Raw genomic sequence first — 57671 nt, forward strand, 5'->3', positions numbered from 1 at the left:
CGATCGGCGCCACCAACTCTGCGAGCGCAAGTTCGAGCGAGTGCAGAGTCAGCGTGAAGGCCTGCGAGCCGACACTGGCGATCTTTACGTCGCTGACCGTCAGCTGGCCACCCGCGTGCAGCGGACCAGCGATCGTGTTGGCATCGTCAGTCGAGGCGGCTGGCAGCAGCGCAGCGGCGAGCACCTCCGTGATCGCCAGGTCGATCGAGTGGATTCCAACGGTCACGCGCTGCGGATCCGGAGTAGTCGCGCCGAGGTCGGCCAGGGAGAGCTTGCCCCGTACTCGCAGATCACGTGCCGCAAGCGGACTTCCGTTTGCCGCCGCTATACCGGCTTCGACGGTCACGTCCGCGGCGAGCCGAGCGGACTGCAACTGATCGGGGGGCAGCGCGCCTGTCGTCGCGATCAACTCGGGCAGCGAGAGATCGGTGATGCGGACCGTGCCCGCAAATCCCAGCGGCGCAATCCGCGCGGCTCCATCGACGTTCAGCGAGCCCGTGCCCACACTGAGCGCTAGCTGAACTTGCGCGGGGCGTTCGGCGTCGTCTGCGAGGTCGCTGGCCGAAACCCCGACACCAACATCGAGCGGCGCGGCCGCACCGAGCACGTGCACGTGCGAGTCGGACAGGTGCAGGGCTGTTACGGTCCAGTGCCACGGAGCTTCCGGAGCGTCGGCGGGTGGGGGTGGCGGCGGTGCGGCTGTGTTCGATGGAGCTGCGTGGGGCCCGCCCGCCAGCAATGGCAACGAGTCGCTGCCCTGCGCGCGAACAGGAAGCTCCAGGCCAACGAGATCGACCGCTCCGACAACGACGCGATGATTGCTCAGATCGACGGGGTCGACCTTCACCGTCAGGGTTTGCCAGGCGAGCGCCGGTTCGTCGAAGTTCGGGACGCGCACGCTGACGTCACGCAACGTCACCGCGCCGCGCAATTCGTTCTGTGTCCCAGTGTCGAATCGGTAGGCCAGCGTTGCGTCGAGCGCGCCTTGCAGCGCGTTCCAGCCGACGTTCGGGATGTACAACCGGGCGCGTTGGATCGGCAGGTTCTTGGCTTCCACCTCGGTGTCAAACTTGACCCCCGCTTCACTCAACGTCAGATGCGCGTCGATGGTGAGCGATCCCTGCTCGAGCGCGAGCGCTAGGTGCAGATGCGCCGGCTCGCCGTAGAAGCCGGGGCTAACGGCTATGCCGGTGACTTCAACAGCGTCGATGGAGCTATCGATCGGTTCGCTGTCCTTGATTTTCAAGTCGCGAAAGCGCACCCCACCATCGCGCAGGACAAAGCGGTCGAGTCCGAAGCCCCAGCCAGACGCCGCTGCGGCGGGTGCCGCGGTGGGCGTGGCACTCTCTGGGGTGTTCTCCGGTGTCGGGGCTGGAGTGCTACTCGCTGGTACAAGTGCGAGCAAATTGATCCCGCCGTCGGCCAGCCGATCGAGCGCAACGCGGGGCGACTCCAACACGACCTCGCGCAGTTGGATCGTCTTGCGGAACAGCGGCAGCCACCGTACTTCGATGGCGAATCGCTTCCAGGCGATGAGCGGCGGCGCGGTGTTGGGCACATCCTCCGGCGAGCCGTTAGGTAGCGCCGCCCGCACGGTCACATCCTTCAGGGCGATGCCACCACGCAGCAGCGCGAGATCGACATCCCCAATTTCCACCTGCGCGTGCAACGCCTGCGAGGCTTGCGACATCGCGACCCGGCGAACGATCGCGGGCAACGCGATGCGGATGATGAACACCACGGCGAGCACAGTCAGCCAGCGGCGCCAGCGGTACAGGTGGGGGAGCAGCAACGAGGGAGACATCGTCGTGGCGTTCAGGCAATGAGTGGCATCTCTACACCGTCTGGTGGCGGCAGAGTAGAGCCCACGTGGGGAAGGATCGAGTTAGGGCGTTCCGCTGCCGCTGTCCGCACACGGTGGAGTGCCGGCGTTGGCGACGAGACGGCTGAGGAGGATCTGGTCGTCGGGCACCAGTGCGGATTTGTGCGCCAGACAGAGACAGAGGTGCGGATAGGCCGGGACCATGTCGCCGAGGGCGATGTAGGCTTCGGCCAGGCGCAGATGATTTTCGAGCGTATCGGGAAACGTCACCACCAGACCTTCGAGCAGTTCGACGCCGACTTCGGAGTCGCCGTGCGTGAGCAGCGTGCTGGGCGCGATCACGTACATCGTGCCGAGCAGTCGCGTCGCGGCGCCGTCGCGAAAGCTCGGGTCGAGTTCGCGGCTGCGGCGGGCACAGCGCTCGATGTCCCCGATCAAGTTGGCGCCGAGCAGGCCCCGCTGTTGGACGAATCGCCCGGTCACCGCGGCGCGCGCGAACATCGCGGGCGCCGTGTCCTCTTCGTGCGTGTGCACGATCTTGTAAGCGTACTCGCGATCGGCGGGGGTATCGGTGCGGGCATTGATCAACGCTTCGAGCGCGTCGCTCAGCGCCAATACGTCGTTGCTTTGTGCGGCGGCCGTGACTTCGGGGTGAACGGGCTTGCGGCCGGCACACGCGGACAGCAGGCAGAAGACGATCGCGAGCCACCAAACGGGGCGCAGCGCCAGAATGGGGCGGCATGCAATGATGCGAACGGAACACATCATGTGAATTGAAAGCTGCGAGAACTCGGCTAGTGGCCGTACGCGGCAATCGCGGCGGCGTAGTCTTCACCGCCAGTGGCGCTGAGCGAAACAATACCGACTTCGCCGCAGGCACCATGGCCATCGTCAGCGCACACCTTGCTCAGGTTGTCCTCGAAACGTTTGCGCTCGGCAGCGGGCACCGCCGGAAATGCCACCACCGCCATCGGCGGCAACTGCGCGCCCTGCCACACGGTGTGGATGCCGGCCGCGCCCTCGAGGTGCGGCAATTCCGCCAACTGCGCATCGTCAATCAGGGCGCACACCGCCTCGCCGTTCAAAACCTTCTTGATCGTCTGCAGCGGTCGTTGGGTTTGCATCATCGTGAACTCGCTCAGCTTGAACTCGTTGCGGGCGACGACCCGCTCGATGAAGCGCACGTCATCGGTATGGTCGCTGGCGAGCGTCTTGCCCTTGCACCCGGCGAGATCCGAGGCGCTCTGGCTGATGATCGAGTACTGCCGCCCGCCCACCAGTGACACGGCAACCTGACCGATGATCTCAAGGTGGTACTTGTCTTTCAACCCCAAGAACGCCGCCAGGGACAGGATGCCGTAGTGGGGATGCTGCGCGCTGATGAACGCCTCCGCCGCGCTGCGACTGACGTAGTACTCGCCTTTGGCGCTCGGCCAATCGTTGAGTTCGGCTGCCAGTGCAACGAACTTGTCGAGGTACGGCTGCGCCAGCGCCGGGCTACCGACTCCGTGCTCCTTCAAGACGAGAATACTCACGCTCGGGCCATCACCTTCGGCGAAGGCCGTCGCCGAGCCGGTCACTGCGGCGAGCGCAATTGCGAACTGGAGCATGACAATGACAGAGACGCGCACCCGTGGACCTCCTCCTGTGCGAACGCCGATGGGGCGAAGCGCGAAACCGCTGTGCATTCACTACCGCTCGAAGACGCGCCGACATTCACGCCGGCCCTTTTGCCCCAAATTGCGGCGAAAGGATAGATCCCCGAAGCGGGTATTCCAACCGGGGGCGAAGCTCAACGCAGACTCGCCAGGAACTCGAGTAGCAGCGCGTTGACTTCGGCGGGACGCTCTTGGTGAATCCAGTGACCGGCACCGGGCAGCAGAACTTTCCGGTACAGCCGCGGCGCGGTTGTCTCCATCGCAGCGATGGCGGCGCCGAAGATCGCGACCACCGCGTCGCTCTCACCGCCGATGAACAGCGTCGGCTGTGGCAACGTGGCGCCAGCCAGGAATGACGTGCATTCCCACCCGCGATCGATGTTGCGATACCAGTTGAGTCCGCCGCGGAAGCCGGTGCGCTCGAACTCGTGCGCGAGGACGTCGAGATCCGCTTCGCTCACCCACGGCGGCAAGCTGTCGGGTAGCGAGAGGGTATCGAGAAAGCCCTCCGACCGAGTGAGGAACGGGCGCGCGCGTTGCTCCGGTGGCGGGTCACCGGAGAGCGAGTACAACATCATCAACAGCGTCTTGCGCGGGTCGGCGTTGAGTTCGGCGTCGGCGATGCCGGGGGTCTGAAAGTATTCCTGATAGAAGATCTGCTCGCCGGCGAGCAGTCGCATCAACTTGGTGGGTTGTATGTCTTGCCACGAGCGCTGGAGAAACGGCACGCTGAGCAGCGCGACGGCGTGGAACAGGTCCGGCCGCAACAAGGCGCAGCGATACGCGACCGGCGAGCCGAAGTCATGTCCGACGATGATCGCGCGCGTTTCCCCCAACGCCTGCACCAGGCCGACGATGTCGCCGCACAGTTGGAACATCTCGTACGCGGCGATCGGTTCGGGACAATCGGTTTGTCCGAAGCCTCGTTGATCCGCCGCCACCGCATGGAATCCGGCGGCGGCCAGTGCCGACAACTGATGCCGCCACGAATACCAGCACTCGGGGAATCCATGACAGAGAACGACCAATGGCCCCGCGCCCTGCTCGGCGATGTGCATGCGGATGCCGTTGGTCTCAACGAAACGATGGGTCAGTGCAGTCATGGCGATAGCGGCGAGAGGAGAGTGAGCCGAGTCTTCCGGTTCCTCACACCCACGGTTCGACAGAGTCGGTCCGCACCATGTGCACCAAGTTGTCGCAGCGCAGGCCGTTGACGCGTCCGCGTTGGTCGCGCGTCAGCAGCAAGTACGCGGGCTCGTCGCCGGGCTTGTCGATCAGCATGAAGGCCACATCGGTGGGATCGGCCGGACGGAGGCGGGCCCCGTCCTTCCATGTGCCCCGCCGCGAGTGCAGCACCAGACCCTGGCTGTCGGCGGAGATTTGGATGCGACCAATGCTCGAACTGACGCGGAAGCTCGTCAGCTTGCCCGGCGGCGCCTCATACACACCCGACGCACTCGCCCGCAGATCCGCATCGAGCGGCTGATTCGGTGGCGCTGCCTGCGGTTCGTTCAGCACCGCACGAACGATCGGTGTGAAGACCCGATCGGAGTCGTACAGAAAAACGTTCATGTGAATGATGATGGCCAGGCCGCGTTCGGCGACGACCAGCAGGTCGGTATTCCACCCGCCAAAGGTCTTGCCGCCGTGACCGAATGCCCGTGGTCGCGCGGAACGCGCAAACGCAAGCCCGGCGCTGTTCAGCCGCGCGTCGGGGCACCACTGCGGCGCCACCATCGCGGCGAACGCGGCAGGGCGTACGATACCGGCGCCATTGTTCAACAGCACCGCGGCATAGCGCGCCATGTCGGGAATCGTCGACTGCACGGCGCCGGCTGCCATCATCGGGCTCTCCGGCTCCCAGTGGTACTCGCCACGGATGTTGTGGCCATCGGCTGTCTCTTCGTGCGGCGGAGTGCGGCCGACGCGCTGGAACAAATCGGCCATCTCGGGCGGCAGCGGCCGATGATAGCCGGTCGCGAGTCGTGGATGAGATCGTTCGTGGCATTGAGTGTCGCGCATACCGAGCGGCGCGAAGATGCGCCGTCTCAGGATTTCGTGCAACGATGCCTTTTCCATGCGCATGAGAATCTCACCCAGCAGCGCGAAGCCGTGATTCGCGTAGGCCCATCTCGTTCCCGGCGCGGCCTCCACCACGATGCCATCCGCATAGGTCGCGGCAAAGTCGTGCGCGCGCGCCGAAGCCTGGCGGTGCGGATCCACGGAATCGGCCAACGCCGCGAGGCTCGGCGCTTCGCCGATGCCCGAGGTGTGAGTGAGCAAATGGCGAATCGCCATCGATTCCGCCGGGCCGTGGAAGACGACGTCCGTAAGCAACTCGGCAACACGGCTATCGAGCGACAAGCGCCCTTCATCGACCAGCGCCATCGTGCACAGGCCGACCATCGTCTTGGTCACCGAACCGATGCACTGACCGTGATCGGGCCGCATGGGTTGCTGGTGCTCGATGTCGGCAAAGCCGAAACCCTCACTGTACACGAGCGTCTCCCCCGCAACCACACCGACCGCGATGCCAGGCAGATGGAACTGGGCGACGGCGGCAGCCACTGCGGCGCGAGTCCGTTCGCAGTCGCTGGATGTGAACGAAATCACCGCTGACCTCGCGCCGACAGGAAGTTGTCGACGATCTCGTTGAAGCGTTGCGGGCGCTCGAAGTACACCGAGTGTCCCGCTTGCGGTACCGACTCGATGCGCGCGTTCGTGAAGTGTCCTGCCGCCAGTTCGAGCGCGCGCGGCGGGATGACGATGTCCTCTTCGCCGATGACGAACAGGACGGGGTGCGCGAGCGCTGCGACGGTGCCGGGTGTCACGGTGCCGGCGGCGCGGATGATCTCGCCCATTTCGGCCAGCGTGCGCGCCGGGTTGAGCTCGCTGATCTGCTGGTAGAGAAAGTGCAGTGCCGGTTGCTCGCGATACATGCGGGCGCCCGCGGCGGGATGCACGCCTTCGGGAAGCGTTACGGCGTTGGTTTCCTTGCTGCTCCAGGCCGCGCCGATCTCGGGGGTGAGAAGACCGCCCGGGGTGTCGCACAACACCAGGCGGTCAACTCGCTCCGGATGTCGAATCGTGAATCCCAGACACGTCCACCCGCCCATCGACTGCGCGACGAGATGGACGCGCGCCAGTCCGAGGTGATCGAGCAGGGCGCGCAAATCGTCGACGAACGCGGCGCCACTGCTGCCGCCGGGCTTCTCGATCGATTGTCCGAATCCGCGATGGTCGAAGGTGATGCATGTGAAGCGATCGCGGAAGTTCGGCACTTGCTGCCACCACGAGAGATGGTTGCCGCCCATCCCGTGCGCGAACACGATCGCCGGCGCCGCGCCCGGCGGCGGGCCGTGCACTTCGTAGTAGAGATCGATATCACCGGTCGCGGCGAACGGCATATGCGCGCGCCTGCGGGCTACGTCCGAGTGCCTGGCTCGACCAGCGCGTCGATGCGCGCGCAGTGTTCGTCGGGAATGCGCACGTTGAGTGCGGCGAGTCCGTCGTCGAGATGGCGCATGAGCCGCGGGCCGATGATCGCCGCGGTCACCGCTGGGTGGCGCAAGGTCCACGCTGTCGCGTACGCCGCCAGCGACGCGTCGACTTGCTTCGCCATGCCGACCAGTTCCTCGATTACTTCGAGCCGGCGCTGGCCGCGCGCGTTGGTGAGATCGAAGTTGTCGCGCACGAACATGCCGAACTCGGTCTCATTCGTCGCGCGCGAATCCGGCGGTGGCGGCTGTCCCTTGCGGTAGCGGCCTGCCAGCCATCCCCCTTCGAGCGGGCTCCACACGATCGCGCCGAAACCGAACTTTTCGCACACCGGGAAAATGTCGCGCTCCACTTCGCGCGAGAAGATCGAGTACGGCGGCTGCGTCGAGATGAAGCGCTCGAAGCTGTGCCGTTCGCTCAGCCACAGCGACTCGACCATACGCCAGGCGCTGAACTGGATGTCGGCGGGATCGGCGGCGTGCCCGGTCGAGACGCCGATGTAACGGAGCTTGCCCTGGCGGATCAGATCGGTGAGCGCGCTCAGCGTTTCTTCGATCGGCGTGTCGCGATCGTTGCGATGGAGTTGGTAGAGATCGATCCAGTCGGTGCCGAGCCGTCGCAAACTCTCCTCGACTTGCAGCATGATGTGCCGGCGCGAGGTGCCGCGATCGAGGATGCCGCCCATGCCGGGCATGAACACCTTGGTGGCGAGCACGACCGCATCGCGTCGTCCGCGCAGCGCTTTGCCGACAATCTCCTCCGACTCACCCCAGCAGTAGCGGTTCGCCGTGTCGATGAAATTGATGCCTTCATCGAGCGCGCGATGGACGATGCGCGCGCAGTCGTCGTGATCCGTATTACCCCAGCGCCCGAACATCATCGTGCCCAGGCAGAGCCGCGAGACCTTGAGTCCAGTGTGACCGAGTCGATGATAGTCCATGGCGACGGCTTGTACTCCAGATGGAGAGTGGAACTCAACGCGCTGGTCGCGTGCCCGCCGGCTGGGTCTTGCGCAAGACGGCCCTCGATACGATCGCTTCGCGATCTACTCGGGCAAACGGGCATTGGGCAAACACCGCTTCCCCGAGTAGGCGCACCGAGTAGAAGCCGAAGGCTTCGTATCGAGGTGCGGCGTATCGAGGGGCACCCGCAACGAGGCGCGACACTACATCCGCTTCGCCACCGTCTCCAGGTGCTCGATCTGGCCGTCGGCGCGCTGATGGAGAACGTCGTTGTAGCTGCTCTCGCCGCGGTGATGGCGGGCATCGGGTCGGGCGAAGGAGACTATGGCGCTGATGCGGTAGCCGTCGCGTTGGTCTGCCCTTGGCGGCGGCGCCGAGTGAACGGTATCGCTGAAGTGCAGCGAGACGTCGCCGGGCCGAGCGCGGAAGTGCGCGGCGTACGCTGTGATGTCGCGGCGCGGGTCGTGGGCGTTGAACGCCGCCTGGTGCGACCCCGGCAGCATCGCCAACTCGCCGGTCTGCGGCGTTGCGTCGGTGAGATACACAGAGATCACCAAAGTCGGGCACACGACCGCGTGACCGCCCATCCCACAATCGCGGTGCCACGGCAGATCGCCAAGGCCCTCAGTCACGTCAGGGTTCTTGAAGATCACGGTGACGCCCTGGCCTTCGCCCTTGCGGTAGACGAATGATTCGTCGGCAAGGTCTTTGAGGTTCAACAAGCGCGGGTCTGTCGGCAGTGTTGCTAGCTGAGGCTTGGCAACCCCGCGAGTGACCCGACACAAGACCTCGTTACCTGCGGGGGTCTTTCCCCACCACGACAGCTTGTCGCCCTGACGTGCCTCGCGTTGCAACTGGCGGGCTTCGTCGAGAAATGTCTCCAGTTCTTCAGCGCGAAATACGTCGCGCACGAACAGATAACCCGCGGTGCGGAGGAAGTGCGCCATCTCATCACGGTCCGACGCGGGAGAGAACGTCGCCTGCGGATCGAGGACGCGTCCGCTGCGATCGTGCAGCGCTTGCGTGGTCGGATCATACGGCGGACGACCATTGTAGAGAGCGCGCAATGCCGACTCCCACGCCATCAGGTCGACCGCGTTGCCACGCACGCAGCGGACCCGGCCTGCATACAGCAGTCCGGCGGGCGCTTCCAACTCGTGAACCAATCCCTGCCACGCGTCGAGATCCATCTCGATCACCGTATCCGCGCCGTCATCTCCGCGAGTGACGTCGATGCCGTTCTCTCCAACCCGATAGGTATACGCGGTTCCGGCCGGTACTCGCAGCGCGATGCTGCTGAGACCGGCGGCGGCACGCGCCGCAAATTCCGCGCGCCCCGCGGTGAGGAGCGCCGGGAGCGCTTCGTCGTGGAAGCGGTTGAAGTCGATCGCAGCAAAACCTGCAGGCAGTGCCATCGGCGTGGGGATCCCTTTCACGCCGGCTATAACACAGGCATCGCAAGCGACGAAGGGAAGGAGGGGTCCTGCGTTCGAAATTCCGCAATCCGCATTCCGCAATCCACAATGGGCTGCGGGCGTCAGCCCGCGCTGAGCGTCCAGCGCTCGAGCCACTCGACCAGGCGCCGGTTGTAGTCGAGGCGATGGCTCGGCCGGCCGCTGACGACGAAGGCGTGGCTGCTGCCGGGGTAGCGCACGAACTGCGTGGGAACCTTGCCCGCCAGTTGCAACGCGGCGAAGAACTCTTCGCTCTGACTGATAGGACAGCGATCGTCGGCTTCGCCGTGCAGCAGCAATGTCGGCGTCGTCGCGCGCTCGGCATAGTTCAGCGGCGACAAGCGGCGATAGGTCTCGCGGTCTGTGAAGAAGTTTCCAAAATTCCACTCGTCCACGAACGCGCCGAGATCCTGGGTGCCGGAGGCCGACTCGAGATTCGTCAGTGGCGCTCCGACGACCGCGGCTTTGAAGCGGTCGCTGTGCGTGATCATCCACGCGGTCATATATCCGCCGTAGGAGTAGCCGCACACGGCGAGACGATCGGCATCGACGAGCCCTTCGGCAATGAGCGCATCGATGGCCGCCATCTGCTCGGGGAGATCGTATTGGCCCCAGCGCGCGCGCAAGCTGTGATTGCACGCTCTGCCGTACGATCCCGAGCCGCTCGGGTTGAGCGCGAGCACCGCCCAGCCGCGCGCCGCCAGTGTCAGCCAATACAGGCAACGCGGAAACGAGGCGCCGACGAATCCTTGCGGACCGCCGTGAATGTCGACCAACAGCGGTGCCGGGCGTGCGGCGGTGAGCGGGTGAATCACGAAGCCGTCGATGTCGCCGTGCGGGCCGGCGAAGCGGCGGCGCTCGACGCGCGGCAGCGCGATCTCGCCGAGCAGCGCGTCGTTGACGTGTGTGAGTTGCCGCTCGCCGGAACCGTCGAGCGCGCAGACGCACACGTCGCCGACATTGACGGGCGAGCTGACGACGAACGCGATGCGCCCCGCGGCCGGCCGGATGCTCGGATTCAGCACGTGCCGCTCGCCGTCGAGCACCGTGCGAACGGTGCCGCGCGCAAGATCGCAACTTGCGAGGTGTACGTTGCCAGCGTCGGCAATCGAGAAGAACAGCGCTGTGCCGTCGGCCGACCACACTGGAGGTGGACTAACCAAACTACCCAGGGCCGGAACCTCGCGGTCGAACTCCGCTGTGTGTGGCCGTGCCTTGCCACCGTCCGCTGGCACCGTCCACACCCAACCGAAGAAATCCGCGGCGCCCTCAGAGCCGTAGAACGCGATCGTCTTGCCGTCGGGCGACCACGACGGCAACGACACTGTCGGCGGTTGCTCAGTGATCCGGCGCGCGCCGCCGCCATCGCTGTCGATCGTCCACAAATCGAACGCGTGCGAATCCATCAGACCCGTGCGCGAGGCGGCGAAGGCGATGCGCGCGCCATCCGGCGACCACGCCGGTTGCCAATGCGTGCGATCGTCGCTGGTCAACTGGCTCGGGTCGCCGCCGTTTGCGGCGACGACGAAGAGTTGCAAGCGCGCCTGCAACAGAAACCCGGTGCCGTCGAATTTATAGAGCGCACCATCGACGACTTTGGGGCGATTGCGCCAGCGCTCGAACCCGTCGTGGTCCTTCGGTGGCGGCTCGAGTACAACCGGGGCGGCGAACAGGATTTGCGATCCGTCCGGTGACCACTGCGGCTCGCCGGCGCCCGCCGCTAGTGTCGTCAGCTTGCGCGGCTCACCGCCGTCGCGCGGCATCAGGTAGATTTGCGCTCGGCCGCCGTCGCGATCGGAAAGGAACGCGAGCGTCTGACCATCCGGCGACCAACGCGGCGCGCGATCCGTTTTAGGACCGCGGGTAAACCGCACCGGCTCTGTACCGCCATCGGCGGCGACCAGCCAAATCGACGATCGATACTCGTCCTTGTTTGCGTCGATCTCTCGGAGGACGTACGCAACCAGCTTTCCATCGGGCGAAAGCTGCACGTCATCGATAGTCTGCAGACGCAAGAGATCATCGGTTTCGAAGCCGCGGCGCGATGCGGTCGTCATGCTGCCTCCTGCCGAGCGTTCACTACAAGTGCCCCTCGATACGCAGCCCTTCGATACGACGAATCCGTCATACCGGCGAAAGCCGGTATCCAGGCGGAGCGTGAGGTGCGATCCTGGATTCCGGCTTCCGCCGGAATGACGAGTGGGGTCGCTCCATCCGCGTGGCAAACCTCCTCCACGATTTCCAGCGGCATCAAAACCCCGGCGGGATCTCGAAGCCGCCGATGACGTCCGCGAGGCGGCGCGCAAAGTCGATCGTCGTGCGGTCTTCGAGATACGGGCCGACGATCTGAATTCCAACCGGCAGACCGCTCGCCGTGCGCCCTACCGGCGCTATGGTCGCGGGCAAGTAGGCCATGGCGATCACGCCCGCCCAGGCGATCTGATCGAGGTACGGACGCGGCGCGCCGTTGACCTGTATGCTGCGCGCGGCAATCGGCTCACTGTGGTCGTGGGGAATCGCCGCGGTCGGCGTTATCGGGCACAGCAGCACATCATAGTCTCGGAAAAGTTCCGCCCAGCGCAAGCGCAGATGCTGGCGCGTTTCGTTGCAGGCCAACCAATCGCGGTGGCGTTGCGTGGTGTTGCGCGCGTAGCGCGTCAACCGGCTCTCGTCGTCGGGCGCGAGTTGATTCGCCGTCTCTGTCAACTGTTGGAATCGGTCGGTGGGCACGCCGGGCGATGTCGCCGCGTGCACCAAGCTCAGATAGGTGCGCCGCGCATCGGCGAAGTCGAACCCTGGCCGGGCCCGCTCGTTCACTGTCGCGCCGGCTTTGCGCAACGCATCGACCGTTACTTGGTAGCGTTGCGCCACGGCGCGATCGATGGGACAGGCCGGATCGTCGAGCCACGCGGCAACCTTGTAATCGCGCAGCGCGGCGCGACGTGGTGGCGGAAGGTCGAGCCGCCAAGCGAGGGCACGATCAGCGTCCGGCCCCGCCACTATGTCGAGGGCCAGTGCGAGATCGTCAGCGCTACGCGCGAGCGGGCCGATCACGCCAATGTCGGTTTCCGACAGCGTGCCCGGCGGTCCGGGGATGTGGCCGCGCAGCGGCACGATGCCGTATGTCGGCTTGTGGCCGTAGACGCCGCAGTAGTGTGCCGGGTTGCGGATCGAGCCGCCGATGTCGCTGCCCAGTTCGAGGCCCGTCAACCCCGCGGCCAACGCCGCGGCCGCGCCGCCGGAAGAACCGCCCGGCGCGCGGGTGATGTCCCACGGATTGTTGGTGGTGCCGAAGATCGGGTTGTACGACTGCGCATCCATCGCGAAGGTGGGGACATTGGTCTTGCCAACGACGACGGCTCCCGCGGCGAGGAGTCGAGCAACCGCCGGTGCATCGGCGCTCGGAACATGTTGCGCGAGCACTTCGGCGCCGGCGGTGGTGCGGATGCCGGCGGTTTCGATGGTGTCCTTGATCGTCATCGGTACGCCGTGCAGCGGTCCCCAGGTGTCCCCGCGCGCGAGCGCCGCGTCAGCCTCATCCGCGCGCCGCCGGGCGCGCTCGAGGTCGAGGGTGACAACGGCGTTGATCGCGGGATTGAACCGCTCAATGCGCCGGACGTAATTGTCGAGCAGCTCGCGGCTGCTGATCTCCTTAGCGCGAATGGTGGCGGCGAGTTGGGTCGCCGATCGGAACGCGATGTCGGGCATGATATGAGTCCTCCGTTCGGCGCAGTATGCACGGCGGGGTAGTGTCTTAGTTTGAATTCGGCGAGCGTCGCCACCAGCCCACAAGCCTTCGCAGCACAATTGATGCGGTGCCCCAGACGACTATCCCTATGGTTGCAATGCCGATTGCAGCAACCAGGTAGTCGACCTGTTGCCATGTCATTGGCGCTGCTTCCGTGTGTGCGCAGCCACGGCAGCTTTCACCGCGTCGGCCGCGCTATTGATGGGCGGCGCGCCCAGCACGGCCACGTGGTGTAGCCTGTCATCATCACCTCGACAGCTCCAAGCATGAGCGCACCGCGCTTTTGGGTACCCACGAGTCGCGAACACTTCCACCGTGCCTTGCCAAGCAGGCTCGCCGTTGACCGTCTTGTTCACGGGTATAGACCCGACGTGTTCGCTTTTCAGATCGTGGATCGCTTTCCGTAGGCGCTCAGCATCGTTCATGCCGCTATGTCTACCAGATCGTTCGCGCTGAGGGCACTCGGCAAATTGGGACAGCACCGACAGCGGTGGGTCACTCGACAACACGCTGGCGGTGCGCTTAATAGAACGGTCGCGTTTGGTCTTGAGGAGGTTCCGATGAAGTTGTCCTACAGTCCGCAGCACGAAGCACTGCGCCAGGAGCTGCGGCAGTACTACAAGAAGTTGCTCACGCCCGAGATCACGGAAGAGATCGGCCGCAGCGAAGGCGTCGGGCCGGGGCCGCGCAAGGTCGTTCGCCAGATGGGCGCCGACGGCTGGCTCGGTATCGGCTGGCCGAAGGAATACGGCGGCCGCGGCATGACGCCGATCGAGCAGTTCATCTTCTTCGACGAGTCGATGCGCGCCGGCGCCCCGGTGCCGATGCTGACGGTGAACTCGGTGGCGCCGACGATCATGCAGTTCGGATCGGACGAGCAAAAGAAATTTTACCTACCGAAGATTCTGAAGGGCGAAATCCATTTTGCCATCGGCTACACCGAGCCCGATGCCGGCACCGACCTCGCCTCGCTGAAGACCCGCGCGGTGCGCGACGGCGATCATTGGGTCATCAACGGCCAGAAGGTGTTCACCAGCTTGGCGACCGACGCCGACTACATCTGGCTGGCCGTGCGCACGGATCCCGACGCCCCCAAGCACAAGGGCATCTCGATGATCATCGTGCCCCGCGAAACGCCGGGCGTCCGCATCGTGCCGCTCAAGAACATGGGCAACATGAACACCAACCAGACCTTCTACGACGACGTCCGCGTGCCGGTGGGCAATCTGGTCGGCAAGCTCAACGGCGGCTGGAAGTTGATCACCAACCAGCTCAATCACGAGCGGGTCACGCTGTGCAGCTCGGGGATGATCGAGGGGCGCGTCGAAGAGTGCGTCACCTGGGCGAAGGAAACCACGCTCGCCGACGGCCGCCGCGTGATCGATCAAGAATGGGTGCAGATCAATCTCGCGCGCATTCATGCGCGGCTCGATTTCTTGCGGCTGATGAACTTCAAGGTGGCATGGGGCGCGGAGCAAGGGCAGCCGCTCAACCCGGCGCACGCGTCGAGCATCAAAGTGTTCGGCACGGAGTTCTACCTCGAAGCCTGCCGCCTGATGCAGGAGATCCTCGGGCCGACGGCGACGTTGCGGCCGGGATCGCCGGCGGCGGCGCTCAACGGCCGCGTCGGCCAGTTCGTGCGCTCGATCCACATTCTGACCTTCGGCGGCGGCACCAACGAGATGCAGCGCGACCTGATCTGCCTCTTCGGCCTCGGCATGCCGGTGATGCCAAGATTCTAGTAGTAGGCAGTAGGCAGAGGGCAGTAGGCAGTTGTTCGGAGCCGGCCTCTTGAACTGCCTACTGCCTACTGCCCTCTGCCTACTATGCACTGCGAGGTATGAACCATGGACTTCTCTTTGACCGATGATCAACGCGCGCTGAGCAACTTGGCGGCTCAGATACTCACCGATCGCTGCACGCTTGAACGGTTGAAAGCGATCGAAGCGAGCGATGAGCGTTACGACCGCGAGCTGTGGGGCGAGTTGGCCAAGGCCGGGCTGCTCGGCGCGGCGCTGCCCGAAAGCGTGGGTGGCAGCGACGGCGGATTCTTTGCCGCTTGCCTGCTGCTCGAACAACAGGGCAAGCGCGTGGCCATGCTGCCGGTGCTCTCGACCATCGTATCAGCGGCGCTGCCGCTGGCGTGTTTCGGCTCGAAGGAACAGCAGCAGAGTTACCTGCCCGGCGTCGTTGCCGGCACCACACTGCTGAGCGCCGCATTGAGTGAACTCAACAGCGACAGCCGGTCGCCGGTTGCGACGGCGACGCCCGAGGGCAAGAACTGGCGCCTCAGCGGTGTGAAGGTCGCCGTGCCGATGGCGCACTCGGCCGCCGCGGTTCTGGTGCCGGCGCGGACAGCCGGCGGCGACATCGGCGTGTTTCTCGTCGACCCTAAAGCTCCCGGTGTGACCCTGGCGCGGCAGGAGACGATGAATTGGGAAGCGCACTTCCGTATGGACCTCTCGAACGTGACCGTTGGCGCGGACAGTGTGCTCGGTTCGATCGCCAAGGGTGCGGAGATTCTCGGCTGGATCGTTGATCGCACGACGGTTGGCGTCTGCGCGCTGGCGGCGGGCGCGTGTCAGGAGGCGGTGCGCTTGACCGCCGAGTACGCCTCGAATCGTAAACAGTTCGACAAACCGATCGCGATGTTTCAGGCAGTGGGTCAGCGCATGGCGGACTCGTTCATCGACAACGAAGCGGTCACCCTCACCATGTGGCAAGCCGCGAGCCGTCTCGCCGACGAGATGCCGTCGGACAAAGAAATTGCCAGCGCGAAGTATTGGGCGGCAGAAGGCGGCAGCCGCATTGGCCACGCCGGCCTGCACATCCACGGCGGCATCAGCATCGACATCGACTATCCGATCCACCGCTACTTTCTGTGGATCAAGCAAGCCGAGTACACGCTCGGTGCCGCCACGCCGCAGCTCGTCCGCTTGGGCGCGCTGATCGCCGCCGAGCCGGCGTGAGTCAGCACAACGAAACGTAAAGGAGATGGCGATGAGTAGACTGTGCGAAGGACGCGTGGCGATCATTACCGGAGCAGGGCGCGGGATCGGGCGCGAGCATGCACTGATGTTGGCGACACACGGCGCGAAGGTCGTGGTTAACGATCTCGGCGGTTCGCGCGACGGCATCGGTGCCTCACTCGGACCGGCTGACGAAGTGGTGAATGAAATCAAAGCCGCGGGCGGCGAGGCCGTCGCCAACGGCGACGACATCAGCGATTGGGGCGGCGCCGAACGCTTGATCCAGCAGGCGGTGACTTCGTTCGGACGACTCGATGTGTTGGTGAACAACGCCGGCATTCTTCGCGATCGCATGCTGGTCAACATGACCGAGGCCGAGTGGGACGCGGTCATCAAAGTGCACCTCAACGGAACGTTCGCGCCGGCGCACTTCGCCGCCGCGTATTGGCGCGATCAAGCGAAGGCCGGCAAACCGGTCGACGCGCGGCTGATCAATACGACATCTGTCTCCGGCATCTACGGCAACGCGGGCCAGACCAACTACGGTGCAGCGAAGGCGGGCATCGCCGCGTTCACCATCATCGCGGCGCGCGAGCTGCGTCGCTACGGCATCACGGTCAATGCGGTCGCGCCCGGCGCGCTTACGCGGATGACCGAAGATCTCGGTATGGGTCGCGCTACCGAAGCGGATCAGGCCGCGATGCATCCGCGCTGGATTGCGCCGATCGTCACCTGGCTCGCCAGCGCCGAGTCGTCGGGCGTCACCGGCCGCGTCTTCGAAGCCACCGGCCGCGTGCTCGCGATTGCCGAAGGTTGGCATCGCGGCCCGGTCGCGAAGCCGATTGAAGACCCGACTAAAATAGGCCCGGTGGTGGCCGAGTTGCTGCACACCGCCCGCAAAAACGCGGGTATGGATGGGAAGGATCTCGATTGATGTCCTCCCCTGTAGGGGCGACGCATGCGTCGCCCGCGCACTGACGTGTCCACATGCCGAGAAGACGGAGGGCGATGCATGCATCGCCCCTACGCTTCAGAAAAGATCGCAAGTCAATGAGGTTTGCGAGGCACTGGTCTAGCCATCGATGAACGCCGATCTCATCCGCACGGTGCGCGCATGGATTGAAGCGGCGCGCTACGTCACGGTGCTGACCGGTGCCGGGATCTCCACTGAATCGGGGATTCCGGACTTCCGCGGGCCGCAGGGCGTGTGGACCAAGAATCCCGAGGCCGAGAAGATGGCCACGCTGCAGCACTACATGGCGAACCCGGAGGTTCGCAAACGTGCGTGGCAGAGCCGCATCGCAACTTTCGGCCGCGCGGTCGAGCCCAACGCCGGGCACCGGGCGCTGGTGGCGCTCGAACAGCGCGGCAAGCTGCAGACGCTGATCACGCAGAACGTTGACGGTCTGCATCAAGCGGCGGGTAGTTCGCCGGAGATCATGGTCGAGATTCACGGCACGGTGCGTGAGGTCGTGTGCATGGACTGCGGCGAACGTGCGCCTATGGAACGCGCGCTAGCGCGCGTGCAGCGCGGCGAAGACGATCCGCCGTGCCGCAGTTGCGGCGGCATTCTGAAATCGGCGACGATCTCGTTTGGGCAAGGTTTGGTACAAGACGATCTCGTGCGCGCCGAGCTGGCCGCGCAACAATGCGATCTGCTGCTGGCGATCGGCACGACGTTGGGCGTCTATCCCATCGCCGGAGTCGTGCCGGTTGCCAAAGACAGCGGCGCGCGCGTTGTCATCATCAACGCGGAACCGACCGCGATGGATAACATCGCCGACGCCGTGATTCGCGGGCAGATTGGAAGCATCCTGCCGCAACTGATCGAGTGAACGTCGGAGTTCTTGTAGGGGCGCTGCTTGCTGCGCCCCCTGCCGGGCCGGGCAAGCGCGGCCCCTACGACCCCACCCCTGCGGGGATTCTCAAACAAGCGCGCCGGAACCTTAACCGACGCCGAGGATCTCGTCGAAGCCCGCGCGCAGGTCGGTCATCAGCCGGTCGGCATCGGGCACCGCGGCGGGATCGATACGGACGCCGACCTGAGCGGTGCCGTTGTAGCTGAACAGAGTGATGTTGACCGATGCCCCGGCGGGCGGGCCGAAGGGAAACATGCGCTCGATGCGTGCCCCGCTCATGTAAACGGGGAACGGCGGACCAGGCACGTTGCTGGTGACGAAGTCGACAGCCTTCATCATCCCGCCGGTGATCCGCGTCGCCGCGGCCTCGCCCAACAGATTGATCGCCACGGTGATCTCCTCGATCCAGCCGAGCGCCGGTTCGTTGCGTTGCCCACGCACCAGTGCGCCGATGGCTTGTACGCGCTTGCGCGGGTCGCCGATGTCCATCGGTACGGAGAAGCGCGCCGGCACGAACTGGTTACCGGCGACGGTGCCGTGGTCGTCTTTCCCCCTGATATTGATCGGCATGCTCATACGCAACGCTGCGATCTTGCGGCGCCGGGTTCGATGATGGCGCGACAGACCGCCGGCAACGGCGGCGACGAACGCGTCGTTGAGCGTTCCACCAGCGGCCTGCGCACCGCGCTTCAGCGCGTCGAGAGGAACCTCCAGTACTTCGAAACGCACGCCGAGCGAGCGCGCGCGCCACAGCGGACTCAGCGGCTCGGACACCGGCCGCAGCAACTGCGACACCGATTCGAGCGTCTCGACCATTTCGCCGGCGCCGGAGATCGGGTGGCCGGCCAAATGCGTGATGCCGCGGCCAAGCGCCGCCGCACCTCGGCGCGCGCGCTCCAAGCTCACGCCGAGACGATGGCGCATCGCCTCGCCGAGGTGCGCGATCTCGCCGGGCGGCTCCGCGGTCCATTGAGCAGGAGTTACCGCGCGCTTCGATCGCGCCGATGAGGCCGCCGCGGAGTGCGCGTCGCGCGAGCGTTCGACGAGCCCCTCGGTCATCCGCACCATGCCGACGCCGTCGGTCATCGCGTGGTGGATCTTGAGAATCACACCGAAACGTCCGGCTTCGAGACCCTCGGCCGCGTACAGTTCCCACAACGGCCGGTCCTTGTCGAAGGCTTGCATGGCAATCGGTGCCGCCATGTCGAGCAGATCGCGGATGGTGCCGTCGCCCGGCACTCGAACGCGGCGGACGTGATAAGCGAGATCGAAGTATGGATCGCGCTCCCAGCGCGGCGGTGCGACGCCGAGCGGGTCTTCGATCACGCGTTGGCGCAGTCGCGGCACGTGGTCCAAGGTCCGTTCGAGCGTGGCGGCGAAGCCGGTTTGGTTCGGCGCGCGATCCAACACCCACACACTCAGCACCGTCGAGCGCAGCAACGGGTCGCGTTCGATGTGCCACATCAGCGCGTCGCTGCCGTTCATCCAATCGTCGTAGATGACGCGGCGGCGCGTAGGCTTGTGCGGAACGGATGGCTTCCTCATACCGAGTCCCTCGTCGACGGTGGACGACTAGCTCCGACGCTCAAGGCGGGCAACTTACGGACCCTTGAGTGCCGCCGCTCTGGCTTGGCGATATTCTTCGTCAGAAATCACGCCCCGGTCGTGCAATGACTTCAACTCGTTGAGACGGGCCTCAAGCGCCGTGGACGCGGCGTGCGCTGTAGCACCAACGGGTTGTAGCGTAATCTCCACCGGTTCCCGGAACGTCTTGACTCCGCGAAACGCGCGAAGGATTCCAACGGTAAACACGTATCCGACAATTCGGCCGGCCGACACGCGCTCTTTGAGTTCGCCTTCCGCAGGGACGTATCCGTCCGCTTCGACGCGATAGTGGAAGGTCGACCTCTCCAACGACTTAGTGGGGGTGGTGAACAATACCGGACTGGTACCAATGGCCACGTCGTTGATTCGGACCAACGCCCCCGGTGGTGACGTACGCACGACGACACTCTCCGTGCAGGCAGCGAGCAACACCGTGGCCAAAGTCGCAAACCATAGAGGACCAACGCCGCGCATTCGTCTCCCCCTTCTCTTGTGCGGGGAGAACTATCACGGCCATTCAAGTCGCGACAAGCAAACCGCGAAAACGTCCTGAGCGCGACAATCGCGCACTACACACCGAGCGACAGCACCGTACGTATCCCGCGACCGGCCTTCAGGTCATCCATCGCGATGTTGATGTCGGCGAGTGGGCGGCGGGCTGTTATCAGGGCTTCGAGATCGAGTCGGCCGGTCTGCCAGAGTGCGACCAGTCGCGGAATCTCGCGCAGCGAATTCGAGCTGCCGAGCGCGCAGCCGACCAGTTTCTTTTCGCTGACGACGAACAGCGCCGGCATCGCGATGGTGACGGCGTCGTCGATCGGCGGCGCGCCAACGCAAACGGTCGTGCCGCCAGCGCGTGTGGCGGCTAGTCCGGCTTGAATCAAGGCGCCGCGACCGACCGCGTCGAAGGCGTAGTCGACGCCGACTACGGTGAGCTGCATCGTGCGCGTCATCACGTCTTCCGCCTTCGGATCGATCAGGTCGGTGGCGCCGAAACGAACCGCCGTTGCGCGTCGCTCGGCTACCGGATCGGAGGCGATGATGCGCGCCGCGCCCGCCAGCCGCGCGCCTTGCACGATCGAGAGGCCAATGCCACCGAGTCCCATGACCAGCACCGTGGCGCCTTCTTCGACGCGCGCCGTGTTGAGCACCGCGCCGACTCCCGTCTGCACGGCGCAGCCGATGACGCAGGCGACATCGAGCGGCACCTCGGCGGGAATTTTCACCGCGCCGGTGGCTTGTGTGACGACATACTCGGCAAAGGCGCCCAGGCCGACGCCGCGGTAGACCGTCTCGCCGTCGAGCGCGAGACCGGTCGAGCCATCGGGGAACGTGTTGGTCTGAATCGCGCTCGCGTTGACGCACACCGTCGGTTCGCCGCGCACGCACCAGTAACACGTCCCGCACGGCGGACACGGAGTGAGGACCACGTGATCGCCGACGCGGAGGTCGACGACACCGGGACCAACCGCATCGACCTCGCCCGCAGCTTCGTGCCCGAGCACGATCGGCAACGGGCTTGGGAACGTGCCGTCGACGATGCTGAGATCGGAATGGCACACGCCGCAGTGGCGGACGCGCACGCGCACCTGGCCGACACCGGGATCACCGATGGTGATGTCGCGCACGCGCAGCGGCTGGCCGGGCGCTTCGAGCAGAGCCGCCTTCATCGCGCTCACGCGGCGAGGCCGTAGAAGCAGCGAGCGTTGGCGCCGGCGATTTTAGCGCGCACTGTTTCACTGAGGTCGCGGCGCTCGCGTAGTGACTTGGTGCTGTTGGGCCAGGCGCCGTCCCAGTGCGGATAGTCGCTGGCGTACATGATGAAGTCGGGACCGAGGATGTCGGCGACGGCCGGGAGAATCGGCTCCTCCGGTTCGCAGCTCACCCAGACGTTGCCGCGTTCGATGTACTCGCGCGGCTCGCGGCGCCAGCCGTTCGGAATCCAGTCGGCGCGTTTTTCGTAGTGCTCGTGCAAGCGGTCGATGAAGTACGGCACCCAGCCGACACCGGCTTCGAGAAACGCGACCCGCAGCTTCGGGTGACGATCGAACACGCCGCCGGAGATCAGCGCCGTCATCGCCGTCATCTGATCGAACGGAAAACTCACGCAGTGGACTTGGATGTAGTTGTCGAAGCGGTCGACGCCGATCTTCGGCAGATGGATGCCGGGGGCGCCGTGCACGCCGAGCGGCATGTCGCAATCGACAGCGGCGGCGTAGAGCGGATTGAGGTCGGGGTGATCGAGGTTGCGCGTCTTGAGCGCCGGCGGAATCATCGCGCAGACCAGGCCGAGCTTCTTCGCTTGGTGCAGAATGCGAACCGCGTCGTCGACGTACTCCGCCGGCAGCACGGCCACGCCGTAGAAGCGTCCGTTGCCGCGCCGGCACCAATCCGCGATCCATTCGTTGTAGAGCTCCGCGAATCCGCTGGCGATGGCGGGCGACTCGATGCTGGGCGCGCGCAGGCCGAAGCTCGGAAAGAACACCATGCGGTCGATGCCGTCACGATCGGCATCGGCGAGCGTGCCTTCGGGCGTGAACGGGTTGATGCCCTCGGCCTTGCTGAGGCCGTGCTCGGGTGGACAGCCGGCGCCTGGTCCCTTGTCTTCAGGGTAGCGGCGGCCCTCGGTGCGAATCTCCGGGATCACTCCTTGATGCAGCGTGAACGAGTCCGGCCACCGCCGCAGACATTCGCGGCCTAGCTCGACCTCGACCACGTGCGCATCGGCATCGACGAATTCAACGCTCATGCTCTCTGTCCTCCGTCGCAGGTGTGCGATGGCTGCGAGTAACAACCCCGATGAGCGAGCGCAACTGGCGGATGTGTGGTTGGCTTCGAGGTACGCCGAGAATTGTCATCCTGAGCCCAGCGAAGGATCTCTCTGTAGCCGCGCGGCAGGAAGAGAGATTCTTCGCTTTCGGCCCAGAATGACCTGACTGGGTTGATTGGTCGTTCCCAAGCTGACCCATCACCAGGGCGGGGCAGGGGCTTTGCACAAAAACCCACAACAGTGGGTCCGTCATACCGGCGAAAGCCGGTATCCAGGCGGGGCGTTGGGTGCGATCCTGGATTCCGGCTTTCGCCGGAATGACGAGTGGGGAGGCCGCTCCACCCTTGCGCAAAGCCCGGGGCGCAGAAGACGCGGCGCCGCCCGTCGTGGTACATCTCTCCGCCACGGAGGTGGCGATGGACTTCAACATTCCGGCGGACATTCAGAAGAAGCTGGCCGAACTCGACGACTTCATCGCGCGGGAGATCAAACCGCTCGAACGCGAGCACATGCAGTTCTTCGATCATCGCCGCGAGCACGCGCGCACGGACTGGGATCACGGTGGCCAGCCGCGCAAGGAATGGGAGGCGCTGCTCGCCGAGATGCGCCGGCGCGCCGACGCCGCGGGGCATCTGCGCTACGCGCTGCCACCGGAACTCGGCGGGCAGGGCGCGTCGAACTTGGCCATGGCGATCGTGCGCGAGCATCTCGCTGCAAAGGGCTTGGGGCTGCACAACGACCTGCAGAACGAATCGTCGATCGTCGGTAACTTTCCGGTCGTTCACATGATGCGCGAGTTCGGTACGCCGGAACAGAAGAAGGAATTTCTTCCCGGCTTGATCACCGGTACCCATCGCTTGGGGTTTGGACTGACCGAACCGGATCACGGCAGCGACGCGACGTGGTTGGAGACCACGGCCGTACGCGACGGCAGCGACTGGATCATCAATGGCCAGAAGCGTTTCAATTCGGGCCTGCACAGCGCCAACTACGATATGATTTTCGCCCGCACTTCGGGAAAGCCCGGCGACGGCGACGGCATCACGTGCTTCATCGTCCCGACCAACACACCCGGCTTCAGCGTCGACTTCATGTGGTGGACCTTCAACATGCCGAGCGACCACGCCGAGGTCACGCTGACCAACGTGCGGGTGCCGCAGCGCGCGATCTTCGGCGAAGAGGGCAAGGGACTCGCCCTCGCGCAGCACTTCGTGCACGAGAATCGTATCCGCCAAGCGGCGTCGGGTGTCGGCGCGGCGCAGTACTGCATCAACGAAAGCGTCGCCTACGCCAAGCAACGCATCGTCTTCGGCAAACCGCTGTGGCTGAACCAGGCGATTCAGTTCCCGCTCGCCGAGTTGCAGACCGAGTGCGAGATGGTCCGCACCCTCGTTTACAAGACCGCCTGGCAACTCGATCAGCAGCATCGCATGGACGTCACCGACAAGGTCTCGATGTGCAACTATCGCGCGAACCGGCTCGTCTGCGACGCCGCCGACACCGCGATCCAAGTGCACGGCGGCATCGGCTACACCCGCCACAAGCCGTTCGAGCACATCTATCGCCACCACCGCCGTTACCGCATCACTGAAGGTTCGGACGAAATTCAGATTCGTCGCGTCGCCGGTATCATGTTCGGCCGGCAAGCGAAGCGTGCGTGACGCGCGGACGGAGAATGAAGCGATGACTGAGAGACGACGAATCGGCGCACTGCCAACTGGCTATCCGCGAATGTTGCCGCCAGCGGATACCGCTATCCACACCGACGCGAGCGGTCTCGTCGCGGGTGCGGTTTGGATTCCTGTCGGCGACGGTGAACTACCGGCGTATCGCGCGATGTCGGCGGGCGGCGGACCGCATCCCATTCTCTTGGTCGTGCAGGAAGTGTTTGGCGTCGACGAGTACCTGCAGGACGTTTGTCGGCGCGCGGCGCGCGAAGGATTCCTCGCCATCGCGCCCGAATTGTATGCGCGTCAAGGGAAGCCGGGTGAGGTGACGAGCCGCGAGGATCTCTTCAGGATCGTGCTGTCGGTAGCCGACGCGCAGGTGCTCGCTGATCTTGATGCGTGCGTGGAATGGGCACAGCGGAGCGGCGACGGCGATGCCGCGCGAGTGGGGATTGCCGGCTTCTGCTGGGGCGGACGGATCGTGTGGTTGTACGCGACTCACGCTCGAACGTTGAAGGCGGGCGTTGCGTGGTACGGGCGCTTGGTCGGTGACACTGATCCGCTGCACGCGAAACATCCGCTCGACGTGGCCGATGCGCTCCATGCGCCGGTGCTTGGCCTCTACGGCGGCGAAGACCAAGGCATCCCACTCGACACCGTCGATCAGATGAAAGCGAAACTCGCCGTGGCGAACAGCGCGTCGGAATTCGTGGTCTACGAAGGTGCCCCGCACGCGTTTCACGCCGACTACCGGCCGAGCTACAAACCGGACGCTGCGGCCGACGGCTGGTCGCGCATGCTCGCCTGGCTACGCCGCCACGGCGCAGCGTGACCGCCACGTTGGGCGCGTGCTAAGAGCCGCGTGTGGGGAGGAAGATCGTTTCTCTGACCGATCCGACAGATCGGACCGATCCGACCGATCTGTCCGATGACTACCCCGTGTCGCGCGAGCGAGTCGATGAATTTCAGCTCAAGGGACACACCATCTTGCGGGCGGTGGCGGCGCCGCACGAAGTGGCGGCGTACCGGCCGGCGATCGAGGCCGCCGCGTTGCAACACAAGCGGGAGACGCGGCCGATCGCAGAGCGCGACACTTACGGCAAGGCGTTTCTCCAAGTCACGAATCTGTGGCGCGTGGATGAATCGGTGCGCCGCTTCGTCCACGCCCGCCGCTTCGCCAAGATCGCGGCCGAGCTGCTGGGCGTCGACGGCGTCCGCCTGTATCACGACCAGGCGCTGTTCAAGGAGCCACACGGCGGACGGACTCCGTGGCATCAGGATCAGTACTACTGGCCGTTCGACACCGATCAGACCATCACGATGTGGATGCCGCTCGTCGATGTCCCGATCGAAATCGGCAGCATGACCTTCGCGTCCGGCAGCTTTCGCTTCGGCTACCTCGGCAGCTACGCGATCTCGGATGAGTCGGAGGCCGCCTTCGAAAAAATGATCGCCGAGCACGCGCTGCCGATCGAGACGCACGGAGCCGCGGCCGCCGGCGATGCGACCTTCCATCGCGGATGGACGTTGCACAGCGCCGCGAGTAATCCCACCGACGTGATGCGCTCGGTCATGACGGTGATCTATTTCGCCGACGGCATGCGCGTGGCCGAACCGCAAACGCCGGGGCAGCAATTCGATCTGCACATCTGGCTGCCGGGCCTGAAACCTGGAGACATCGCCGCCAGTCCGATCAATCCGCTGCTGTATCGATCAACCGGCCCGTAGATCGGGCGATTGCGCGTGGTTCTCGCATGAGGGTGGCAACCAATGGCCCGTTCCTGTCGGGCAGTGCGGATCGCTTTGATGAGTGGTTTCATCTTCCGATTGACTTCGTATCGCCTGATCCGCGCGTCGCCGTGCGCCGCGCCCGCCCTACGGAGTTCGAGCGCATCTATGATGCGGTCGACGAGGCGTTCGCCACGAAGCGCCCTCGAGCGTGGTACGATTGGCTGTACCGGCGCAACCCGCATGGAGTGGCGCGCTGTTGGGTTGTGGTCGAAGAAGCCACGGGTCGGCTGGTCGCCACTCAGGCCGGTTGTCCCTGGCCGCTCGCGTCCGGATCCCGACCTGTCGCGGCGATCCTCAGTGCCGACTGGGTGATCGCCCCGGATTGGCGAGGGCGAGGAATCAACGAAGTGCGCCGCGAAGCGCGCAACGCGCATCCATGGGACTACGCGAGTGTTCGCATCGGGTGGCCCAATGCGCGGTCGGGGACCGCGACGAGTCGCAGCAGCTTTGGAGACCAAGTACACGGTCCGATTCCGCGAGCGGTGTTCCTCCTCCGTCCGGCGGAGTATCTACGCCGCCGCGGCTGGCCGCGGCGGCTCTCGGCGGTGGCGGGTCGCATCACCGATGCGACGTTGGCTACCTGGACGGCGCTCCGTCTCGATCGCCAGTTCGACGGCACGATCGAGCCGATTCAACAATTCGATTCGGGATACGACGCGGTGACCGAGCGCTGCATGCGTTGGGAAAAATACTGGTTGCCGCATGATGCGGCGTTCTTGAACTGGCGCTACTTCGCCCATCCCGTGTTCGAATACCGCGCGTGTGCTGCGATCGTCGATGGTGCAGTGGTCGGCTACTGCGTCGTGCAGGTCGGTGGCGAGCGGGCGTGGTTGGCGGAACTGGCCGCGCCGTCGGCGCGGGTCGCCGCTGCGTTCATGCGTTGGGCCATTGCCATCGCGCGCGAGGCCGATTGCACGAATTTTGCGGTCTATGCCCCGCCACGTTGGCGGCATTGGCAAGTGCTCCGTCGCGCGGGGTTTGCGCGAGTGTCCTCGAATCTCTTCATGTCGTTGTTCGCAAGCCAGGAACCCGACTGCCAAGAACTCGATGGTTGGCAATTTCTCGCGGGCGACATCGATGGTTTGTAGTGCAGGCCGTTGCAGAAGCGAAAAAAAGGGGCGACGCATGCGTCGCCCCTACACGAACCAAAGGATGTGAGAGGCGGGTTAACCCACCGCTCTCATCTGGCGCAGCTCGTCGGAGATCGGCATGCGCTCGAACACGCGCATGATCTCTTCCTTCGATGAGGCAAAGACGGCACCGTTCGATGGCACCGCTTCGGTGCGCATCCATGCGGGCAGATCGTTGTCCTCCGGGCCGAATCCCGCGCGGCGGTTGAACTCCCACTCGTCCTGCATACAGTGCCAACCGATGTCGGCCGTCTGTTCGAAGGTCAGCGAGCCGCCGTACATGCAATTGAATAGCGTCCGAATGTCCTCGATGGTTGGCTGCTGAAATTGGCAGAAGCCGCTCGAATCGCACAACGCGTTGATGAGCTGCGACTCCTGCGAGGCCTTGGCGCCGTCTGCCACTGGCATGACAATCAGACCGGCGGTGTGATCCGCGCCCATCGCGCTAGTGGCGTAGGTGATACCGGTGGCGTTGAGCGTGCGCGGCTCCCACGCCGGGACGCCTTGCCCGCGAATCGCCGGGACGCGCGCGGCGTTGAAGCGCTTGCCAACGGCGACCACGCCGCGGCCGATGGTCTCGGCCAGCGGATCGCCCTTGTCGACTTTGTCGAGCAGCGCAATCGCCCCGTCGGCATCGCCGAACTTGAGCGCGCCGCAGTCCATTGCCAGGCCGATTGCGCCACCGGTCTCGATTGTGTCGAGGCCCAACTCGTCGCACAGGCGGTCCATTTGAGCGACCTTGTCGATATCGCCGATGCCGCAGTTCGAGCCACAGAGGGCGAGGGTTTCGAATTCGAGTGCCGAGGTCACGTACTTGCCGTCGGCGTCGTGCACGATATTGGAGCACTTGACGATGCAACCGGTCATGCAGTGATGCATGCTGCCGCCTCGGCTGGCGAAGTTGGCGACGATCTTCGCACCGTCAAGGGCGTCGGCGCCTTCGAACTGCATCTCGCGCCGGTTGCGCGTGGGGAAGGTGCTCATCATGTTGGCGAGCGGCACGGTGGTCGAGGTGCCGAACTGGAACAACTGCGCGCCGGCTAGGTATTCCTTGCTGAGGTTGGCGATGTAGGTCTTGAACGTTGCGGTATCCTGCGCGAGCCGCGCCTTGGTCCCCTCGTCGTCGACGGCAATGGCCTTCAACCCTTTGGCGCCCATCGCGGCACCGAGGCCGCCGCGCGCGGCATGACGTGCCGGATGGCGATGTCCTTCGTCGGTAAAGGCGACGCTGGCACCCGACAGACCGAGCTCGCCCGCCGGCCCGCACATGATGAAGGCGGCGCGGTTCGAAAACTGCGCGCCGAGCTTCTCCGACGCGGCGTAGGTGCGCAGCCCCTTCAACTCGGGGCACTCGCGCAGGGTGACGCCGTCTTTGTTGATCGCTACAAGATAGCGCTTCGATGCATCCTTCGCCTTGCCCTCGACGATGATCGCGCGATAGCCGAGACGCATCAGCTTCTGGCCGGCCTGGCCGCCGGAGTTCGCTTCCTTGATGCCACCGGTCAGCGGGCTCTTCGCGCCCACGCTCATGCGGCCGGAGGTCGGAGCCACTGATCCGGACAATACGCCGGGCGCGATGATCACTTTGTTGGCTGGTCCGAGCGGATCACACTTCGGGTCGACTTCCTTGAGCAGGATCTTCGCCGATAAGGCGCGACCACCAAGGAAGGTCCACTCGTCAGGGAAGGGCTCGTCCTTCGCGGTCAGGTCGGTCAGATTCACGCGCAGCATCTTGTCCATGGGTTCAGCCTCCGTGACGACCATCGTTAGCATGGTGGTGCATCGAAAGGGAAGGCACTCGTTCGAGCGGTAGTGGGGTCAGTTTGAAATTGGAACTGCGGCCCATTTTCTAGTGTCGTGTCTCGTCAATGTCAGTGATAAGCGGTCTTTTCTGAAGCGTAGGGGCGATGCATGCATCGCCCTCCGTGTTTCTCCGCGGTGGACACGTCAATTCGCGGGCGACGCATGCGTCGCCCCTACAGGGAACCGGGAGTTCTTAGTCACTCCGTTCCTACCAATGACGACTTCCGTTGGGTCCAAACTGACCACTACCGTTCCACCAGACTGCTCGAAGAAGCGGCAGCGCTCGCCTGCGGATGCAGCAGCGCGGTGGGACTTACTCCAAGGGCGGTACTGCGGCTCGTCAGCGGAAGGCCGGCACGTAGTTTGTTGTATGGGCCGCGATCGGTGCGCAAGGCGCACGAGCGTTCGATCGAAGTTTCGATCGATGTAAGGGAGGTACTGCGTGTCGGATACAGCGCCGCGCCGCCTGGCCTCTCCGGTTCAGGCGTACCTGGAGCGCCTGTACGGCAAGTACGCCGGGCTGAACGAAGGGACCGTTGCCACGTACATCCCTGAGTTGGCGAAGGCGGACCCGCAGTGGTTCGGAATCTGTCTGGCCACCATCGACGGCCAGATCTACGAAGTCGGCGACACTCGCCAGCCATTCACGATTCAGTCGATCTCCAAACCCTTCGTATACGGCCTTGCGCTCGAAGACGTCGGACACGAAGCGGTGCGCAAGAAAATCGGCGTCGAACCCAGCGGCGATGCGTTCAATTCGATCAGCCTTGCCCCCAGCACCGGCCGCCCGCTCAATCCGATGATCAACGCCGGCGCCATCGTGGCCAGCTCGCTGGTGGCCGGCCGTAGCGCGCAAGACAAACTGGATCGGCTGTTGGCCATGCTCTCGACGTATGCCGGGCACCCGCTCACGATTGATCACGACGTGTACGCGTCGGAGAAGACCACTGGCCATCGCAATCGCGCCATCGGGCACATGCTGCGCAACTTCGGCATTCTCGCCGATGATCCCGAAGCGGCATTGGATCTCTACTTCCAACAGTGTTCGGTTGCGGTCGATTGCCGCGATCTAAGTCTGATGGCGGCGACGCTCGCCAACGGTGGGATCAATCCGGTGACTGGCGAGCGCGCCGTTGGCGACGAAGTCGTCACCAGCATGCTGAGCGTGATGACGACCTGCGGCATGTACGACTACGCGGGCGAGTGGGTGTATGGCGTCGGCATGCCGGCCAAGAGCGGCGTGGCCGGCGGCATCGTGGCGGTCTTACCCGGGCAACTGGGGATCGGCGTGTTCTCGCCGCGCTTGGACGAACGCGGCAACAGCGTGCGCGGGCTCAAGGTGTGCAAGGACCTCTCGACGGACTTCTACCTCCACTGCCTGCGCGTGCCGCGCTCGGCGCGGTCCGCCCTGCGAGGGCAGTACCCGCTATCGGAGGTCAGCTCGAAGCGACGGCGCACTGAGGCGGATCGCGCGCGACTGGATACCGTCGGCCAGCGCGGGCGGGTCTACGATCTCCACGGCGACCTCGGCTTCGCGGCGATCGAGGCATTGATCCGCACGCTGGTGGAAGCCGGCGACGGGCTCGACTTCGCGATCATTGATCTCAAGAAGGTGACGCTGATCGAGGAATCGGACGCCGAGATCTTGTGCGACCTCTTGCTCACCTTTGCGGCCAGCGGCAAGCGCGTGGTGTTCGCCCACGTCGATGACCATTCGCGGCTTATGCGACGCCTTGACGAACAACTCAGCGCCCAGGGTCAGCACGCGATCCTGCTGACGTTTCCCGATCTCGATCTCGCCATCGAGTGGTGCGAGAATCGCCTGCTCGGCGCGTCCGGTCCCGATCGTGGTCAGGCGCCGGCACTCTCGCTGAGCGAACACCAAATTTGCCTGGGAATGTCCGCGGACGCCATCGCGCAGTTGGAAGCGTCCGTCGAACGCCGGCGCTACGACCGCGGCGCGCTTATCGTGCGCAAGGGTGACGCCGCCGACCAGATCTACTTGCTCATGAGCGGCGAGGTGAGCGTCACCATCGATTTGCCCAACGCTCGGGTCAAACGCCTCGCGACCATGTCACCAGGCATGACCTTCGGCGAAATGGCGGTCGTCGATCGCGCGCGTCGATCGGCGGACGTGCGGGCCGACACCGCGGTGGAATGTTGCGCGCTCTCCACCGCCGCCTTCGATCGATTGGGTGAAACGCACCCGGCGATCAAAGCGGCGGTGCTCGAAAATCTATTGCGCCATGTGTCGCGGATGGTCGTTCGCCTCAATCAGGAGGTCGCGACCCTGGCTCGCTAAACTCGGCCGCGCCTGTCAGCATTCCGCACTCCGCAATCCGCATTCCAAAATCAAGAAATTCCCAACGCTTCCATCGCGACTTGTTTGGTGCGCTTGAAATCCGCCTTGCCTGACGGCGAGCGGTACACCTCGTCGACGATCACCACGTGCTTCGGCACCTTGTACCCGGCGAGTTGCGTCTTGACGAACTGTTTGAGCGCGTCGGCATCGATGCGCGCGCCGGTGCTCGACACCACCGCGGTGATGGCTTCGCCCCACCGTTCGTCGGGCACGCCGACGACGACGCTGTCTTTCACGCCGGCGAAGCGCTTGACGACTTCCTCCACTTCTTCGGGAAACACTTTCTCGCCGCCGGTGTTGATGCACACTGAGCCGCGCCCGAGCAGCGTGAGCGTGACGCCGTCGTCATTCACCATGGCCCAGTCACCCGGGACCGAGAAGCGGCCGCCGTCCGTCTCGACGAACGTCCGCGCGCTCTTCTCCGGGTCCTTGTAGTAGCCGACCGGTTGCGCGCCGCCGACTCCGACGAGACCTTTCGCGCCGGGTTTGATCTCGACCACGTTGAGTTGCTCATCAAACAACTTGGTCCGAGGCGTGATCTGGAACTTTGCTGTCGACGACGAGCCGTCCTTGGTGGTGATCGACATGCCCATGCCGACGGCCTCGGAGGAACTGAACGCGTCGATCAGCATCATGTTCGGGTTGTACTTGAGCAGGCCCTGCTTGGTTTCCTGGCTCCACATCACGCCCGATGAAGTCATCATCGCGACTGAAGAGATGTCGTAGGGGCGCGGCGCGGTCTCCAACGCGCGCAGCATCGGTTTGGCGAACGGATCGCCGACGATGGTGAGAGCGGTCGGCTTGGTGCGGTCGACCACCTCCCAGAAGCGCGCCGCATCGAACGTCTTCGGGTCATCGACGATGATCACGGTGCCGCCGGTCATCCATGAGATCATCGCGGTGAACCAGCCGGTGCCGTGCATGAGTGGCGGCCCGATGAGCGTCCGCAAACGCAACGGCGGCGCCGTCACGTACGCGGCGAGCGCGGTCATGTCGGCGGGCGGTTGGCCGAGGCCGCCGGCGGCAAAGCGGTAGTAGAGATCGTCCTGCCGCCACATCACGCCCTTCGGCATGCCGGTGGTGCCGCCGGTGTAAAGGAACATCATGTCGTCGCCGCTGCGCGGTACGGTCGGCGCCGGCCGATCGCTTTCGACGACCGCTTCGTAGTCGTGCGCGCCTGGGTCCAACGGTGCGCCGCTTTCGCGCACGACCAGGACACCTTTGATGCGCGGCAACGTGTTCTGCACCTTGGCGAGCAGCGGCACGAAGTCTTCGTGTACGACGACGATCTCCGCATCGGCGTTGTCGAGCAGATAGCGCAGCTCCTCCTCGCGGTAGCGGTAGTTGACGTTCACCGGTACGAGCGCGGACTTGAATGCGGCGTAGACCGCTTCCATGTAGGCCGGATGGTTGTAGGTGTAGATCGCCACTTTAGCTTGATGCGACGCGCCTTGTGCCAGCATCCAGGCGGCGAGGTTGCGGGCGCGACGCTCGGTTTGCCGCCACGAAACGCGGCGCGCGCCCTGCACGATGGCGTCTTCATCGCCCCGGATAGCAGCGATCTGGTCGAGGCAGTCGGCGATGTTCCACGTCGGCATACGATTCTCTCCTGGGCTCGGTCCTCGCGAGCAAAACTCGGCGGTGATTGGGGCTAACACCGCATCGCCAGCGGATCAATGGTGATGGCGTGTGCCGAAATCGGCGCGGGCGCTGGCGGCTATGCTTCGGCGGCGAACTGCTCGGATTCGACCGATTCGTGCAGCGGGATACACACTCGCACCGTGGTCCCGCCGTGCGGGGCGCTGGAGATCTCCACTTCGCCATCCAGTAAGCGGGCGCGCTCACGAATCCCGAGCAGGCCGAGCGACTTCGAACTCCGCAACTCGGCCGCGGTGATGCCGCGCCCATCGTCGTGAATCTCCAAGCGCGCCCCGTCCGCATCGGCGCGCAGCGTAATGGAGACGTTGCGCGCATCGGCGTGACGCGCGACGTTGGTGAGGGTCTCCTGAACGATGCGAAAGAGCGCCGTCGATCGGGCTGTATCGACCGCAAACGTGCGCGGCTCGCAATTGAACGCGCAGCGCACGCCGCAGCGCTCTTGAAATTCTCGCGCTTGCCAGGCGATGGCCGCGGTCAGTCCCAAGTCGTCCAAGAGACTCGGTCGCAAGTCGCTGGCGATGCGCTTCACCGACTGCATCATCGTACTGGCCGCGTCGGACATGCTCTTCAGCTGCTCGCGGACGATCGGCACGACGTCGTCATCGTCAACCTTGGTGAGCCGAATCGACAGCAGCGCCAGCTCGATCTTGAACGCCGTCAACATCTGGCCGAGGTCGTCGTGGATCTCGCGGGCGATCCGCGTGCGCTCCGCCTCGCGCACCGACTCCAGCCGAGCAGACAGTGCTTGCAACCGTTCGTTGGCCTCCTGCAACGCCTCGGTGCGCTCGCTCACGCGCCGTTCGAGATCTGTGTTGAGGACGCGCAGGGCGAGTTCTGCGCGTTGCCGGGCGGCCAACTCGCGCAGCGAAGCCAGCCGATAGCGCTGCACCTCACGCGCAGTGACCAAGGAGATGCCCAGGCCGATGATGACCGCCGCTCCCGGGTCATCGAGTAGGACATGCAGATCCCCGTCTGCCCAATACACCGCGAAGCAGAGCAACGCGGCACCAACTAACGCGGTAGTGATCTGCGGGATGAGTCCCCACGGTAACAGCGTGGCCGTTGTCAGTGCCCCGCCGACGAACAGCACGGCCGTGGTTTCGTACTCTCGACTCGGGCTGACGATGCCCGAGAGCGCGGTGAGCCCGTACGAGGCGACAATCACCGCGAAGGTTACTGCCAGGGCGTGGCGCGTAACCCATGCGCCGCGGACGAGCACCAGGGCCGCGGTGGTCAGCGACATCCCAATACACTTGACCACGAACGGCGCCGCCAATCGCGGGGCGAACGCTAGCTCCAGGGCGGTGAAACTGATCCCGGCGACGAGCGCGATCCACAGGATCGAGCGCAGGCGTGAAACGAGCAGCGCGGCGGGTATGCCGTTGCGACCGTCGGTGGAGAGTGCGGCCGAGTCGATGCCTTCCATAGAACTTACGTGACTGACCAACCTACGCAGACTCGCTGATCGCACACCTGGTGCAAGCTCGTCAAGCGCAGTGCAGAGCGGTTGCCGGGTTGTGGCGGAAGAACCGCCTGCCATCTACGAGGCAGAGAGTTGGAGCGTGATCGACTCGCCGTTAGGGTCGACCATGTCGAGCCAGTCGGCGGACACGTGCAGCGGCAGGGTTGGGACCAAGCGGCGGTAGCGCTGTCGCCAGAGTACCCGCGTCCCTTGCCGCACACTCAGATCCGCGTCGTCGCAGAATTCTCGCACTCGCGCGGTGAAACGATCGCGCGGCGGACGTTGATCGGCGCCGCCGATCGCGCTCGGTGAAATCCAGTACAGCGGTGGCGCGCAGATGAGCGGCAGAGGCGGTCGCTCGCACCAGCGTCCCGACTCGAGGAACGTGGTCACGGCGCGCGCAGCGTGGCGGCCACTCAGCGCAGCGATGTCGGCAGTCTCCGCTGCGTGCAGGAGGTTGCCGGCCGCGAACACGCCGCGGATCGATGTTCGCAAACTGCAATCGACCCGCGGCGCGCGAGTGGCCGGGTCCATGGCCAAGCCGCCGCGGCGCGCCAGTTCGTGATCCGGAAGCCAGTCGCCGGTGAAAATCACGGTGTCACACTCGATCCAGCGCGTGGCGCCGGTGCGTGTGTCCGTCACCTCGACGGCTTCGACTCGGTGCCGGCCGATGATTTGCGTTATCCGGTGCGAGACCAGAATCGGAACGCGTCGCCGCGTCGCGCTCAGCCACTTGTATGGCAGATAGGTCTGATGCCGTGGATGCTCGGTGAGCATCGCGACTGTGGTCGCGCCGCCGTGCGCGAGGGTCAGCACGGCGGAGAAGCTGACGTGCTCGGCGCCAACGACCACCGCGCGCCGCCCGACGGATTGCCGGTGGAGATAGACGGCCTGTTGCAACGCGCCGGTGGTCAGCACGCCGAGCGGGCGATCGCCGGGAATGAGCCGCGCGGCGCGCGGCCGCTCGCGACAGCCGGTGGCGAGCACGACCGCGCGCGCGGTCACGGTGTCGAGCCCCGCCGGACTGGTCAGGCGCACGGTGTCGTCGCTCGACCAGTCGGTCACCGTGGTCTGCGTCCGCAGCTCGACACCGGCTCGTTGGGCACGCGACACGTAATGCTGCGCGTAATGCGGCCCGGTGAACAGACGACGCAGATCGCGCAGGCCGAAGCCGATGTGATTTGCATGGCGCGGCACTCCTCCCGCGTCGCTTTCGCGCTCGACTACCAGCACGCGCGCTACGCCGAGCCGGCGCAGCTCGATCGCCGTTGCGAGGCCGGCGGGACCGCTGCCGACGATTAGCACGTCGACCTGGGGTGCGGGTGCGATCATGGGTCGAGTCCGAGCAAGGCATCCACAGACTGCCCGGTAGCTTCGGCCACAAAGCTGGTGATCGCCGCGCTGCAGTAAAATCCTTGGCAGCGGCCGAGCAGCGCGCGGGTGCGCCGCCGCACGCCGTCGAGGTTGCGCGCGGGAATCAATGCGCGCGTTGCGGCGAGGATTTCGCCGCGAGTGACGCGCTCGCAGTGGCACATGATGCAGCCGTAGTCGGGATTGGCGGCGATCATCTCGGCGCACTGGTACGGACGGGCGAAGGCTTCACCGATGTTTTGCATCGTCACGTTCTGGAAGTCGTCTCGTTCCTCCAGTTGAAGTCCGGCGTCAGCGAGTCCGGCGACGACATACTCGGCAATCGCCATCGACGCCGACAAGCCGGTGGAGCGAATGCCGCCAACGCACACGTAGTGCTGGTCTGGATAGAAGGCGATCTGGTAGTCGCTGTGCTCCGTTGCCGCGCGCAACCCGACGTAAATCGCCGTCACCTCTTCGTCGATCAACGCGGGCATGATCCGCTGGCCGCGCTCGCGGAGATGGGCGATGCCGGCGGCGGTGGAGGCGGTGGCGGTTTTGTCGGGGATGTCTTCTGCCGTCGGTCCGAGCATCACGTTCCCAAACACTGTTGGACTGATCAGCACACCCTTGCTCGTCTTGGTCGGGACTTGCAGCAGGATGTGACTCACTAGTGGTCGCGCCAACTTGTCGAAGACCAGCAACTCGCCGCGTCGCGGCGTGACGCTAAACGTCTCGTGGCCGAACCAGCGATCGATGCGATCGGCATACAACCCGGCGGCGTTGATGACGTACCGGCTCGCGAACGTGGCGCGGGGAGTCTGCAGCAAATGCACGCCAGTGTCGTTGCGCGTGATCGACTCGACCGGACTCGACAGTCGCAACGCGACGCCGCTGGCGACGGCTTGGGTGGCGAAGGCGAGCGGGGTCGTGAACGGGCAGATGATGTGTTCATCGGGAATGGCGAGCGCCCCGAGCGCGCCGGCGCCCAGGTGCGGTTCGGTCGCATACAGCTCTGCGGTCGTGACTCGCCGAGTCGCCGCGTAGCCGTTGCGCGCGGCGGCTGCGGCGATCGCCGGCAACGCGGCGAGCTGTTCGGCGTCCCATGCAATCAGCAGGGCGCCGGTGCGCTCGATCGGAATGCCGGCCGCGGTTCCGTATTCGCTCAACAACGCGTGGCCACGCCGCACCAGGCGGGCTTCGAGCGTGCCGGGCTTCGCGTCAAAGCCGGTATGCAGGATGGCGGTGTTGGCCTTGCTCGTCCCGGTGCCGACGTCGGCGGTGGCTTCGATCAGTACGACGCGCAACTGATAGCGCGCCAGTTCGCGGGCAATCGCCGCGCCGATCACGCCGGCGCCGATCACCGCGACGTCGTAGCTCTCAGTTGGATCGTTCGGCATAGGCGATCACTTTGAATTGCCCTCGTGTCATTCTCTGAGGCGTAGGGGCGACGCATGCGTCGCCCCTACAAGGAACGGAAAATTCGCAGCCATGGGTGATGCCCACTAGAGCACCATGGTCGCTGTGGCGACATCGTGCCATCGCCGCAGTCGAGCCGCTGCTTCGTCGCTGCTGAGATGGGGTTCGTAGGTGACGACAGCCGCGCGGCGACCGACGGCTTCGGCCGGAGTCTTGGCGCCGCCGACTCCAAGGCGCGCGAGCGCAGCGACACCGAGGGCCGTCGCGTGGGGTGATGCGGACACCTCGATGGGGATTTGCAGTAGGTCAGCTTGCGTTTGCATCAACACGCGTGAGCGAGTCAGCCCGCCGTCAACACGCAAGCGACTCAGCGGCCGGCCGAGGTCGTCGCCCGCGGCGCGTGCCAGCCATGCCACCTGTGCGGCGATGCCGTCGATGACCGCGCGGATGAGATCACCGCGCTGGGTGGCGAGGGAGAGGCCGACGAATGACCCGCGTGCGGCCGGTCGCCAGAACGGTGCGGCGAGTCCAGCGAGTGCCGGAACGAAGACCACATCGCTGCGGTGTGACGAGTCGCCTTCGCTTGAATCGAGATCGGACGGGTCGTTGATCACGCCAATCCGTTGCAGCCAATTGACTGCCGCGCCGACGGTGTAGACTTGGCCGTCCAAGCAGTACGTCGTCTCTCCTCCCAAACGCCACGCCACGCAGGTGGCGAGGCCGGCGCCCGACCGCGTCGGCTGCGCGCCGGTGGTGGCGAGCAGAAACGCGCCGGTGCCGTAGGTGCACTTCGCCTCGCCGCGGTCGAAGCACGCTTGCGCGAACAACGCCGCTTGTTGATCGACCGCGTGTCCGGCGACTGGCGCCGTGGCACCGAACGCGGACGTTTCACCGATCGCCTCGGCGCAGCCCGTGATCGTTGGGAGCGACTCGGGATCGACGCCGAAGACGGAACAGGCTCGCGGAGACCAACGTCCGCTGCTCAAGTCCATGAGTAACGTGCGCGACGCCGTCGCCGCGTCGGTGACGAACGCGCCGGTCAAGCGATGCAGCAGCCAGGTGTCGGTGGTGGTGCAAACGCCGTCGCGGGTGACGTGCGCGCGCAGCCACGCGATTTTTGGCGCAGCGAAATATGGATCGAGCGGGAGCCCCGTCAGTGCGCGGAGCGACTCGGCTTGCGGGCGCAACCGCTCACAGACTTCGGTTGCGCGGCGATCTTGCCACGAGAGTGCGGTCGAGAGCGGCGCGCCACTCGAACGATCCCATGCGAGGATGGTCTCGCCTTGATTTGCCAAGCCGACGGCGTTGATCGGCACTGCGGCGTGAGCCACCGCTTGCCGGCCCGCGGTCAGTATGGATGCCCACAACTCTTCGGGGTCTTGTTCCACGCCACCGCCATCCACGATCTTGGGATGCACCGCCACCTCGGCCAACGCGAGGATGTCGCCTGCGGGCGCCACCACCAGCGCCTTGGTTGACGATGTCCCTTGATCGATCGCGAGCACGTGCACGGCGCGCAGATACGCCCGCTGCAATGCGGACGCAAACTGACGTGACGCAGGCACGGATTGTCGTCGCCCGCGCGGCCTTGTAGTGTGCGGCGCCATTTGCAAGGAGTGAAACAAGATGTCCGATCTCCTCGTCGAACGCGATCACGCCGCGATGATCCTCACCATGAATCGGCCGAAGCGCATGAACGCGCTGTCGCCCGATATGATGGGTCGGATGTTCGAGGCGTGGCAGCAAGGTTCGGCTGATCCGGCCGTGCGCTGCTTCATCCTCACCGGCGCCGGCGGCAACTTTTGTTCCGGGATGGATCTGCGCGCGATGAGCGGCGACGTCGATGAAGAGCCGAGCGAGTACGTCCAGCGCGTGCGCCAAGACCCGACGGTTTTTCTCAAGGCACTGCTGCGCGATTACCGCCCGACCAAGCCGATCATCGCCGCGGTCGAAGGCGTCGCTATCGCCGGCGGTACGGAAATTCTGCAAGGCACCGACATCCGAGTCGCTGGGAGCAGCGCGCGCTTCGGAGTTTCCGAAGTCCGCTGGGGGTTGTACCCCGGCGCTGGTTCGGCCGTGCGCTTGCGCCGCCAAATTCCGTACACGGTTGCCGCGGAGATTCTCCTCACCGGCAAGCACATCACCGCCGCCGAGGCGAAGGAGTACGGGCTGATCGGTCACGTCGTGGCGGAGGGCGAGGCGTTGGCGAAGGCGAAGGAGATCGCCGCGACGATTGCCGAGAACGGACCGCTCGCGGTCGAGGCGATTCTCAAGACGCTGCACAAGACCGATGGGATGAGCGAAGCCGAGGCGTTGGTGTTCGACTTCGAAGTCGGTATGCCGATCTTCCGCACCGAGGACGCCAAGGAAGGTCCACTCGCATTCACGCAGAAGCGCAAACCCAACTTCAAGCGACGCTAGACCTCGCCGCGGATTGTTCACGACGAAGGACACGAAGAGTAGAGAGATGGAATTCAACGTTGCCGATCTCGTCGAAGCTGCCGCTGATAGAATTCCCGATCGGGAAATTCTCGTCTGTGGACCGAACCGGCTCACCTTCGCGCAGCTCGATGCGCGCGCCAATCGCCTGGCGCACTACTTCCAATCACTCGGGCTCGGCCGCGGCGACTTCATCGGTGTGTACGGCTTCAACAGTTCATACTGGGTCGAGGCCATGCTCGCCGCATACAAGATCCGTGCGGTGCCGATCAACGTGAACTATCGCTACGTCGAAGAGGAGTTGTTCTACCTGTTCGACAACGCCGACCTCGTCGCGCTGGTACACGATGCGCAGTTCGCGCCGCGCATCGCCAATGTGCGCGCGCGGCTTCCCAAGCTGCGGCACTGCATCGCGATGGAGGATGACAGCGGCGAGGACTGCGCGGCGATCGGTTCCGTCGCCTATGAACACGCACTGGCGCAGGGCTCGCCGGCGCGCGACTTCGCGCCGCGTTCGGGCGATGACTTGTACGTCCTCTACACCGGCGGCACCACCGGCAAGCCGAAGGGCGTCATGTGGCGTCATCAGGATGTGATCTTCACCCTGGGCGGCGGCATCGACTACGTGACGCGTGAGCCCGCCGAGAATCCCGCGACGCTGACGAACAAGATCACCCCCGATGCGTATCTGACGATGGCGCCGTTAGCGCCGCTGATGCACGGCGCGGCGCAGTGGGCGGTGCTCGGTCCAATGTTCATCGGCAACCGCATCGCGTTGTGGACGGGCCGCTTCGATCCGCACGCGGTGTGGCGCATGGTCGAACGCGAGCGCGTCAACAGCATCCAACTCACCGGTGACGCGATGGGACGCCCGCTCATCGAGGCGCTCGATGAAGCGGGCGTCAGTTACGATCTCTCGTCGGTGATCGTGATTTCCAGCACGGCGGCCGTGTTCTCCCCGTCGGTGAAGCTGCAGTACCTGGAGCGGTTCCCCAACGCGATGCTGATGGACGCCACTGGTTCGTCGGAGCAAGGCTTCACGGGGATGAGCATGGTGACGAAGGAGAACCTCGCACACGGCGGCACGAAGACGCGCGGCGTGCACGTGAACCCGGGCCGCGATGTGGCGGTGTTTGACGAGGACCTCAAGCGCATCGAGCCAGGATCCGGAGTGATCGGCAAACTCGCGCGCGGCGGCAACATCCCGATCGGCTACTACAAAGATGAGGCAAAGAGCGCGGAGACGTTTGTCGAAGTCGAGGGCCATCGATGGGCGATTCCGGGTGACTATGCCACCGTGGAAGCCGATGGGAGTGTCATGCTGCTCGGGCGCGGGTCGGTGAGTATCAACTCGGGCGGCGAGAAAATTTTTCCCGAAGAAGTCGAAGGGGCGCTGAAATCCCATCCAGGTGTGTTCGATGCGATCGTGGTTGGTGTGCCCGACGAACGCTGGGGCAGTCGTGTCGCCGCCGTCGTGCAAGCGCGGACCGGACAGCAGCCGACGCTGGGCGAACTCACCGAGCACTGCCGCACCCACATCGCCGGCTACAAGATTCCGCGCGAGCTACACCTGGTCGAGCAGATGCGCCGCTCGCCGAGCGGCAAGCCCGACTATCCGTGGGCGCAAGAGCTGGCGCGCAGCGGGCGGCATCGCGTGTGACGCATCACGGTCGCGCGTGCCACTTGGTGTAAATCGGTGGCCAGTTATTGGGCTCACCGCGTTTCTTATAGGTAGCCAGCAGCGCGTGCTCGATATCGAACTCGAATAGCATCTCGTCAGCGGAGGACGTACCGCCGCTGGCGAGAAATGAAGCGCGCACCTGGTCGGCGAGCGAACGATCCTCGCGGTGAATCGCGCGGCCGCTGAGGTAGAACTCGTCGTCACGATCCGGCACCGGAAAAGTGTGCACCGCGAAGCGGCGGTCGCGGAGCAGATCGCCCTGCTTGGGTGACGGTGCGATCAATCCAAAGAGACCGGAGCCGACGAGAATCGGGCAGAACGGATGGACGCGCGGCCCGCCGTCTTTGCGGACCGTCGCCAGATATCCGAGCCCAATGCCGTGCTGGTACAGCAGCGCGCGACCGCGTGCGGCCATTTCGGGGCTGACTTGTTCGAACTCGTTCCAGGTTGCCATGGTCAATCCTCCCTTGTTGGGTACGCGCACAGGACAGTGTCGAGCGCCTTGATCCCCCTGAAGTAGCGACAGATCGAGGTGTCCTTGACGGCGCACTTGTGTGTCGCGGCCTGGTCCGCGTCGTTCCAAGGGCACGCCTCTTGTTCCCACGCCAGACCCGGCTTGGGGATGAGATCGATGTCCATGTTTCCGCCACGCAGCTCGCGAATGGATTCAGTCATCTCTCCTCCTTCTGCGCGCGAACATATCTTTCTATTCCTGACACCCTCTGTCAGGATTGCGGAGATATAGGATCGCTCCAGAATGCGCGCCGACCGACTCCTCTCGATGCTTCTCCTGCTGCAACACCGTGGCCGCATGACGGCGCCGCAGTTGGCCGAGCAGTTGGAGGTGTCCGAGCGCACGATCTACCGCGACCTCGACGCCCTGAGCGCTGCGGGGGTTCCGGTGTATGCGGAGCGTGGCCCGCGGGGCGGGTGCGTGCTGCGGCCGGGGTACCGCACCGACCTGACGGGCCTCAACCAATCGGAAGTGGCGTCGTTGTTTGCTGGCACCGCGCGCCGGGCGCTGGATGACGTCGGCCTTGGTACGGGATTGCGGAGCGCACTAGTCAAACTCGAAGCCGGGTTGCCGGAGGCGCGGCGAACCGATGCGGCGCGCGTTCGCCAACGGCTGCACGTTGACGCGGCGGCGTGGTTTGGCGCCGACGAGCGGTCGCCGCAACTCATGGCGTTGCGCGACGCGGTGTTCGCCGACCGCACGGTGCGGCTCACCTATCTGCGTGCCAACGGGGGCGCCGCGACACGGCGGGTCGATCCGCTCGGCTTGGTGGTGAAGGGTGGCATCTGGTACCTCGTCACGGTGACGGCTGGCGACACGCGCGTGCATCGCGTGTCGCGCATCCGGCGCGTCGTCGTCACGAAGGATCGGTTCGAACGGCCACGGCAATTCGACTTGGCGACATTCTGGTCCGCCTGGTCGCGCGATTTCATCGCCAGCATCCCGGACTATCGTGTCCGCTTGCGCGCGACGGCACGCGCCCTCGGGTTGCTACCGCAGATCTTCGGTGATCGCGTGCGCACCGCGATCGAGGCCGCCGGACCACCCCACGCGGATGGTGTGATGATCGAACTCACCTTCGATTCGCGCGAGGCCGCGTGCGGCCGCTTGCTGGGACTGGGTACGTTGGTTGAAGTGATCGAACCGCGCGACCTGCGCGATCGCTTACGCCAGACGGCGCAGGCGGTCAGCGAACTGTATGGCGGTGAAGGCCGGCGTCGCGCACGCCGCTGAGCGCCGTTAGCCCGCCCTCTGAGTTGCGGGTTGCGCGGGCGCGATCAATCCGATCGGACAACTCACCCCGGTACCGCCGAGGCCGCAGTAGCCGCCGGGATTCTTGGCGAGATACTGCTGGTGATACTCCTCGGCGTAGAAGAATTCCGGTGCCGGCAGCACTTCGGTCGTGATCGGACCGTGACCGGCTTCACTCAGCAGACGCTGGTAGGCCTCGTGCGAAGCCTCGGCGGCGCGTCGTTGCGCGTCGCCATAGTAGTAAATGCCGGAACGATACTGCGTGCCGACATCGTTACCCTGTTGCATCCCCTGCGTCGGGTCGTGATTCTCCCAGAACACTTTCAACAGCGACTCGTACGTCACCGTCTGCGGATCGAACACCACGCGGACGACTTCGTTGTGGCCGGTGAGCCCGCTGCACACTTCGCGATACGTCGGATTGGGCGTAAAGCCCGCGGCGTAGCCGACCGCGGTGGTATAGACACCGGCGAGCGTCCAGAACTTGCGCTCCGCGCCCCAGAAGCAGCCCATACCGAACAGCGCGAGTTCCATGCCGGCAGGGAAGGGCGGCTCCAGCGGTGCACCGGTGACGAAGTGCTGCGCCGGCACCGGCATGCGGTCGGTGCGCCCAGGCAGGGCGGTTTCAGATGAAGGCAATCGCGATTTGTTTTCTTTGAGCCACATGTTCATGCCCTTCGAATGATGCCGCGCCGCGCGCCAAGTTACTTCCAACCGATCGGCTCGTAGCCGCGTTCACGCAAGCAACGATCGACGAAGTTGGCGTACACCGGATCCGGGTCGTGCGACTGAAACGAACCCAGGAGACCCGACAACAATCCCGCCGTCGCCCCGCTCGCGGCGCCGACTGCGGCGCCGGTGCCGGCATTGCCGACGATCGCGCCGCCGACCGCGCCACTCGCCGCACCCACACCCGCGCCCACCGCTGTTTGGGTTCCGACCCGCCGCGCCGCCTCCGCATCCGCACCGCCCGATTTCACGTACTGTTCGGCGCGCTGCATGCAATCCGTGATGTCACGCTGCGCCGCGGGCTCACCGACGCGGGTGTATTGCGCGTTGGGATACAACACCGGGCGCCGCGCGCCGCAACCGGCGACAACAACGAGACCGCTGGCGAGCAAGAGTGAAGGCAGTTGATTCGCGCGCACGTCCGAAGCTAACCACAGGGGTGCGGGTCAGTCCAGTTGCACGAAGTCACGTGGCGCGAAGTCACGCCGCAGCGATCAGCCCGGCGCGTTGCAGCACGCCGTCGAGGCGCTGCTCCAGTTCGTATGTTGCCGGGACCATCGGCAGTCGATGCTCGTTGCTGTCGAGCAAGCCCATGCGGCGCATCATCCATTTGATCGGGATCGGGTTGGTGTCGAAGAACACGGCCTGGTTCAACTCGAACAAGTCGAAATGCAGTGTGCGGGCGGCGGCGAGATCGCCACCCGCAACTGCGTCGCACAGATCGACGAGTTTGCGTGGGGCGATGTTGCCGACGGCGTTCATCAGGCCGGCGGCGCCGATCGCCAGCAGCGGAAAACTCAACTCTTCGAGACCGACGAAGAGGCGGAAGTCAGTACCGAAGCGGACGAGCAATTTGGTGGCGAAGCCCAGATCATTGACTGCGAGTTTGATGCCGACCAGCCGCGGAATCTTTTCGGCGATGCGTTCGATGGTGTCGAGTGGCAAGTCGACCGCGGTGCGGCCGGGGATGTGGTAGAGCAGCAGCGGTAGGCCGGTCCGCGTGCCGAGGTCGACGAAGTACTCGACCAGACCGCGCTGCGGCGGCTTGATGTAGTAGGGCGTGACAATCAGCGCGGCGGCCGCGCCGGCGTCGGCCGCGTGCTCCAGCAGTTCGGCGCTTTCGGCATGCGATTGCGCGCCGGTGGCGGCGACCACGGGGATGCGGCCATCCGCGGTGTTGATGGCGACCTGCAGCAATTGCATACGTTCGTCGATGGTCAATAGGCTCGGTTCGCCGGTGGTGCCGCACACCACGATCCCGTGCGAGCCGTGCTCGATCTGAAATTCGACGAGTTCGGCAAACTTATCGTAGTCCACCTCGCCGGTGTTGAACGGCGTCACCAGCGGTGGGAACGATCCGCGCAAAAAATTCTCGTCCAGCGTGATCATCGTGGGCTGCCTTCGTTCTGCGGCCCCCTACGTGCGGTTGGTCGCAAATCCTTCCTGGGCGCCGAGCACGCGAAGTGGACGGCGCAGGTCTTCTTGCCACAGCAGCGACTCCATCGCGATGTGCAGCGGGCTGTCTTGGATCGTCAGCTCGTACACCGGCTCGTCGTGCGAGGCGTGGTTGTGCACGCCCCAGCCCGGCGCGGAGAGCATGAGATCGCCGGCGCGCCATTCGTACCGCTGACCCTCGACCACGCTGTGGCCACTGCCGGCGAAGAAGTAGTTGATCGCCGCCGATGCGTGACGATGCGGCCGATCGACGATCTTCGGCGGTCGAATGGTGATCGTTGCAAAGAAGTTCTGCGTCGTGCCGTTGGTGCGGCCGGTCGCCTGGTTGAACATGAGATAGAGCCGGCGTCCCACATACGACTTGCCGAGCGCTTCCAGTTTATCGAGGTGCTGCTTCACCAGCGGCCACGGCCAGTGCAGCGGCGTCGACTCGACGGCGGCTGGATTGATGAGTTGCTCGTAGGGCATCAGATAGGCACCAGCGTCAGTGAGCTTGAAAGTGCCGTACGGGCTGTGGCCCGTCGGATCGTCGGACTGTTCGATGGTGGTGTCGGGCGGGCCGGACTCCGGTGGATGTTCGTCGACCACGTGCACGTTGAGCTTCTCGAGCAGTGCGGCGTTGCTGTAGGTGAGACGCACATGCACGTCGGCGCTTTCATTCACGTGCCAGTACGTGGCCATCGACGGCGTGTTCCAGACGTCGTACGGCGCAAATTCGATTGTGCGGCCTCCGATCGCCGAGGTGCCGCGCCCGCGAATGCAGAAGTTCACCTGCGTCGAGTTGTGCCGAATCGGTTGGGTGCGTTCGCCGGGTTTGAGGACCTCGATGGCGACGCGAATGCCAGGGGCAAGGCCGAGTCCGGGCGCTTGCGCCCGCGGGTGAACGATGAGCGCCGTGCGCCGCCCGTTCGCCGGTGTGGGCAAGCTGGCGAGCCGGTTGATTTCCGCGTCGATCTCTTCTCTGCGGATGATGAGGGCGGGCCACAGATCGAGCGCGGGCGTCGCGGCACCGGTACAATCAACAAAGCGTGCGTGCATGTCGCTCATGATTCAGCACCTCGAAGAAGACTGCAAACCGCGTTTCTAGTGCAGGCGCGGCTGAGCACGTCGCGGTTGGGCGATGTGCCGGCCCACGTTGGCGCGGCGGGCGCGATCGTACACCTCGATGCCCAGCGCGAGATCGGCGATGCCCATGCCCATCGCCTTGAACAGCGTGAGGTCGGCGTCGCGTGGCCGCTTGCGCTGTTCGGCCACGATGGAGCTGAGCGGCGCGACGCGCCTCCAATCGCCAGCATTGAAGTAGTCCATGAACTCGCGCGACAACTTCTGTGCAGCGGGCGGGCTGTCCACGGCAACCACGGTGCAACGGGGCAGGATGTCGCTCGCGAACTCGGCGCGTTCCGGTGTGATCGCGCCAACCGCGTTGAGATGGCAGCCGTCGGCGACCATCGCGGCGGTGAGAAACGGGGCGGTCGCGCGCGTGACCAACGTGATGATCGCTGCACCGGCAACGGCTTCAGCGATCGACGCCGCCTCAATTGCCTCGAGGTTCAACTCGCTGTGAACACGCGCGACGAACTCGGCGCGATGCGCCGGATTGGGGCTGAAGACGCGCACGCGTCGCAGCGATCGCACCGCGGCGACCGCGGCGACCTGCGCGAGCGCTTGCTTGCCGGTGCCGATGATCGCCAACTCGTCGGCGTCGGCGCGCGCGAGCCAACGAGTCGCGACCCCCGAGATTCCACCAGTGCGCAGTTGCCCGAGCGCGAAGGCCTCGATGATGGCGCGCAGTGCCCCGGTCTGGCTATCGAACAGGATCAGCAGCGGCGTCGCGCCGCCGGCGGTGTGCGTCCAGGTCTTCGTGCCGGCGACGCCTGCGGTGGAGAACAGCGCACCGATTGCGTGGAGGGTGTGACCGCCGCCCCACGCGACGTGGGTCTTCGTCATGTTGCACGCTTCACCGCGGGCTTCGAGCCTGAGCCCGTGCTCGATCGCGTCGATGGCCTCGCGCAGATCGATGAGCGAGACGACGTCGGCTTCACTCAGCCACAGCGCGGAATCAGGGCTCATCGCAGATGTCCGCGGCTGCCCCTTTCTCGAAGATCGACGGCACCGGCGGCGCGAGTTGCAGAGCGTTCACGATCAGACTGTGCGTGACGTAGCGGCCGATCAGGAACAGCGCGGCCATGGCGCCCGCTGGGCCGATCGCCGCGACGACGGCATTGAACTCATCGCTGACATGCTGACCGCGCTGCGCGATGACGGCGATGGTGAGACGCTGCACCAACCGTTCGGTGTCACGCAACGGACCGTCACGCAACGTCGCGGCGGCGCGAATCCATTCGTCGCTGAACCCGAGCGTGCGGCACAGGCGTTCATGTTGATGTCGCTCGTAGTCGTTCTGCATCACGCCGGCGACGGTGAACGCGACGACTTCGGTGAGGTTGTCGGGCAGCGCGGCCTTGAGATCGTCGGTGAGCGTCATGAACGTGCGCAGGGCGGCGGGCTGATGGGCGGCGCACTTGAAAAATTCGCCGAGGTAGCCGAGCCGCGTCACCCGCGGCTGCAGCGCGTGGCTCAGCTCCGCTGGCATGTCGGACAGTTCGAGTCGCGGAATACCGCTGCTCATCGCTCAGTCTCGGCGTCCGTCAGCCGTGCTTCCAATATTGCGGCTTGCGCATGAACTGGCGCTGTATTTCGAGCAAATCTGGATCCGCCGAGTCGATGGCTTTTCCCGTGTCGGGGAATTTCGCCGCCAACGCGGCGACCCAGTCCGGATCGGAGTCCGGTACCTTGAAGTTGAAGCCCGCCCGCTTCATGCAAATGTCGAGGCTAGCCATGTGAAGCGCCAAGACGCGAGAGCGCGCGCGTTTGTCGTCGGCGGATTCGGATGCCGCCGCGGGCGCATGATCGGTAGCCGTGGGTGGCGACACTGGGTTGGATTTGTCGACCTTCGCGAGGCACTCGGTCAGCGCGGACTCAGCCGTGGGTGGCGGCGCCGCCGGTTGCGTACAACCCATCACCAGGATTCCCAACGCGGCGAAACCGATAAAGCAAATCGACCGGATCATCATTCCTCCCAATCAAATGGATGTGGTGCCTCGGCTCATAGCGCGTTTCTCTATAGCTGACTCGCGCTGCTTGTGGGAGTCGGGCGCGGACTCGCGATGCGGGTGGAGTTAGCCCTGATGTGACAGAACATGGGCGGTGGGGTCACGGTTTGCCCGCACCGGTTGCGCGGTGGGGGAGGGTTCCAACGTGCCATTCTTACCGTCATTGAGAATGAGGTTTTGGGAGGGCGAGGCTCCCGCCGAGCCGCCGCACCATCACCGAGCCAGCGGCTCGCCGGAAGGCTCGCCCTCCCGGATTCGCCCACGGATCCACTTGTCACATAGGGTTAGGTCGTTGAAAAGGTGCGGCGCCCCCAGGGTGGCGGAGTCTGATTGGAGGGCGCCGCGTCGTCGGCGCGGCCAGTTGCCAACTGTCGCCTGCATTTGACGACCACGCCCTCGCTGGGCTACAGAGTGCCCACGATTATGTCTCGCGGCGCTTTTCGATTTGCGTATTTTACCTTCCCCTGGTGGGCACCGGGGCGACGGAGGACTACGTGAACGGCTAGCGCCGCGTTCAACTAGTAGAATCCGAAGCCCTGAGAGCAATCTCGGGGCTTTTTTTTGGCGAAAGGCAAACGACATGAGCGAGAGAATAGAAAACGCGAACCTGGTGGACGTGCTGCCATTGACGCCACCGACCGCGGCGAAGGCGAAGCTGCCGCGCACGGAGCGAGTGACCGAGGTCGTGCTGCACGCGCGCCGAGCGATCCGTGACATCATCCACGGACGTGATCGGCTGCGATTACTCGCCGTCGTCGGCCCGTGCTCCATTCACGATCCCGAGGCGGCGCTCGACTACGCGCGGCGCCTCGTGCGGGTGGCCGACGCCGTTGGCGATCACGTCGTGGTGGTGATGCGGACGTATTTCGAGAAACCACGCACGACGATCGGGTGGAAGGGGTTGATCAACGACCCCCATCTCGATGGTTCGTGCGACATCGCCGTCGGCTTGGAGTTGGCGCGCCGGATTCTGCTGGAGATCAACGAACTCGGCCTGCCGTGCGGCTACGAAGCGCTCGATCCGGTGACGCCACAGTACATCGCCGACTTGTTGAGTTGGGCGGCCATCGGGGCGCGCACGACCGAGAGCCAAACCCATCGCGAGCTCGCCAGCGGCTTGTCGATGCCGGTCGGATTCAAGAACGGCACCGATGGCGGTCTCGAGGTGGCGCTTAACGCGATGATCTCTGCTCGCGCGCCGCATGCGTTTCTCGGCATCAACCCCGACGGCGTGACGTCGGTGGTCCGTACGGGGGGCAATCCCGATCGCCATATCGTGTTGCGTGGCGGCAGCGGCAAGCCTAACTACGCACCCGCCGATGTGGCGCGAGCAGCGGCGCTGGTGGTCGACGAGGCGATCACGCGCCCGATCATGGTGGATTGCTCGCACGACAACTCGATGAAGGACCACACCCGTCAGCCGCAAGTGTGCCGCGACGTGTTGGCGCAGGTGCGCGCCGGGCAGGAGCGCATCATGGGCGTGTTGCTCGAAAGCAATCTGAAGCCCGGCAAGCAGACGTGGAAGCCGAACGTGCCGCTGGCATACGGGGTTTCCATCACCGACGCCTGCATCGGTTGGGACGACACCGAAGCGCTGCTGTACGAGATCGCCGATGCAGTGAAGCGAACGCCTGTGCTGGCTGCCTCGATGTAGGGACGGCTCGGTAGCCGCGCACCTACTTGACGTACCCGAGCGCCCGCAGTTTCTCCGTCGTCTCGTCGGTGAGTTCTGGCGCGTCGGTGCCGCGCAATCGCGTCGGTGGGGAATAGGGCCCATAGCTGGCGAGTGATGTGGGCGGGATCGACGCGACCACCTCGGGCTGCAGCGCCTCGGTGAGCACGCGCCCCGGCATGTCGGTGGCGCGCGGCAGCCCGAGCAACGCGAGCAGCGTCGGTGTCACGTCGAGCAGCGTGGGTGCGGGCGCCAACTGCGCGCCCGCTCGGATGCTATAGCCACTCATCAGCAGGATGCCGTCGGGGGCGTGCTCGTGGCCCGACAGGCCGCCGCGCTCGTAATCCCAGCCGTGATCCGACACCAGGACCACTGTCGTGTGGTCGTCCGCTTGCGCAACATACTCAGCTAGCCAGCGATCGACGCGTTCGTAGTAGTGATCGACCACACCGCGGGCAAAGGGAAACAAATGGCTCACGTTGTCGATGCCGGGAAGATAGACAGCGAGGAAGTCGACGTGATCCTTGCGCAGCAGTTGTAGACCGGCGGCCGCGCTGAACGCGTCCGCGCCGTCAATCAAGCGGAAGGCGACCTGGTTTTTCGGCTTCGATTCCAAGTCCGCCCGCTCCGTCGCGCTGAGATCCGCGAAGAACGGTGACGCCAGGATGTCCCCCGATTCCAATTCTCCCGCGCCGATTCCCTCGGCCAACTCCGCCATCAACGAGTTCGGATACGTGACCCCGAACGTGAGCGGATTGGTGTGGCCGAACCGCTTTTCCATGCGCGCGGCACGGTTCGGGTTGTTGTCGGACACCAGGAAGCCGTTCACCGGTTCGCTCGGCCAGGTTCCCCACCAGTTCACGACCGCCACGCGTCGCCCGCGCTCTGACAGGATGTTCCACAATGCTTTGACCCGCCGATGGCACGAGCTGATTGGAACTTGGACCAGCCATTCGCGGCGCAGCGCCTCCCTGACCAATGGGCGCATGCCGACGTACTGTGGAAGCAGGTTGAAGTTACTCAGTTGTTGGACGCCACAGGAGAGCCCAGGGACCGACACCTCCATGAATCCATTAACCCCGTGTTGGTTTTCGCTCATGCCGGTGGCAATCGTGGTCCACAAGATCGGCGATAGCGTCGGCTTCATGCTGACGAGGGGCGCGGCGACGCCGTTACGCATCAGCGCAGCGAACGCCGGCAGCCGACCCTGCGCGACCAACGGGCGGATGCGTCGCCAGTCCGCGCCATCGAGCCCGATCACGAACACGCGCGCGCCCGCGGCGGATGCGGCGACGGGTGGGACGACCGCGACCGGTTCCGGCCGCGACGCTGGGCGCAGCGCCGCCACCAGCGCGACACCTGACAGCGCCAGCGCGACCGGCAGAATCCGGCTCACCGACGCGCGCCGCAGTCCCGTGGCGATGCGGCTTGTCATAGGTGCGGTTGCGAGCAGTGCCGCGAGCAGGGTTGCGATCTGAAATGGCAACTCGACGGTCTTCAACGGCGGTTGGCCGGCGAGATGAAAGCCGATCGCCAGGATTGCACCGCAGGTTGCGGCGGTGATGATCTCTGCGCTGGCACGGGCTGCAAGCGACGCCGCTGGCGCCGCTCGGCGATGCGAGGCATTGCGCCACGGCCCCACGCGGCCAACCACCCGGCTGGCGAGAGCGCCGAATGCGAAGAGCGCCGCATACACGGTGGCCACGGCGCCGGCGAAACGCAGACCGTTGCCCTCGAGAGCAATCGACTGATTGCGTTGCACGGTAAGATAGCCCGCCAGCAACCCGACCGTGGCCCCGACCCATGCCCACGCGGAGACGGCGAGCAGCCAGGCGTGAAGCGGGCGTGGCGAGGAGTGCACCGACCGCGTCACCGTTCGAAGCCAATGTGTGGACGTGTGCGGCGATTGCATCCCGATCTCGGCGGCGCCGTCATATAGAGTCACCGACGCCCGCGCAAACACTGCGGGGGGGAAAGAGTGGGTGCGACGGATGCGTGGCAGAGCAATGCCGAGCAAGGTCCCTTCTCCCCGAGGAGAGTGTCGACAAACGCGAAGACACCCTTCGACAGGCTCAGGGTGAGCGGATCAAGCTCTTTCAAATTGTTTGATCATCCGTTCGTGCTGAGCTTGTCGAAGCACGCCTTGGAAGAAAATCGGCAGTCTCAGGGAGAGGACCTTTGAGCAACCCTCGGTGCCTTGTCGTGGTTCGCGTGCCGAAGGAAAACTTGCGCCGGCCATGCGTCGGAAGCGATCTCACTTTCCTGTCGCGCAAACCCAGCGTCACGGCTTGGGCCGCTCGGCGCTCTCGGATAGACTCGCGGCGATGACGACGAATCCAATTGCTCGCTTCCGTCGCTGGTTCACGCTCGCGCAGCGCGACGGCAGTCCGCTGCCCGAAGCCATGGCGTTGGCGACCGCCGACGCCGGCGGGCGACCGTCGGTTCGTTACGTGTTGCTCAAAGGCGTCGATGCGCGCGGCATCGTGTTCTTTACCAACGCCGCGAGCCGCAAAGGCCGCGAGCTGCGCGCCAACCCGCGCGCATCGGCGGTGTTCGTCTGGGATCGCCTGCGCAAGCAGGTGCGGATCGACGGCGTGATTGAAGGGGTCAGCGCGGCCGAGGTCGACGCCTACTGGGCGACCCGTCCGCGCGCCAGTCAACTCGCGGCGCTGGCGTCGGATCAGAGCGCGCCGATGGCGAACCGCGCGACCCTGCTCGCGCATTGGCGCGCGCTGCGCCGGCGCTACCGCGGCCGCTCCGTCCCGCGACCGCCGCAGTGGACCGGCTATCGGCTGGTCCCCGACACGATCGAGTTCTGGACGCATCGCGCGCACCGCCTGCACGAGCGCGAGCAGTTCGTCCGCACGCGCCGTGGTTGGCGGCGCCGCCTCTTGCAGCCGTGATTCCGGCGCCGACACTGTCGCTGAACTCCGACGTTCGTTGAGAGTCCGGACTCCACCGCTGCGAACTTTGTGGTACGGTAGCGAGCATGGCGCGTGAGCAGGCGGCGGCGGTCAGAGTGGCGGATGCACTGCCGCTCGAAATGGATCCCATCACTTATCGACGGATCTGGGCGCTCGCCTGGCCGGTGAGCATCTCGACGTCGACGGTCACGCTGCTCACGCTCGCGAATCTGTTTTGGATCGGTCATCTCGGCACGATTGCCGTCGCGGCGGTCTCGCTCAGCGGCAACATTCTCTTCATCGTCTTCGGCATCTCCAACGTCGTGTACACCGGCGCGTTGGCGATCGTGGCGCGGCGGATCGGCGAGGGAAATCACGCGCAAGCCTTCAACGCGGCGCTGCACGCGATGTGTCTGGGGGCGATCCTCGGCGTCGTGGTGGCGGTGCTCGGCTACGCCGGCGCGCCCAGCATCGTGCGATTCTTCAATGCCGGCGACGCTGTCGAGTCGGCGGCGATCTCGTACCTGCGCATCTCGTTTGCGGGGCAGATTCCGCTCTTCGTGTCGATCGCGCTGAGCGCGAGCTACCAGGCCGCGGGCGACACGCGCACGCCCATGTTGATAAACGTGGGCGTCGTGCTGGTCAACGGCCTGCTCGATCCGTTCTTTATCTTCGCGCCGGGTGAGTTGCGGCTCGGCGGCGTGTCGCTGGGCTGGCTCGGGTGGGGCGTGAACGGCGGCGCCATCGCTGGGTTACTGGCCGGGGCCGGGGGGTTCATCGTATTCCTCACCACCTCGCTGCGACGCGGCAAGCCGTTCAAGCGCCCGGCGCATCAACCGTTGGCGCTGAGCCTCAGCGAATTCTGGCGCATGTTGCGCATCGGCACGCCGGCGAGTCTATCGATGATGGCACGACCGCTGTCGACGTTTCTGTTGCTGAAAGTCGTCGCCTCGTTCGGCACCGCGGCGATCGCCGCGTTTGGCATCTCGCTGCGTTCGTTCTCGGTGAACTGGATTCCGTACTCGGGGATCAATACCGCGGTGTCGAGTTTGGTCGGCCGCAGCCTCGGCCGGCGCGACGTCGATGCGGCGGCGCGCGCGGTGCGGCACGGCCTAGCGGTGGACACGGCGGTCGGCGTAGTGTTCTGCATCCTTTACTACGCGTTCGCCCAAGACATCATTCTGGCGTTCGATCGCGAACCGGCGGTGGTGGCGGCGGGCGCGCCGTTCTTGCAACTGATGGCCCTGGGCTTCCTGGTCAGCGCCCCGATGTTCGCGCTCACCAGCGCGATGAACGGCGCCGGCGACACTAAGCCGCCGATGGTCGCCGCGTTCCTGGCCAATTGGCCGATCAAGCTGCCGCTGTCGTACGCGCTGGCGCTGCCGTTCGGCTACGGCATCAACGGTGTATGGATCGGCATGCTGGTCTCGATCGTCTTCGAAGCGATTGTGATCTTTATCTGGTACCAACGCGGCACGTGGAAGACGAAGAAGGTCTGAGCGGTGATCGGAGCCTTCAACTGCGACGCCGGTCGCGTGAAACAGCCAACATTGCCCGATGGCCGGGTGATCGGATTCATCACCGGCACCACGGTGCAGTCGGTGAGCGACACCTACACTCGCAACGCCTTCGGCGAGCCGTTGATCCACAGCGCAAGCGGCGCGAGCGGTGCGCTCTTCAAGGTCCAGTACACCCGCGACACCGGCGGCCGGACCGCATCGAAGACCGATACCGTCAAATGGTGTCGCCACGACCTTCGCATACACCCTACGACGCCGACCGGCAGTTCGGCAGCTCCCTTCTCTGACAAGGGCCAGAGGGTTTTTCTGCAGCCTCAACGCCATGGCGCTGAGGCGCGGCGCGCTCTTCGCCGTCGCCTGGAGCGGCTTGGGCTGCGATCCCTCCGGTTTGAAGGGTCTAGTACACTTCGTGCCAATTGTTCCAGAATGCCTCCGTCAGCAACTTGTTCTCCGTGACGATCCGGACCGTGGTCCCTGTAAGGCGCTCGCGAAGAAGATAGTACGCGTCAGTACCCTCTTTGCGGGCAAGATCATATTCCATCATGTTCGTGAAGATTCGGTCCAATAGGGTGGCTACCTCATCCACCTTGTAGGTGATCATTGCCCCGTTGACGATCCCACTCTTGAACTCCACCAATCTGGTGAGCGGATGGCTATCCCGGTAAAAGTCGTAAATCTCACGGCCTTGAGGATCGTCCGGACAAAGGATGATCACCGGCTTCCCGAGGCTCAGGGCCATGGCGTATTCGCTCACTTTGCCCAGGCTCTCCTTGTGCTGAGCAAAATAGAGTACCACTTTGGCCGTCTTCACCATGAGGCACTCTATGATCCCTTTATCCTCGTGGTGCTCGGCGGCACTGAGCGTTGGATCGAAATAGCGAACATTATACTTGCTCAGCGTTGGAGAATCGAAGATCTGCTCACAGGTGCTCGCCATGTCGCGAAAGTCCTGGCGCGTGCGCATAGACGTCGCGACGTAAACGTCGAGGTCGTTACAGAGCGACAGATAAATTCTGGTGTTCTGTAGGGCATCGACTCTGGCCTTCTGGAACGCGTCCCACTGACCCGTGTACAGCGCTACGACCTCTTCTTCGCTCTGGAGGACTCGTGATGCATCCTTGAACAGCAGCTCAAATAGCTGTAGCTGATTCTTGCCCTCGGCGAGGGCCTTGGTCCTATCTCGCAGCAGGTCAGGCGTAACCTGTGCGCCTTCTGCTCGGAGCGCTCGAAATCCCTCAAGCGCCAGCGTGACGTGGTCTGTGTCTTGAAGCGATCCTTTGGCTTCGTAGGTCTTACACGCCATCTCGGAGATCAGGTAGCGGCTATTGCGGGGAATCGGGGTTGGTCCCGCCACCTTTCCACGAGTTGCGATGCGCTGTTCGTTGATGCGCCTCTCTGAAAAGAAGGTGCTGATTGCCTTGAAGGAAAGTAGCCGTAGGTCGCGATAGGCTTGGCGAAAATTGCCCCAATACAACATGGCGTCGTATATGAAGCGACGGAGGCCCCACTGAGCTTGCTGAAGAGAGGTGATTTCAGTGACCTCATTGGGAGGCCTATAGCCGGTTGGTGAATGGACCCTTTCGACAGGGTAGGGATGGGTGAGCGGAACTTCCAGAAAATGGTAGCGAAAGCATCCTTCGCTCATCCCGGCCTGGGAGCAGCGGTGCATAAGTTGATTTAGTCGGGCCCACGACAGGGAGCCGTCGTTCAGTGCCTCAAGTCCGGTAGCAATTGCATCGTAGATATCGCTGCCCTGATCGAGGCCTCGAAGCAGGGATGGAAAATACTCGCCGAAGGCAGCTTTGATTTCCACTAGCGTGGTTGGCATGCGTTCCTCCGTTTACGGGCCCGTTTTTCCCATTCTGTCGCCGCCCAACGGTCAGGCATCACCTGCGCGTGTCTTTCCGCCGCGTCAGGTGGACCCCTCTTGTTCGGCTTTGCCCGATTGACACTGTCGTACTCTCGTCTTTGCGATTCGCTGGACCCTGTCGGACGCTGCTCCCTGCCGTCTCGCTACAAGCATCAAGTCGGCAGCTCCGACAATCTATCTGGAATCGCAGACGATGGAACACCGGGAGGGCTTACCGATGGGTCGGCTTGCAACCAATACCTCATGAACGTCCGCGAAAGAATCGTTGTGTCAACTGAGTCAGCGACGTATACAGGGGTGATGGATGGTGTGCGAAGTCTTCTGGCGAAGTAGATTCCCGACGTTGGTATGTCATGAAAGTAGGCGACGGTCATGTGCCGGTTGTGTCGCCACCAATCCAGCCTGCGAACCTTGAGGTGGGCACCAAATTTGGCGTTTAGAGCCTCCTCATGCTGACGAAATGCGATGATGAGATAGACATCTAGCCCCCTAGAGAGTTTGTCGGAGAATGATTGGGTGTAGGCAGGGTCGAGCAGCCACTCTCCTGTCTCTGCAATGACGGCGAGTTGTGTGAACTCACCCTTGAGCAGAATATGGGTCTGTGCACGCAACGCGGTAATCGTCCCCAGCGTAGTTGGTGCCGAGAATATCTTCGCGCAGACCTGATCATCACGAGCGTGAATCTCGACCTCGCTGCTGCGCTCGAGATCCTGAAGAGTCGTCGTGATAGTGGACACGCGAGAATCATCCGGAACAACTGAGTCGTCCAGAATCAGTCGCTCTGTCAATCGATTCGCCAGCTTGTCCAGATCAATACTGCGATTTGTGGGAGCCACGTCCGACTCGACGGTCTCTGGCCGACATATCAGCGGGTCCGCAAAGTAGGTTTCATGGGCAACGTCATCAGGCAACAATCCTCCGCTCGCGCAAATCCTCTCCCAACTCTCGCGATGCTGATCAGGGGATGTTGCCGCATACTGATCAAAATAGAATGCGCAGCGCCCACGGACGAGCGACTCGATCGACACCAATCCTCGGCCCTTCACCGCACACATGGCGACCTCCAATATGGCACGCGCTCGGGAATACTCCGCGTGCTCGATCGTTCGAAGATGAAGGTCCCGCTGCCATGGAAGTAGCTCCGATACGAGCACGTGCCTGCTTATGGAGGGAACCTGTACGACTCCGTTTGATTCCTTGTCCGCTACCTGACGCAAGACGTCTGCGAACCCGCGAAGGATCAGGTCGTGCCCCTGGTAGCCTCTGCGGGACGCTGAGACAGACCATTTGGACGACATGAGGTCTTCGAAGGAAGTCGCCTTTCCCGGCCGTTCCGCCAGCACCTCTTTGGTTGGATCGTTGGGGCCCTTTACAAGGCCACCGCGCGAAAGAGTGAATATCGCCAACCTGGTAGGGGCTGCCAACATTGCGTTCAACTCAAAACTGCCAAGAGATGAACCCACGTTGAGCAGTGTACAGTCTGTTCCATCGAGCAGTTTCTGGATACCTCCCTCGATCCGGTCGCGTTTGGAGTAG

The 57671-nt window shown here is 64.6% G+C and carries 47 protein-coding genes (2 of these 47 cut by a window edge); 15 read left to right on the top strand and 32 right to left on the bottom strand.

The features are described from left to right. The 10 genes from HYR72_17295 to HYR72_17340 all read right to left on the bottom strand — a co-directional run. Window positions 1-1804 carry the 5' portion of a DUF748 domain-containing protein gene (locus tag HYR72_17295; protein ID MBI1816737.1) on the bottom strand. The gene continues 1469 nt to the left of window position 1, outside the view, so the window shows 1804 of its 3273 coding nt (coding positions 1-1804); it begins with the start codon at window positions 1802-1804; its stop codon lies off the left edge, out of view. 81 nt (window positions 1805-1885) lie between these two features. Next, entirely contained in the window at window positions 1886-2590 is a 705-nt protein-coding gene (locus HYR72_17300; GenBank protein ID MBI1816738.1) for a hypothetical protein, read from the bottom strand. Between the two features lie 26 nt (window positions 2591-2616). Next, entirely contained in the window at window positions 2617-3453 is an 837-nt protein-coding gene (locus HYR72_17305) for a hypothetical protein (protein MBI1816739.1), read from the bottom strand. A 161-nt stretch (window positions 3454-3614) separates the two neighbouring features. Continuing rightward, window positions 3615-4583, bottom strand: a complete 969-nt coding sequence (locus tag HYR72_17310) for an alpha/beta hydrolase (GenBank protein ID MBI1816740.1) — start codon at window positions 4581-4583, stop codon at window positions 3615-3617. Window positions 4584-4626: 43 nt separating this feature from the next. Then, entirely contained in the window at window positions 4627-6048 is a 1422-nt protein-coding gene (locus HYR72_17315) for a beta-lactamase family protein (GenBank protein MBI1816741.1), read from the bottom strand. A gap of 41 nt (window positions 6049-6089) precedes the next feature. After that, window positions 6090-6887: an alpha/beta hydrolase gene (locus HYR72_17320; GenBank protein MBI1816742.1), complete on the bottom strand. Its 798-nt coding sequence runs from the start codon at window positions 6885-6887 to the stop codon at window positions 6090-6092. Between the two features lie 17 nt (window positions 6888-6904). Further along, on the bottom strand, window positions 6905-7918 hold the full coding sequence (locus HYR72_17325) for an aldo/keto reductase (protein ID MBI1816743.1): 1014 nt from the start codon (window positions 7916-7918) through the stop codon (window positions 6905-6907). Window positions 7919-8143: 225 nt separating this feature from the next. Further along, on the bottom strand, window positions 8144-9355 hold the full coding sequence (locus tag HYR72_17330) for a phytanoyl-CoA dioxygenase family protein (GenBank protein MBI1816744.1): 1212 nt from the start codon (window positions 9353-9355) through the stop codon (window positions 8144-8146). A gap of 122 nt (window positions 9356-9477) precedes the next feature. Continuing rightward, complete coding sequence (locus tag HYR72_17335; protein MBI1816745.1) at window positions 9478-11451, bottom strand: S9 family peptidase; 1974 nt, start codon at window positions 11449-11451, stop codon at window positions 9478-9480. Between the two features lie 193 nt (window positions 11452-11644). Beyond that, window positions 11645-13102, bottom strand: a complete 1458-nt coding sequence (locus HYR72_17340) for an amidase (GenBank protein ID MBI1816746.1) — start codon at window positions 13100-13102, stop codon at window positions 11645-11647. Window positions 13103-13702: 600 nt separating this feature from the next. On the opposite strand from HYR72_17340, the gene HYR72_17345 reads away from it, so the two are divergent. The 4 genes from HYR72_17345 to HYR72_17360 all read left to right on the top strand — a co-directional run bounded on the left by HYR72_17345 (window position 13703) and on the right by HYR72_17360 (window position 17946). Next, window positions 13703-14884: an acyl-CoA dehydrogenase family protein gene (locus HYR72_17345; GenBank protein ID MBI1816747.1), complete on the top strand. Its 1182-nt coding sequence runs from the start codon at window positions 13703-13705 to the stop codon at window positions 14882-14884. A 105-nt stretch (window positions 14885-14989) separates the two neighbouring features. Continuing rightward, window positions 14990-16111 (top strand): acyl-CoA dehydrogenase family protein, encoded by a 1122-nt coding sequence (locus tag HYR72_17350; protein MBI1816748.1) that lies wholly within the window; start codon window positions 14990-14992, stop codon window positions 16109-16111. Window positions 16112-16142: 31 nt separating this feature from the next. Continuing rightward, window positions 16143-17045, top strand: coding sequence for an SDR family NAD(P)-dependent oxidoreductase (locus tag HYR72_17355; GenBank protein MBI1816749.1), 903 nt, complete (start codon window positions 16143-16145; stop codon window positions 17043-17045). A gap of 148 nt (window positions 17046-17193) precedes the next feature. Then, window positions 17194-17946 carry an NAD-dependent deacylase gene (locus HYR72_17360; GenBank protein MBI1816750.1) on the top strand — a complete coding sequence of 251 codons (753 nt, stop codon included), beginning with the start codon at window positions 17194-17196 and terminating at the stop codon, window positions 17944-17946. Between the two features lie 111 nt (window positions 17947-18057). Here HYR72_17360 and HYR72_17365 read toward each other — a convergent pair whose 3' ends face one another. The 4 genes from HYR72_17365 to HYR72_17380 all read right to left on the bottom strand — a co-directional run bounded on the left by HYR72_17365 (window position 18058) and on the right by HYR72_17380 (window position 22324). Beyond that, entirely contained in the window at window positions 18058-19515 is a 1458-nt protein-coding gene (locus HYR72_17365; protein MBI1816751.1) for a DUF1298 domain-containing protein, read from the bottom strand. Window positions 19516-19569: 54 nt separating this feature from the next. After that, entirely contained in the window at window positions 19570-19941 is a 372-nt protein-coding gene (locus HYR72_17370) for an SHOCT domain-containing protein (protein ID MBI1816752.1), read from the bottom strand. A 203-nt stretch (window positions 19942-20144) separates the two neighbouring features. Then, the gene (locus HYR72_17375) at window positions 20145-21245 is read right to left on the bottom strand and encodes a Zn-dependent alcohol dehydrogenase (protein ID MBI1816753.1); all 1101 of its coding nucleotides are present in this window, start codon (window positions 21243-21245) and stop codon (window positions 20145-20147) included. 5 nt (window positions 21246-21250) lie between these two features. Then, window positions 21251-22324: an amidohydrolase family protein gene (locus HYR72_17380; GenBank protein MBI1816754.1), complete on the bottom strand. Its 1074-nt coding sequence runs from the start codon at window positions 22322-22324 to the stop codon at window positions 21251-21253. A gap of 437 nt (window positions 22325-22761) precedes the next feature. Here HYR72_17380 and HYR72_17385 point away from each other — a divergent pair, with 437 nt between their 5' ends. The 4 genes from HYR72_17385 to HYR72_17400 are packed head-to-tail and all read left to right on the top strand — an operon-like array spanning window position 22762 to window position 26891. Then, window positions 22762-24006, top strand: a complete 1245-nt coding sequence (locus HYR72_17385) for an acyl-CoA dehydrogenase family protein (protein MBI1816755.1) — start codon at window positions 22762-22764, stop codon at window positions 24004-24006. A gap of 22 nt (window positions 24007-24028) precedes the next feature. After that, the gene (locus tag HYR72_17390; protein MBI1816756.1) at window positions 24029-24844 is read left to right on the top strand and encodes a dienelactone hydrolase family protein; all 816 of its coding nucleotides are present in this window, start codon (window positions 24029-24031) and stop codon (window positions 24842-24844) included. Window positions 24845-24897: 53 nt separating this feature from the next. Beyond that, complete coding sequence (locus HYR72_17395) at window positions 24898-25740, top strand: phytanoyl-CoA dioxygenase family protein (GenBank protein ID MBI1816757.1); 843 nt, start codon at window positions 24898-24900, stop codon at window positions 25738-25740. Window positions 25741-25766: 26 nt separating this feature from the next. Further along, window positions 25767-26891: a GNAT family N-acetyltransferase gene (locus tag HYR72_17400; protein MBI1816758.1), complete on the top strand. Its 1125-nt coding sequence runs from the start codon at window positions 25767-25769 to the stop codon at window positions 26889-26891. A 78-nt stretch (window positions 26892-26969) separates the two neighbouring features. Here the strand turns inward: HYR72_17400 and HYR72_17405 are convergent, their stop codons facing one another. After that, a complete protein-coding gene (locus HYR72_17405) occupies window positions 26970-28673 on the bottom strand; it encodes an aldehyde ferredoxin oxidoreductase (GenBank protein ID MBI1816759.1) in 1704 nt (567 codons plus the stop codon). 529 nt (window positions 28674-29202) lie between these two features. Between HYR72_17405 and glsA the strand changes: the two genes are divergently transcribed. Next, complete coding sequence (gene glsA, locus HYR72_17410; protein MBI1816760.1) at window positions 29203-31038, top strand: glutaminase A; 1836 nt, start codon at window positions 29203-29205, stop codon at window positions 31036-31038. Window positions 31039-31088: 50 nt separating this feature from the next. On the opposite strand, the gene HYR72_17415 is transcribed toward glsA, so the two are convergent. The 5 genes from HYR72_17415 to HYR72_17435 all read right to left on the bottom strand — a co-directional run bounded on the left by HYR72_17415 (window position 31089) and on the right by HYR72_17435 (window position 38595). After that, on the bottom strand, window positions 31089-32696 hold the full coding sequence (locus HYR72_17415; GenBank protein ID MBI1816761.1) for an AMP-binding protein: 1608 nt from the start codon (window positions 32694-32696) through the stop codon (window positions 31089-31091). Between the two features lie 119 nt (window positions 32697-32815). Next, the gene (locus HYR72_17420) at window positions 32816-34183 is read right to left on the bottom strand and encodes a sensor histidine kinase (GenBank protein ID MBI1816762.1); all 1368 of its coding nucleotides are present in this window, start codon (window positions 34181-34183) and stop codon (window positions 32816-32818) included. Between the two features lie 114 nt (window positions 34184-34297). Next, on the bottom strand, window positions 34298-35551 hold the full coding sequence (locus HYR72_17425) for an FAD-dependent oxidoreductase (GenBank protein MBI1816763.1): 1254 nt from the start codon (window positions 35549-35551) through the stop codon (window positions 34298-34300). Further along, the gene (locus tag HYR72_17430) at window positions 35548-36969 is read right to left on the bottom strand and encodes an NAD(P)/FAD-dependent oxidoreductase (GenBank protein ID MBI1816764.1); all 1422 of its coding nucleotides are present in this window, start codon (window positions 36967-36969) and stop codon (window positions 35548-35550) included. The genes HYR72_17425 and HYR72_17430 overlap by 4 nt, the downstream gene beginning before the upstream one ends. A gap of 105 nt (window positions 36970-37074) precedes the next feature. Continuing rightward, complete coding sequence (locus HYR72_17435; GenBank protein MBI1816765.1) at window positions 37075-38595, bottom strand: carbohydrate kinase; 1521 nt, start codon at window positions 38593-38595, stop codon at window positions 37075-37077. 19 nt (window positions 38596-38614) lie between these two features. Between HYR72_17435 and HYR72_17440 the strand changes: the two genes are divergently transcribed. Beyond that, window positions 38615-39409, top strand: coding sequence for a crotonase/enoyl-CoA hydratase family protein (locus HYR72_17440; protein MBI1816766.1), 795 nt, complete (start codon window positions 38615-38617; stop codon window positions 39407-39409). Between the two features lie 46 nt (window positions 39410-39455). Beyond that, a complete protein-coding gene (locus HYR72_17445; protein ID MBI1816767.1) occupies window positions 39456-41087 on the top strand; it encodes an acyl-CoA synthetase in 1632 nt (543 codons plus the stop codon). A 4-nt stretch (window positions 41088-41091) separates the two neighbouring features. Here the strand turns inward: HYR72_17445 and HYR72_17450 are convergent, their stop codons facing one another. Together HYR72_17450 and HYR72_17455 are read right to left on the bottom strand one after the other, a co-directional pair. Further along, window positions 41092-41562, bottom strand: coding sequence for a hypothetical protein (locus HYR72_17450; GenBank protein ID MBI1816768.1), 471 nt, complete (start codon window positions 41560-41562; stop codon window positions 41092-41094). 2 nt (window positions 41563-41564) lie between these two features. After that, window positions 41565-41783 carry a hypothetical protein gene (locus HYR72_17455; GenBank protein MBI1816769.1) on the bottom strand — a complete coding sequence of 73 codons (219 nt, stop codon included), beginning with the start codon at window positions 41781-41783 and terminating at the stop codon, window positions 41565-41567. Window positions 41784-41865: 82 nt separating this feature from the next. Here HYR72_17455 and HYR72_17460 point away from each other — a divergent pair, with 82 nt between their 5' ends. Continuing rightward, window positions 41866-42855, top strand: a complete 990-nt coding sequence (locus HYR72_17460; protein ID MBI1816770.1) for a WYL domain-containing protein — start codon at window positions 41866-41868, stop codon at window positions 42853-42855. A gap of 6 nt (window positions 42856-42861) precedes the next feature. Here the strand turns inward: HYR72_17460 and msrA are convergent, their stop codons facing one another. The 7 genes from msrA to HYR72_17495 form a co-directional block, all read right to left on the bottom strand. Then, window positions 42862-43539, bottom strand: coding sequence for a peptide-methionine (S)-S-oxide reductase MsrA (msrA, locus tag HYR72_17465; protein ID MBI1816771.1), 678 nt, complete (start codon window positions 43537-43539; stop codon window positions 42862-42864). Window positions 43540-43577: 38 nt separating this feature from the next. Then, a complete protein-coding gene (locus HYR72_17470; protein MBI1816772.1) occupies window positions 43578-44006 on the bottom strand; it encodes a hypothetical protein in 429 nt (142 codons plus the stop codon). Window positions 44007-44082: 76 nt separating this feature from the next. After that, a complete protein-coding gene (locus HYR72_17475; GenBank protein MBI1816773.1) occupies window positions 44083-44991 on the bottom strand; it encodes a 4-hydroxy-tetrahydrodipicolinate synthase in 909 nt (302 codons plus the stop codon). Window positions 44992-45018: 27 nt separating this feature from the next. Next, on the bottom strand, window positions 45019-46095 hold the full coding sequence (locus HYR72_17480) for a cupin domain-containing protein (GenBank protein ID MBI1816774.1): 1077 nt from the start codon (window positions 46093-46095) through the stop codon (window positions 45019-45021). A 45-nt stretch (window positions 46096-46140) separates the two neighbouring features. Then, complete coding sequence (locus tag HYR72_17485; protein MBI1816775.1) at window positions 46141-47127, bottom strand: ornithine cyclodeaminase family protein; 987 nt, start codon at window positions 47125-47127, stop codon at window positions 46141-46143. Beyond that, a complete protein-coding gene (locus HYR72_17490; GenBank protein ID MBI1816776.1) occupies window positions 47117-47686 on the bottom strand; it encodes a carboxymuconolactone decarboxylase family protein in 570 nt (189 codons plus the stop codon). Before HYR72_17490 ends, HYR72_17485 begins: the two co-directional genes overlap by 11 nt. Before the next feature lie 19 nt (window positions 47687-47705). Further along, a complete protein-coding gene (locus HYR72_17495) occupies window positions 47706-48131 on the bottom strand; it encodes a hypothetical protein (protein MBI1816777.1) in 426 nt (141 codons plus the stop codon). A gap of 619 nt (window positions 48132-48750) precedes the next feature. Here HYR72_17495 and HYR72_17500 point away from each other — a divergent pair. Continuing rightward, entirely contained in the window at window positions 48751-49824 is a 1074-nt protein-coding gene (locus HYR72_17500) for a 3-deoxy-7-phosphoheptulonate synthase (protein MBI1816778.1), read from the top strand. 22 nt (window positions 49825-49846) lie between these two features. Here HYR72_17500 and HYR72_17505 read toward each other — a convergent pair whose 3' ends face one another. Then, entirely contained in the window at window positions 49847-51715 is a 1869-nt protein-coding gene (locus HYR72_17505; GenBank protein MBI1816779.1) for an alkaline phosphatase family protein, read from the bottom strand. Between the two features lie 451 nt (window positions 51716-52166). Here HYR72_17505 and pdxH point away from each other — a divergent pair, with 451 nt between their 5' ends. Both pdxH and HYR72_17515 read left to right on the top strand, forming a co-directional pair. Beyond that, on the top strand, window positions 52167-52745 hold the full coding sequence (pdxH, locus tag HYR72_17510) for a pyridoxamine 5'-phosphate oxidase (protein MBI1816780.1): 579 nt from the start codon (window positions 52167-52169) through the stop codon (window positions 52743-52745). 86 nt (window positions 52746-52831) lie between these two features. Then, the gene (locus HYR72_17515; protein ID MBI1816781.1) at window positions 52832-54244 is read left to right on the top strand and encodes an MATE family efflux transporter; all 1413 of its coding nucleotides are present in this window, start codon (window positions 52832-52834) and stop codon (window positions 54242-54244) included. Window positions 54245-54662: 418 nt separating this feature from the next. Here the strand turns inward: HYR72_17515 and HYR72_17520 are convergent, their stop codons facing one another. Both HYR72_17520 and HYR72_17525 read right to left on the bottom strand, forming a co-directional pair. Beyond that, window positions 54663-56093 carry a hypothetical protein gene (locus tag HYR72_17520; GenBank protein ID MBI1816782.1) on the bottom strand — a complete coding sequence of 477 codons (1431 nt, stop codon included), beginning with the start codon at window positions 56091-56093 and terminating at the stop codon, window positions 54663-54665. 194 nt (window positions 56094-56287) lie between these two features. Next, window positions 56288-57671 carry the 3' portion of an SIR2 family protein gene (locus tag HYR72_17525; GenBank protein ID MBI1816783.1) on the bottom strand. 506 nt of this gene lie beyond the right edge of the window, so 1384 of the gene's 1890 nt are visible here — the last part of the coding sequence; its start codon lies beyond the right edge, outside the window; it ends in the stop codon at window positions 56288-56290.

The organism is Deltaproteobacteria bacterium (assembly GCA_016178705.1).
GTDB lineage: Bacteria > Desulfobacterota > Binatia > HRBIN30 > JACQVA1 > JACOST01.

What these genes read in the sequence shown, in the direction of transcription:
- HYR72_17300 (MBI1816738.1), bottom strand. Translation starts at nt 2,590, where the DNA reads ATGATGTGTTCCGTTCGCATCATTGCATGCCGCCCCATTCTGGCGCTG.
- HYR72_17310 (MBI1816740.1), bottom strand. Translation starts at nt 4,583, where the DNA reads ATGACTGCACTGACCCATCGTTTCGTTGAGACCAACGGCATCCGCATG.
- HYR72_17320 (MBI1816742.1), bottom strand. Translation starts at nt 6,887, where the DNA reads ATGCCGTTCGCCGCGACCGGTGATATCGATCTCTACTACGAAGTGCAC.
- HYR72_17325 (MBI1816743.1), bottom strand. Translation starts at nt 7,918, where the DNA reads ATGGACTATCATCGACTCGGTCACACTGGACTCAAGGTCTCGCGGCTC.
- HYR72_17330 (MBI1816744.1), bottom strand. Translation starts at nt 9,355, where the DNA reads ATGGCACTGCCTGCAGGTTTTGCTGCGATCGACTTCAACCGCTTCCAC.
- HYR72_17335 (MBI1816745.1), bottom strand. Translation starts at nt 11,451, where the DNA reads ATGACGACCGCATCGCGCCGCGGCTTCGAAACCGATGATCTCTTGCGT.
- HYR72_17340 (MBI1816746.1), bottom strand. Translation starts at nt 13,102, where the DNA reads ATGCCCGACATCGCGTTCCGATCGGCGACCCAACTCGCCGCCACCATT.
- HYR72_17345 (MBI1816747.1), top strand. Translation starts at nt 13,703, where the DNA reads ATGAAGTTGTCCTACAGTCCGCAGCACGAAGCACTGCGCCAGGAGCTG.
- HYR72_17350 (MBI1816748.1), top strand. Translation starts at nt 14,990, where the DNA reads ATGGACTTCTCTTTGACCGATGATCAACGCGCGCTGAGCAACTTGGCG.
- HYR72_17355 (MBI1816749.1), top strand. Translation starts at nt 16,143, where the DNA reads ATGAGTAGACTGTGCGAAGGACGCGTGGCGATCATTACCGGAGCAGGG.
- HYR72_17360 (MBI1816750.1), top strand. Translation starts at nt 17,194, where the DNA reads ATGAACGCCGATCTCATCCGCACGGTGCGCGCATGGATTGAAGCGGCG.
- HYR72_17365 (MBI1816751.1), bottom strand. Translation starts at nt 19,515, where the DNA reads ATGAGGAAGCCATCCGTTCCGCACAAGCCTACGCGCCGCCGCGTCATC.
- HYR72_17375 (MBI1816753.1), bottom strand. Translation starts at nt 21,245, where the DNA reads ATGAAGGCGGCTCTGCTCGAAGCGCCCGGCCAGCCGCTGCGCGTGCGC.
- HYR72_17380 (MBI1816754.1), bottom strand. Translation starts at nt 22,324, where the DNA reads ATGAGCGTTGAATTCGTCGATGCCGATGCGCACGTGGTCGAGGTCGAG.
- HYR72_17385 (MBI1816755.1), top strand. Translation starts at nt 22,762, where the DNA reads ATGGACTTCAACATTCCGGCGGACATTCAGAAGAAGCTGGCCGAACTC.
- HYR72_17390 (MBI1816756.1), top strand. Translation starts at nt 24,029, where the DNA reads ATGACTGAGAGACGACGAATCGGCGCACTGCCAACTGGCTATCCGCGA.
- HYR72_17400 (MBI1816758.1), top strand. Translation starts at nt 25,767, where the DNA reads ATGAGGGTGGCAACCAATGGCCCGTTCCTGTCGGGCAGTGCGGATCGC.
- HYR72_17405 (MBI1816759.1), bottom strand. Translation starts at nt 28,673, where the DNA reads ATGGACAAGATGCTGCGCGTGAATCTGACCGACCTGACCGCGAAGGAC.
- HYR72_17415 (MBI1816761.1), bottom strand. Translation starts at nt 32,696, where the DNA reads ATGCCGACGTGGAACATCGCCGACTGCCTCGACCAGATCGCTGCTATC.
- HYR72_17420 (MBI1816762.1), bottom strand. Translation starts at nt 34,183, where the DNA reads ATGGAAGGCATCGACTCGGCCGCACTCTCCACCGACGGTCGCAACGGC.
- HYR72_17425 (MBI1816763.1), bottom strand. Translation starts at nt 35,551, where the DNA reads ATGATCGCACCCGCACCCCAGGTCGACGTGCTAATCGTCGGCAGCGGT.
- HYR72_17430 (MBI1816764.1), bottom strand. Translation starts at nt 36,969, where the DNA reads ATGCCGAACGATCCAACTGAGAGCTACGACGTCGCGGTGATCGGCGCC.
- HYR72_17435 (MBI1816765.1), bottom strand. Translation starts at nt 38,595, where the DNA reads ATGGCGCCGCACACTACAAGGCCGCGCGGGCGACGACAATCCGTGCCT.
- HYR72_17440 (MBI1816766.1), top strand. Translation starts at nt 38,615, where the DNA reads ATGTCCGATCTCCTCGTCGAACGCGATCACGCCGCGATGATCCTCACC.
- HYR72_17445 (MBI1816767.1), top strand. Translation starts at nt 39,456, where the DNA reads ATGGAATTCAACGTTGCCGATCTCGTCGAAGCTGCCGCTGATAGAATT.
- HYR72_17450 (MBI1816768.1), bottom strand. Translation starts at nt 41,562, where the DNA reads ATGGCAACCTGGAACGAGTTCGAACAAGTCAGCCCCGAAATGGCCGCA.
- HYR72_17455 (MBI1816769.1), bottom strand. Translation starts at nt 41,783, where the DNA reads ATGACTGAATCCATTCGCGAGCTGCGTGGCGGAAACATGGACATCGAT.
- HYR72_17460 (MBI1816770.1), top strand. Translation starts at nt 41,866, where the DNA reads ATGCGCGCCGACCGACTCCTCTCGATGCTTCTCCTGCTGCAACACCGT.
- msrA (MBI1816771.1), bottom strand. Translation starts at nt 43,539, where the DNA reads ATGTGGCTCAAAGAAAACAAATCGCGATTGCCTTCATCTGAAACCGCC.
- HYR72_17475 (MBI1816773.1), bottom strand. Translation starts at nt 44,991, where the DNA reads ATGATCACGCTGGACGAGAATTTTTTGCGCGGATCGTTCCCACCGCTG.
- HYR72_17480 (MBI1816774.1), bottom strand. Translation starts at nt 46,095, where the DNA reads ATGCACGCACGCTTTGTTGATTGTACCGGTGCCGCGACGCCCGCGCTC.
- HYR72_17485 (MBI1816775.1), bottom strand. Translation starts at nt 47,127, where the DNA reads ATGAGCCCTGATTCCGCGCTGTGGCTGAGTGAAGCCGACGTCGTCTCG.
- HYR72_17490 (MBI1816776.1), bottom strand. Translation starts at nt 47,686, where the DNA reads ATGAGCAGCGGTATTCCGCGACTCGAACTGTCCGACATGCCAGCGGAG.
- HYR72_17495 (MBI1816777.1), bottom strand. Translation starts at nt 48,131, where the DNA reads ATGATGATCCGGTCGATTTGCTTTATCGGTTTCGCCGCGTTGGGAATC.
- HYR72_17500 (MBI1816778.1), top strand. Translation starts at nt 48,751, where the DNA reads ATGAGCGAGAGAATAGAAAACGCGAACCTGGTGGACGTGCTGCCATTG.
- pdxH (MBI1816780.1), top strand. Translation starts at nt 52,167, where the DNA reads ATGACGACGAATCCAATTGCTCGCTTCCGTCGCTGGTTCACGCTCGCG.
- HYR72_17515 (MBI1816781.1), top strand. Translation starts at nt 52,832, where the DNA reads ATGGCGCGTGAGCAGGCGGCGGCGGTCAGAGTGGCGGATGCACTGCCG.
- HYR72_17520 (MBI1816782.1), bottom strand. Translation starts at nt 56,093, where the DNA reads ATGCCAACCACGCTAGTGGAAATCAAAGCTGCCTTCGGCGAGTATTTT.